Consider the following 54929-nt stretch of genomic DNA (forward strand, 5'->3'; position numbering starts at 1 on the left):
TCTCCAAATGATGTTTGGAAACTTCGTCCAAGCAAAACCGTCAAACAATCTCTTTGACGAGGTGTTGCATGAAAATCATGCACTGGCTTTTAACACACTGTTGAGTTCTCAAGAAACGGACGCGTACTTCCGGTCTGAACCTTCGAGAAGATCCGGCGCGGAGGCGCTATCTCGTACTCCGCAATCTTATCAGATCCATCTATTCTCTGTCAAACCCGGAGGTTTGCCGAGAGCCGATCAGATCCGCCAAGATTGTTCGCCCCGTTCCGGGGCAACCCTCGTAACTTACCGTGTCACCCGGCCCGTGTCGAATCAACCGATTATTCGGCGAGTTCGACGGAGGCCCGGAGACGGTCCTGCGAAAGCACGCCGAAGCGACTCCGCCGGATTGGCTCGTCATGTCAAAGGGCTTTGCCCTGGGGCCCGTCCGCCTGATCGGCGTCCGGCTCACTCCCGGGGCGAAGTGAAAGATTAGGTCGCGATCCGCGACACGTCAAATCGCCCCGCGCGGAGATGTGAGAACGGCGTCACCGGCGCGCCATACGCCTGTAACCGGTAGGACGGCCGCGGTGCCGAAGTCTGACCGTTCGGGGTCTTGCCGGAGCCGCGAGCGGGAGTGCAGAACGTGAGTGAGCGGGAGTGCAGAACGTGAGTGAGGAGCATGGGCGGCGAGCCGGTGTGGCGACGACCGCGCTCGGCGTGAGAGACCACTGCGGGTGGGCCGTGCTGGTGGCGATCGGAGGCGGAGCCGGCGCCCCTGAGCTGCTGCTGCGTGAGCGGGCGACATCGCTCGACGACCCATCGCTGCCCGGACAGCCGTACCACGCCGCCGCCGGGCTCGACCTCGACGCGGCCGCGGAGCTGATCGCCCGGGTGGAGGAGGCGGCCCGTACGGCGGCGCAGGACGCCCTTTCCGCGGCGGTCCACGAGCTGGCGGAGGCGGGACACGACGTGGCCGGCGTCGCGCTCGACCTGGGCGCGGTCGGCTCCGGCAGGATGGCGCTGCCCCGTGTCCTCACCGAAGTGCCGGCCAAGCATCACTATCTGCACGGGGCGGAGGGCGAGCTCTATCACGAGGCGCTGCAGAAGGCGGCGCGGTGCGAAGGGCTGGCGGTGAGCCGGTACGACTTCAAGGAGGTGCGCGACACCGCCGCCCGGGCGCTGGGCGCCGATGTCACAGCGCGGGTCGACGGCCTGCGTGCGCGGGCCGGGTCGCCGTGGACGCGTGATCACAAAGACGCCGCCCTGGCCGCGTTGCTCGTGCTAGCGGGAGGCGCCGAACGGTGAATGCAGGACGCGTGCGCGCACCTGCTCGGGTGACTCGAACACCTCGGCCGCCATACCCGCTTCCCTGGCCGCCACCACGTTCGCCTCCCGGTCGTCGAAGAACAGCACGTCCCCGGGGCTCACGCCCAGGCGTTCCGCGCAGATCTCGTACGCCCGCCGCTCCGGCTTCGCGACCCCGATCCGGCACGAGTACGTGAGCGACGCGAAGCGCCCCAGCCACTCTCCGTGCCGCGTCTCCCAGACGGGCACCAGGTCCTCGATGATGTTCGACAGCAGGCCGAGCCGGTGTCCCGCGTCGGCCAGCTCGTGCACGACCTCCACCATGGCGGGGTCCACGTGGCACCAGCTGTCCAGGTCGGCGGCGATCAGCGCCGGCACGTCGGCGAAGCGCGTGCCGAGCCGGGCGGCCACCTCGGCCCAGTACGCGGGCCCGTCCTGGCCGGCGTCGTACGGCGGGCGGCAGTCCCAGTACGCCTGCCAGAACCGCTCCTCCGGCACGCCCGCCAGCTCCACGATCCGCTGCCGCGCCTCGGGCGTCTGGACCCGCGCGATAACACCGTAAAGGTCGAACACGATCACATTCGCCATGTTGAAGACCCTATGTTGCGTATCCTGCCCCGGTGACCTCTGCCGCCACCCTCGCTCCCCCGGCCCGTGCCGTCGCCCGTCCGCGTGCCTACGCCCGCTGGTGGATGGGGTTGCTCGCCGGGGCCGCGGCGTTCTCGGGCAACGGCGGCGCGACGCTCAACGGCGACGAACTGGCCACCATCAGCGCCGCGACCAGGTCGTTGTCGGGGATGTTCGAGCTGGCGCGGCACATCGACGGGCATTTCCTGCCGTACTACCTGTTCATGCACCTGTGGGTGAAGGCGGGCACGGCGGAGCTGTGGCTGCGGCTTCCGTCCGCGGTGGCCATCGGGGTGGCGGCCTGGCTGCTGGCGGATCTCGGGCGCCGCCTGCACAGCACACGAGCCGGCGTGATCGCCGCCGCGATCTTCGCAATCCTGCCCTCGGTGTCCTACTACGGGGCTTTCGCCCGGTCGTACGCGTTCGCCGCCGCGGCGGTGGTGTTCACGTTCTGGGCGCTGCACCGGGCTCTCGAGCGGCCCTGCGGCCGGCGGTGGGCGGCGTACGGGGTGGCGGTGGCGCTGGTGTGCTCCACGCACCTGTTCGCGGTGCTCGTCCTGCCCGCCCAGCTCCTGCTCGTGCGGAGAGATGTGCTGGGACGGATGGCCGCCGCGCTGGCCGCGGGGTGCGTGCCGGCGGCCGTGCTGGGATTGATCGGGTACGGCGAGCGGCACGCGATCAGCTGGATCCCGCAGCGGGGGCCCGAGGTGTGGCTCAAGTTCCCCAAGATGGCGGCGGGGACCACCGGCCTCGGGATCCTGCTGTTCGCGATGGCGCTGGCCGGGGCGGCGTTGCTGTGTACGGCGCGGCGCGAGCGGGCGGGCGCGGGGATGTGGGCGTTCGTGCTGACGGGGTGGCTGGTGCTCCCGCCGGTGCTGCTGCTCGCGGTCTCGCACCTGGTGACGCCGGTGTACGTGGACCGGTACCTGTTCGTGACCGCACCGGCGCTGGCGCTGCTGGCCGGGCTGGCGGTGGCGTGCCTGCCGAGGCTCTCCGTGGTGGCGGGGATCGCGGTCGTGGCGCTCGGCTGCGCGCTGGCCTTCCCTGACCACGTCGAGATACGCGAGGAGAACGGCCGGTTCGAGAACATCCCGTGGGCGCTTCGCGTGATCAAGGCAGAGCCGGAGGACGCGATCGTGTACGGCCAGAGCCAGCTGCGCACCGGCTTCGACTACTACGCCGACTCGCTGATGCCCGTGGACGTGCTGCGCACCGGGGACGCGCCGGAGCCCGACGGGTTCGGCTATCCCGAGCGCTCCGATGTCTCTGCCGCGCTGGACGGTCGTGAGCGGGTCTGGGTCGTGTGGCGCGGCACGAAACAGTCGGGCCTGGAGGGTGACGGCCTGCCGCGGGTCGATGAGGTGGAGCAGGCCGGGTACGAGCTGAGCCTGGCCAAGCACTCCGGCGACCTGCCGGGGCTCACGGTCGCGCTGTTCACCCGCACATGAAACGGGCCTTCCCGCCAGGGGAAGGCCCGTCGTGATCAGAGAGATCAGCCGACCTCGACACCGCCGATCGACTTCTTGCCCCGGCGCAGCACCAGGAAACGCCCGGCCAGCAGGTCGTCGGCGGTCGGCGCGTACGACTCGTCGGTGATCTTGACGTTGTTGAGGTACGCGCCGCCCTCCTTCACCACGCGGCGCGCGGCCGACTTGGACTCGACCAGCCCGCTGTCGGCCATCAGGTCGATCAGCGGCGCGCCGAGCGCGGGCACCACGGCCTTGGGCACCTCGGCCAGCGCCGCCGCCAGGGTCGCGGCCGGCAGCTCCTCCAGCGCGCCCTGTCCGAACAGCGCCTTGGACGCGGCCACCACCGCGGCCAGCTCGGCCGGGCCGTGCAGCAGCTCGGTCAGGTCCTCCGCCAGCGCGCGCTGCGCCTCACGGGCGAACGGGCGCTCCGCCACGGCCTTCTCCAGCTCCTCGATCTCCTCGCGGCTCTTGAACGTGAACACCTTGAGGTAGTGGATCACGTCGCGGTCGTCGGCGTTGAGGAAGTACTGGTAGAAGGCGTATGGGGAGGTCATCTCCGGGTCGAGCCACAGCGCGCCGCCCGCGGTCTTGCCGAATTTGGTGCCGTCGGCCTTGGTGATCAGCGGCACGGTCAGCGCGTGCACGTGTCCGCCCTCGACGCGGCGCACGAGGTCGGCGCCCGCGGTGATGTTGCCCCACTGGTCGCTGCCGCCGACCTGCAGCGTGCAGTTGTAGCGGCGGTAGAGCTCCAGGTAGTCGTTGGCCTGGAGGATCTGGTAGCTGAACTCGGTGTAGCTCAGGCCCTCGCCCGCCAGGCGCGCCGAGACCGACTCCCTGGCCAGCATGCGGTTGACCGGGAAGTGCTTGCCGATGTCGCGCAGGAAGTCGATGGCGCTCAGCTGACCCGTCCAGTCGAGGTTGCTCACCATGAGGGCGGCGTTCGGCTGGGCGTCGAAGTCGAGGAACCTGCCGACCTGGCCGCGCAGCCGCTCGACCCACTCCTCGACCACTTCGGTGGCGTTCAGCGAACGCTCGGTGTTGCGGCCGCTCGGGTCACCGATCAGGCCGGTGGCGCCGCCGACCAGGCCGATCGGGCGGTGGCCGGCGAGCTGGAGGCGGCGCAGCGTGAGCAGCGGCACGAAGTGGCCGACGTGCAGCGACGCCGCCGTCGGGTCGAAGCCGGAATACACCGTGATGGGACCCTTGGCCATGGCCGAGCGCAGGGCGTCGAGGTCGGTGGACTGTGCGATCAGGCCCCGCCACGCGAGGTCGTCGATGATGTCGGTCACGGTGATGGCTTCCTGGGTTGGATGACGATGCCTTTAGCCTGCCCGATCCGTGCGGATGCCCGCCACTTGGATACGCTGTGCAGCCATGTGGAGGGTCCGTCGAGAGCTGGCCGCTTTCAAGATCTTAGGGGCTCTGGTGTGCGCCGGGCTCGGCGTTTTCTGGTGGTTCGAGGACGACCTGCGCGGCGTGATCCTGGCCGTGCCGGCGACCGTGCTGCTGGGCGCGATGGCGCTGCGCGATCTGCTGGTGCCCGTACGGCTGAGCGCCGACGAGAGCGGCATCACGGTCGTGCACGGGTTCGCCGGCAAGCGCCACGTGCCGTGGGAGGCGATCTGGGACATCAAGGTCGACGTACGCAGGCGCTGGGGGCTGCGCAGCGAGATGCTGGAGATCGACACCGGCGACAACTTGCACATCTTCAGCCCTCACGAGCTGGGCACCTCCCCGACGGAGGTGGCGGCCGCGTTGCGGCGGCGCGGCACGTGAGCGCGGTACGGCGAGACGGTCGGGTCGCCGTCGATCCAGAACCGCCAGGGGGTCTCCTTGGCCGTCGAGATGCCGGTGCGCGGACCTGACCTGATCAGCTCTGGGCCGGCGGGAAGGCCCTCCAGCACGGCGGCGGCCTGATGCGGCTGCCCGGCGGCCAGGCCCTCGCGTACGGCGTCGAGGCCGTTGTGCTCGCGGGCGAGGCTCAAGGCCATGGTCAGGCGGGCGGGGCCGCGGGCCAGGTCGCGGTCGGGCACGCGGCGGGCGGACGAGCGGCGGGCGCGGGCCTCCTCCAGCCCGGCCACCACCTCACCGGCCCGCAGCAGCACGGCGGAGCCGAAGCCCTCGGGCAGGCACACGAGATTGGCGCAGAAGTGCATGCCGTAGGTGAAGTACACGTACAGGTGGCCCGGGGGCCCGAACATGACGGCGTTGCGCGGCGTCTTGCCGCGGTAGGTGTGGGCCGCCGGGTCCTCGCCTGGGCCGCCGTACGCCTCGACCTCGGTCAGGCGCACGGCGACGGGACCGTGCACGAGGACGCGCCCGAGCAGGTCGGGCGCCACCTCGTGGGACGGCCGTTCGAAGAAGCTCCGCGGCAGCGGGGCCGAGCTCAGCTGCCCGCCGCCCATGCCGCCTGCGCGTCGACCGCCTCGCCGAGCGCGACGAGCTGGTCGCGGACCCGGTCGGGGGCGGTGCCGCCGTAGGCCTTGCGCGCGGCCAGGGCGCCCGGCACGTTGAGCACGTCGCGGACGTCGGGCGTCAGGTGCGGCGACACCTTGGCCAGCTCGTCGTCGGTGAGCTCGCCGAGGTCCTTGTCGTTGACCTGGCACCACACCACGAGGTGGCCCACGGCCTCGTGCGCCTCGCGGAAGGGCACTCCGCGCCGCACCAGCAGCTCGGCCAGGTCGGTGGCCAGGGCGAACCCGTCGGGGGCTGAGGCCTCCAGGCGGGCGGTGTTGACCCGCATGGTGGCGATCAGGCCGGCCATCGCGGGCAGGACCAGCAAGAGGGTGTCGACGGAGTCGAAGACGGGCTCCTTGTCCTCCTGCAGGTCGCGGTTGTAGGTCAGCGGCAGGCCCTTGAGCGTCGTCAGCAGCGACATCAGGTTTCCGATAAGGCGGCCGGACTTGCCGCGGGCCAGCTCGGCGACGTCGGGGTTCTTCTTCTGGGGCATGATCGACGAGCCGGTGGAGTAGGCGTCGTCCATCTCGATCCAGCGGAACTCCTGCGAGGCCCACAGGACGATCTCCTCGCCCAGCCGCGACAGGTGGACGCCGATCATGGCCGCGTCGAAGAGGAACTCGGCGGCGAAGTCGCGCTCGGCGACGGCGTCCATCGAGTTGGGGGCGGCGGCGGAGAAGCCGAGCTCGGCGGCCACGGCCTGCGGGTCGAGCGGCAGCGACGAGCCGGCCAGCGCGCCCGAGCCGAGCGGGGAGACCGCGGCGCGCTTGTCCCAGTCGATGAGGCGGTCGATGTCGCGGGCGAAGGCGTGCACGTGGGCCAGCAGCTGGTGGCCGAAGGAGACCGGCTGCGCGTGCTGCAGGTGGGTCATGCCGGGCGCGGCCGTCTCGGCGTGCTGCTCGGCCTGGGCCATCAGCGCCGTCTCCAGCTCGACCAGGCGCGAGACGATCGTGCGGGCGTGGTCGCGGAGGTAGAGGCGCAGGTCGGTGGCGATCTGGTCGTTGCGCGAGCGACCGGCGCGCAGCTTGCCGCCGAGCGAGCCGAGCCGCTCCAGCAGGCCGCGCTCCAGCGCGGTGTGCACGTCCTCGTCGGCCACGGTCGGCCGGAACTCACCCGCCTTGCACGCCTGCTCCAGGTCGCCGAGCGCGCCGATCATGCGCTCGAGCTCGTCGTCGCTCAGCAGCCCCGCCCTGTGCAGCACGCGGGCGTGCGCCCTGGACGCCGCCAGGTCGTACGGCACCAGCCGCCAGTCGAAATGCACGCTCACCGACAGCCGGGTCAGCGCGTCGGACGGGCCCCCTTCGAAGCGCCCGCCCCACAGCCGCATCGGCTTGCCATCACTCACCGTGTTCTCCTTCTCGTCCACCGCGACCATAGTGCACGTCAGTCCTTCTTGGCGTCTCGCGCGGCGGCGATCTTAGCGGGCAGGGAGAAGAGCTCCACGAACCCCTTGGCCTGCGACTGGTCGAAGGCGTCGCCCGTGTCGTACGTCGCCAGCGAGTGGTCGTACAGGGAGTCGCCGGAGCGGCGGCCGGTCACGACCGCCCTGCCGCCGTGCAACGTCATCCTGATGTCGCCGCTGACGCGCCGCTGCGCCTCGGCGATGAACGCGTCGAGCGCCCTCCTGAGCGGCGAGAACCACAGGCCATCGTAGACCAGCTCGCCCCAGCGCTGGTCCACGCCTCGCTTGTGGCGGGCCAGGTCGCGTTCGACCGTGACGTTCTCCAGCTCCATGTGGGCGGTGATGAGCGTCATGGCGCCGGGCGCCTCGTAGACCTCGCGCGACTTGATGCCCACCAGGCGGTCCTCGACCAGGTCGACGCGGCCCACGCCCTGGGCTCCCGCGCGTCTGTTGAGCTCGTCGACCACCTCGTACGGTGTCAGCGCGCGGCCGTCGACGGCCACCGGGACGCCCTCGTCGAACGTGATGACGACCTCGTCGGGCTCGCGCGGCGTGGCCGGGTCGGCGGTGTAGGCGTAGACGTCCTCGCTGGGGCCGTTCCAGATGTCCTCGAGGAAGCCGGTCTCGATGGCGCGGCCCCAGAGGTTCTGGTCGATGGAGAACGGGTTCTTCTTCGACGTCTCGATGGGCAGGCCCCTGGCCTCGGCGTACTCGATGGCCTTGTCGCGTGTCCAGGCGAAGTCGCGGGCGGGCGCGACGACCCGCAGCTCGGGGGCCAGGGCGGACAGGCCCGCCTCGAAGCGGACCTGGTCGTTGCCCTTGCCGGTGCAGCCGTGGGCGACGATCGTGCCGCCGAGCCGCCGGGCCGCGGCCACCAGGTGCTTGACGATGAGCGGGCGCGACAGCGACGAGACGAGCGGGTATCGGTCCATGTAGAGGGCGTTGGCCCGCAGGGCGGGCACGCAGAAGTCGGCGGCGAACTCCTCCCTGGCGTCCACCACGACCGACTCGGCGGCGCCGCAGTCGAGGGCGCGCTTGCGGATGTCCTCCATGTCCTCGCCGCCCTGGCCGAGGTCGAGCGCGACGGCGATGACCTCGGCGTCCATCTTCTCGGCGAGGTACGGGATGGCGACCGAGGTGTCGAGGCCGCCGGAATACGCGAGTACTACTCTGTCCGGCATTTCCTTCTTCTCCTGAAATATCAGGTGGTGCTTCGTCGGTCGGCAGCCCGCAGCAGCGCCTCGGCGAGCGCCTGGCCGCCGCTCGGGTCGCGGCTGATGACCAGGATCGTGTCGTCGCCCGCCACCGTGCCGAGGATGGAGTGCCAGTCGGCGTGGTCGATGGCGGAGGCCAGGAACTGGGCCGCCCCCGGGGGCGTCCGCACGATGACCAGGTTGGCCGACGCCTCGGCCCCGACCAGCAGTTCCTCCGCGATGCGATGCAGCCGCGCGTCGGGGGACTCGCCGGTGCCCACCCGGGTGAGCGGGATGCGGCCCCCGCCCTCCCCCGGCAGCGCGTACACCAGGGAGCCGTCGTCGGCGCGCAGTTTGAGCGCGCCGAGCTCGTCGAGGTCGCGCGAGAGCGTGGCCTGGGTGACCTCGACCCCGCTCTCGGCGAGCAGCTTGGCCAGCTCCGGCTGGGAGCGCACGGCCTGCCGCATGAGCAGCTCGGTGATCTTCGCCTGCCGCGCCGCCTTGGTCATCGGGATGGTCATCGTCGCTGCACCAGCCAGTGCAGCAGCGCCTTCTGGGCGTGCAGGCGGTTCTCCGCCTGGTCCCACACGACGCTCCGCGGGCCTTCGAGGACGTCCTCGGTGATCTCGTAGCCCCGGTAGGCGGGCAGGCAGTGCAGCACGATCGCGTCGGAGGCGGCCTGCTCCAGCAGCTCGGCGTTCACCTGGTACGGCATGAGCGCCTTGACCCGTTCCTCCTTGCCGTCCTGGCCCATCGAGACCCAGGTGTCGGTGGCGACCACGTGGGCGCCCTCGACGGCGGCGGCCGGGTCGGACAGCGCGATCACCGAGCCGCCCGTCTGCGCGGCGATGGCGGCGGCCCGGTCGAGGATGACCGCGTCGGGCTGGTAGCCGGCCGGAGCGGCGATGCGGACGTGCATACCGGCCGTGGCGCCGCCGAGCAGGTAGGAGTGGGCCATGTTGTTGGCGCCGTCGCCCACGTACGTGAAGGTGACTCCGGCGGTGCGGCCGAGCTGCTCGTGGACCGTCTGCAGGTCGGCGAGGATCTGGCACGGGTGGAAGTCGTCGGTGAGCGCGTTGACCACGGGCACCCGCGAGTGGGCGGCCATCTCCTCGATGAGGTGCTGGCCGGTGGTGCGCCAGACGATGGCGGCGACCTGCCGCCCCAGCACCCGGGCGAGGTCGGCGGGCGGCTCGCCGCGGCCCATGAGCGCCGAGACGTTGTCGACGACCAGCGGCAGGCCGCCGAGCTCGCCGATGCCGGTGTGGAAGGACACGCGCGTGCGGGCCGACGGCTTGTCGAACAGCACGGCGACCGTCCGGGGGCCCTCGAAGGGCCGGTAGCCGAACCGGTCCTTCTTCATCGCGGCGGCCAGCTCCAGCACCTCCGCCTGCTCGCCGGGGGTGAGGTCGTCGTCGCGCAGGAAGTGCCTGGGGCTCACTTGGCCGCCTCCTGGAGGATCGCGGGGAAGGCGGCGACGAAGGAGTCGATCTCCTCCGCCGTCACCACCAGCGGGGGCGCGATGCGGACCGCGTCCGGCTGCAGGGCGTTGACCAGGAAACCGGCCTCGGCGGCGGCCCGCTGCAGGTCGGCCGAGCGGGGCTCGGCCAGCACCGCGGCCAGCCACAGGCCGCGCCCGCGCACGCCCTTCAGCAGCGGGTGGGCGACGGACTCCAGGCCGGTGCGCAGCCGCGCGGCCACCGTCTTGACGTGGTCGAGGTCGACGTTGTCGAGCACGGCCAGGGCCGCGGCGCACGAGACCGGGTTGCCGCCGAACGTCGATCCGTGGTCGCCCTTGTCGAACAGTTTGCCCGCGTCGCCGAACCCGACACAGGCGCCGATCGGCATCCCGCCGCCCAGGCCCTTGGCCAGGGTGAGGATGTCGGGGGTGACGCCCTCGGCCTGGTGGGCGAACCAGTGGCCGGTACGGCCGATCGCGGACTGGATCTCGTCGGCCACCAGCAGCGCGCCGGTCGAGTCGCAGATCTCGCGGGCGGCCTCGAAGTAGCCCTCGGGCGGCGGCACCACGCCGGCCTCGCCCTGCGTGGGCTCCAGGAAGACCGCGATGCAGTCGCCGGTGACGGCCTCCTTGAGCGCGGCGGCGTCACCGTAGGGGACGAAGCGCACGTCGACCGGGAACGGGCCGAACTGGTCGCGGATCGACGGTTTGCCGGTCAGGGACAGGGCGCCGATCGTGCGGCCGTGGAAGCCGTTCTCGGCGGCCACGAAGAACGAGCGGCCCTCGCGCCGGCCGTACTTGAGGGCCAGCTTGTAGGCGGCCTCGTTGGCCTCGGTGCCGGAGTTGGCGAAGAACACCCGGGCGGGGGCGTTCAGCAGGTCGAGCAGGCGCTCGGCGAGCAGCACCTCCGGCTCGTGCAGGAACAGGTTGCTGGTGTGGGCGATGGTGGCGACCTGGCGCGAGACGGCCTCCACCAGGGCGGGGTGGGCGTGGCCGAGCGAGCTGGTCGCGATGCCGGCGATGAAGTCGAGGTAGGGCCGGCCGTCGACGTCCCACACGCGGGCTCCTTCGCCGCGCGCGAGCGCGATCGGCGGGACGCCGTAGTTGGGCATGAAGGCCTGCTCGAACCTGTCGTACAGACTCATCAGGGCATCACCATCGTTCCGATTCCTTCATTGGTGAAGATCTCCAGCAGCAGTGAGTGGGGCACGCGGCCGTCGAGGACGTGCGCCTGCGGCACTCCGCCCTGGACGGCCGTCAGGCATGCCCCCATTTTCGGGACCATGCCGCTGGAGAGGGTGGGCATGAGCGCCTCGAGTTCGTCGCCGGTGAGCGAGTCGATGACGTCGGTGTCGTCGGGCCAGTTGGCGTACAGGCCCTCGACGTCGGTGAGGACGATGAGCTTCTGGGCCTGGAGCTCGACGGCGAGCGCGGCGGCGGCGGTGTCGGCGTTGACGTTGTAGATCTCGCCGTCGTCGCCCCTGGCCACGCTGGAGACGACCGGGATGCGGCCGTCGTCGATGAGGGCGCGCACGGCGCCCGCGTCGACCTTGATGATCTCGCCGACCTGCCCGATGTCGACGGGCTCGCCGTCGACGACCGCGTGTTTGCGCACGGCCGTGAACAGGTGGGCGTCCTCGCCGGACATGCCGATGGCGAACGGGCCGTGCCGGTTGACCAGGCCCACGATGTCGCGGCCGACCTGGCCGACCAGGACCATCCGGACGACCTGCATGGCCTCGGGCGTGGTGACGCGCAGGCCGGCGGTGAACGTGGACTCGATGCCCAGCTGGTCGAGGGCGCTGCTGATCTGCGGGCCGCCGCCGTGCACGACGACCGGGCGCAGGCCCACCTGGTGCAGGAAGACGACGTCCTCGGCGAAGCCCTCCTTGAGCACCTCGTCGGTCATGGCGTTGCCGCCGTACTTGATGACGACGGTGGCGCCGTGGAAGCGGGTCAGCCAGGGCAGCGCCTCGATGAGCGTCTCGGCCTTCGACTGCGCGGTGGCGGCCCTCATGACGAGTACGCCGAGTTCTCGTGGACGTAGTCGGCCGTCAGGTCGGTGGTGTGCACCGTCGCGGTGTGCGGGCCGGCCGACAGGTCGATGGTGATGGTCACGTCGCGGGGGCGCATGTCGACCTTGGAGCGGTCGTCGCCGACCGCGCCGCCGCGGCAGATCCAGATGCCGTTGATGGCGACGTTGAGCCGGTCGGGCTCGAACACCGCGTCGGTGGTGCCGACGGCGGCCAGCACGCGGCCCCAGTTGGGGTCTTCGCCGTGGATGGCGCACTTGAGCAGGTTGGAACGGGCGACCACGCGGCCGACCTTGACCGCGTCGTCCTCGGAGGCGGCGCCGACGACCTCGATGGCGATGGCCTTGGTGGCGCCCTCGGCGTCGACGAGGAGCTGCCTGGCCAGGTCGGCGCAGACCTCGGTGACCTTCTGCTCGAACTCCGCGAGGTCGGGCCTGACCCCGGAGGCGCCGCTGGCCAGCAGCAGCACGGTGTCGTTGGTGGACATGCAGCCGTCGGTGTCGAGCCGGTCGAACGTCGTGGAGGTGGCCCGGCGCAGCACGGTGTCGAGCTCGTCACTGGTCAGGTCGGCGTCGGTGGTGATGACGCAGAGCATGGTGGCCAGCGCGGGGGCGAGCATGCCGGCGCCCTTGGCCATGCCGCCGACCATGTAGCCGGCCGCCCGCTTGAAGGAGATCTTGGAGACGGTGTCGGTGGTGCGGATCGCGTCGGCCGCCGCCAGGCCGCCGTCGCGGGAGAGCTGGCCGGCGGCGGTCTCGACACCGGACAGCAGCGCGTCCATCGGCAGCCGCTCGCCGATGAGGCCGGTGGAGCAGACGGCGATCTCGCCCGCGGAGTCTTCCAGCGCCTCGGCGACCTTCTCGGCGGTGGTGTGGGTGTCCTGGAAGCCCTCGGGGCCGGTGCAGGCGTTGGCACCGCCGGAGTTGAGCACCACCGCCCGCAGCCGCCCGCCGGACAGGACCTGCTGCGACCACAGCACGGGGGCGGCCTTGACGCGGTTGGCGGTGAAGACGCCCGCGGCGGCGCGGCTCGGCCCGTCGTTGACGACGAGGGCCAGGTCACGGGAGCCGCCAGCCTTGATGCCGGCGGCCACGCCCGCGGCCCGGAAACCTAGAGGGGCGGTAACGCTCATGGGGCGACTCCTGTCAGGGGAAGGCCGAGCTCTTCCGGCAGGCCGAGGGCGAGGTTGACGCTCTGGATCGCGCCCCCGGCCGTGCCCTTGGTGAGGTTGTCGATGGCGATGACGGCGATCACCCGGCCCGCGCGCTCGTCGAGCGCCACCTGCAGGGCGGCGGTGTTGGCGCCGTAGGTCATGGAGGTGGCCGGCCAGACGCCCTCGGGCAGCAGCCGGACGAACGGCTCGCCCTTGAACGCGGCCTCGTACGCCGAGCGCAGCGACTCCTTGGTGACGCCGGGCGCGGCGGGGGCGGTGCAGGTGGCCAGGATGCCGCGGCTCATGGGAGCCAGCGTCGGCGTGAACGACACCCGGACGGGCGCGCCCGCGACGGCGGTCAGGCCCTGCTCCATCTCGGGGGTGTGCCGGTGGACGCCGCCCGCGGAGTAGGCACTCACGGAGCCCATGACCTCGCTGCCGAGCAGGTTGGGCTTGAGCGATTTGCCGGCCCCGCTGGTGCCGCTGGCGGCGACCACGACCACGTCGGGCTCGGCCAGGCCGGCGGCGAACGCCGGGAACAGCGCCAGCAGGACGGACGTCGGGTAACAGCCGGGGACGGCGATGCGGGTGGCCTTGCTCAGCACGTCGCGCTGACCGGGCAGCTCGGGCAGCCCGTACGGCCAGGTGCCGGCGTGCTCGCCGCCGTAGAACTCCTGCCAGGCGGCCGGGTCGGCGAGCCGGTGGTCGGCGCCGCAGTCGACCACGATCGTCTCCTCGCCGAGCTGCGCGGCGACGGCGGCCGAGTGGCCGTGCGGCAGGGCCAGGAAGACGACGTCGTGGCCGGCGAGCGTGTCGGCGGAGGTCTCCTCGATGGCGCGGTGGGCGAGCTGCGGCAGGTGCGGCTGGCGGGCGCCGAGAAGTCCGCCGGCGCTGGACGCGGCGGTCAGCGCGCCGATCTCGAGCTCGGGATGGCCGAGCAGGAGGCGGAGCAGCTCACCTCCCGCGTAGCCGCTGGCTCCCGCGATGGCTGCCCTCATCGGCCCTCCTGCATGATTATGCATATCTACTTATGACCTTGCTTGCTTCTTAAGATGATGCACTGTGCAGGATGAATATGCAAGCCGTGGTCAGGTCACCCCCGGGCATGAAGCGAGGGGAGGAGGCGGGCACATGAGGGGTTTCATATCCGCTGCACACGACGCCACACCTTCTTGTGAGTGAGGCAACACATGCGAAGGGCCGCCGTGACGGGGTCACGGCGGCCCGTGGAGGGCGTGCCGGGTCAGCGCAGGAAGGCGGCTGCGACGCCGGCGTCCACCGGGATGTGCAGGCCAGTGGTCTGGGCGAGGTCGCCGCCGGTGAGGGCGAAGACGGCCGCGGCCACGTGCTCGGGCAGGACCTCGCGCTTGAGCAGGGTGCGCTGGGCGTAGAACTCGCCGAGCCTCTCCTCCTCCACCCCGTACACCTTGGCCCGGTTGGCGCCCCAGCCCGAGGCGAAGATGCCGGAGCCGCGCACGACGCCGTCAGGGTTGATGCCGTTGACGCGGATGCCGTGGGCGCCCAGCTCGGCCGCGAGGAGGCGTACCTGGTGGGCCTGGTCGGCCTTGGCGGCGCCGTAGGCGACGTTGTTCGGGCCGGCGAAGACGGAGTTCTTCGAGGAGATGTAGACGACGTCGCCGCCCATGGCCTGATCGATCATGATCCTGGCGGTCTCCCGGGAGACCAGGAACGAGCCGCGAGCCATGACGTCGTGCTGCAGGTCCCAGTCGGCCAGCGTGGTCTCCAGCAGCGAGCGCGACAGCGACAGGCCGGCGTTGTTGACGACGAGGTCGATCCCGCCGAAGGCCAGCACACCCGCGCGCACGGCTGCGACGACCTGCTCCTCCGAGGTGACGTCCGCGCCGACGGCCACCGCGACGTCCGACACGCGGTACGCCCCCGCGCCGATCTCCGCGGCCACCTTCTCGGCCGCGCCGAGGTCGCGGTCGGCCACGATCACGCAGGCGCCCTCGGCGGCCAGCCGGCGGGCGGTCGCCGCGCCGATGCCCGAGCCGCCGCCGGTCACCAGCGCGACCCGGGTGGCCAGGGGCTTCGGCTTGGGCATGCGGCGGAGCTTGGCCTCCTCCAACTCCCAGTACTCGATCCGGAACTTCTCCGACTCGGGGATGGGGGCGTACGTGGAGACGGACTCGGCGCCGCGCATGACGTTGATCGCGTTGACGTAGAACTCGCCGGCCACCCGCGCGGTCTGCTTGTCCTTGCCGAAGGAGAACATGCCGACGCCCGGCACCAGCACGATCGCCGGGTCCGCGCCGCGCATGGGCGGCGAGTCGGGGGTGGCGTGCCGCTCGTAGTAGGCGGTGTACTCGGCGCGGTAGGCGGCGTGCAGCTCGCGCAGCCGTTCGGCGGCCCGCTCCGGCGGCGCGTCCGGCGGCAGGTCGAGCACCAGCGGCGCCACCTTCGTGCGCAGGAAGTGATCGGGGCAGGACGTGCCCAGCGCCGCCAGCCTCGGGTGCTCGGCGCGCGCGAGGAAGTCGAGCACCTCGGGCGTGTCGGTGTAATGGCCGACCACGCGCACGTCGGCCGAGGCCAGGCCCCGGACGATCGGGAACAGCGCGGCGGCGCGCTCGTGCCGCTCGGCCTCGGGCAGCGTGTCGTACACCACCGGGCCGAACGGGTCGGGGCGGCCGTGCTCGGCCAGATACGCCTCCGCGGTGCGGATGATCTCCAGCGAGCGGGCCTCGCACTCCTGCGACGTCGAGCCCCACGCGGTGATGCCGTGGCCGCCGAGGACGCAGCCGATGGCCTGCGGGTTGGCGTCCTTGATGGAGGCGATGTCGAGGCCGAGCTGGAAGCCCGGCCGCCGCCACGGCACCCACACGACCCGGTCGCCGAAGATCCGGCGGGTCAGCTCCTCGCCGTCGGCCGCGGTGGCCAGGGCGATGCCGGCGTCGGGGTGCAGGTGGTCGACGTGCGCGGCCTCGACCAGGCCGTGCATGGCGGTGTCGATCGACGGCGCGGCCCCGCCCCTGCCGTGCAGGCAGTAGTCGAAGGCCGCCACCATCTCGTCCTCGCGCGCCATGCCCGGGTAGACGCCCTTGAGGGCGCGCAGCCGGTCGAGGCGCAGGACGGCGAGGCCCGTCTCCTTCAGGGTGCCGAGGTCGCCGCCCGAGCCCTTGACCCAGAGCAGCTCCACGTCCTCGCCGGTGACCGGGTCGGTGGCGGCGCCCTTGGCCGAGGTGTTGCCGCCCGCGAAGTTGGTGTTGCGCGGGTCGGCGCCCAGGCGGTGGGAGCGGTCGAGCAGTTCCTTCACTGGATTGTTCATGGTGGTGCTAGGCCCCCCAGCCGGCCTGTGTGCCGCCGACGCGCTCGGCGGCGATCTTCTCGAAATATCCGGACTTGGCGTACGCGGCCATCGGGTCGGGCGCGAGGCCCATCTCCTCGCGCAGCTCGGCGAGCAGCGGCCGCACGTCGGTGTTGTAGGCGTCCATGACGACGGCGTTCGCGCCGAGCACGTCGCCCTCGCCCTGCGCGGCGGCCAGCGCCTCGCGGTCGACGAGCAGCGCCTTGGCGGTCGCCTCCTGCACGTTCATGACCGAGCGGATCTGGCCCGGGATCTTGGGCTCGATGTTGTGGCACTGGTCGAGCATGAACGCCACGCCCGTCTCAGGGTCGAGACCGCCGCCGCGCACGACCTCGTACATGATGCGGAACAGCTGGAACGGATCGGCCGCGCCCACCATGAGGTCGTCGTCGGCGTAGAAGCGGGAGTTGAAGTCGAAGCCGCCGAGCTTCCCCTCGCGCAGCAGGAACGCCACGATGAACTCGATGTTGGTGCCCGGCGCGTGGTGGCCGGTGTCGACGACGACCTGCGCCTTGGGGCCGAGCTTGACGCAGTGGGCGTACGCGGTGCCCCAGTCGGGCACGTCGGTGGCGTAGAAGGCGGGCTCGAACAGCTTGTACTCCAGCAGGAAGCGCTGGCCGTCGCCGAGCCGGGCGTAGACCTCGGCGAGGGAGTCGGCCAGGCGGTCCTGGCGGGCCCTGATGTCGTCCTGGCCCGGGTAGTTGAGGCCGTCGGAGAACCACAGCTTGAGCGTGTCGGAGCCGGTGGCGTCCATGATGTCCACGCACTCCAGCAGGTGGTCGGTGGCCTTCCTGCGCACCCCCGCCGACGGATGGGTGACGCTGCCGAGCATGTAGTCGTCGTCCTGGAAGACGTTGGAGTTGATCGCTCCGATGCCGACGCCCAGGTCACGGGCGTGCCGGGCCAGGTCGGCGTAGTCGTCCACCTTGTCCCACGGGATGTGCAGGGCCACCGTGGGGGCGATCCCGGTGTGGGCGTGCACCTGGGCGGCGTCGGCCAGCTTCTCGTACGGGTCCCTCGGCACGCCCTTCTGCGCGAACACCTTGAACCTCGTGCCGCTGTTGCCGTACGCCCAGGACGGCGTCTCGATGCGCTGCGCGCGCAGCGCGGCCTTGATGTCAGTCATCACTCCCCGATCAGTCCAGGTGGAAGATTTCTTCGAGCGGGACCTTGTTCTCGTCGGGGCGCCCGTCGATGCCCTCGAAGAACGGCGCCATGTGGGCCTGCCAGCGGGCGTTGACGTCGGTCTCGGCCATCGCCTTCTTCGCGGCCTCGAAGTCCTCGGTCTCCAGGTAGCCCACGAGCAGGCCGTCGTCCCTGAGGAAGAGCGAGTAGTTGTGCCAGCCGGTGCGCGACAGCGCCTCTCGCATCTCGGGCCAGACGTCCCGGTGGCGTTCGCGGTACTCCGCCAGCCGGTCCGGGCGGACTTTCAGCAGGAAGCAGACGCGTTGCACGGCACTCCTCTTCAAAACGTTTTAATCCTCGTGCAGGAAACTATGATTCCCGGTGCCCGCTGTCAATGCGCTTCCCGCCTTGGACGCCGTGGCCGGAGGCCGGAATCGGGTGACACGTTTTAACGCACTCACCCGCACGCCGGAGCGATGATCGGCGAGAAACCGGATTAAAACGTTCCTCACCGACACGGGAGCACTCACGTGCGGGTTTCCAGGGCCGTCCCCGCGCCGACCGCGATACGGACGCACGGCTGGCGCAGCATTCGTTGTTACGTTTTAATGAGTCTTCATGGCCATGGTCAGCATCAAGGAGGTCGCCGCTCGCGCCGGCGTCTCCCCCGGCACGGTCTCCAACGTACTGAACCGGCCGGGCAAGGTCGCTCCCGCGACGCGGGAGCGCGTGGAGGCGGCCATCGACGAGCTGGGCTTCGTCCGTCACGGCTCGGCCTCCACGCTGCGTGCCGGCCACAGCAGGACGATCGGCCTGAGCGTGATCGACATCGGCAACCCGTTCTTCACCGAGGTCGCCGCCGGGGTCGAGGACGTCGTCAGCGAGCTGGGCTACGCCGTGATCCTGGGCAACTCGGCGGGCTCGCCCGACAAGGAGGACCGCAACCTGCGGGTGCTGGCCGAGCATCGCGTGCGCGGCGTGCTGATCACGCCCTCCGGCGAGGACCCGTCCCGGATCGACCGGCTGCGCGAGCACGGCATCAGCGTGGTGCTGGTCGACCATCCGGCCCACCGGCCCGACCAGTGCGCGGTCGCGGTCGACGACGTCGCGGGCGGCCGGGCGGCCGTCGCCCACCTGCTGGCCAAGGGCGCGCGCAGCCTCGCGTACGTGACGGGCCCGCTGACCATCCGGCAGTGCGTGGAGCGGCGCGAGGGCGCCAAGGTCGCGATGCGGGCCGCCGGGCTCGCCCCGGAAGACCTCAAGGTGGTCGAGACCGCGACGATGACCGCCAGGGCCGGCGAGAAGGCCGCCGCCGACCTCATCGCGGGCGGCCTGCCCGAGGCCGTCTTCTGCGCCAACGACCTGCTGGCGCTCGGCGTGCTGCGCGCGCTGCTGCGCTCGGGGGTGCGGGTGCCCGACGACGTGGCGCTGATGGGCTACGACGACATCGACTTCGCCGCCGCCTCGGCGGTGTCGCTCAGCTCGATGCGCCAGCCGACCTACCAGCTCGGGCGCATCGCCACCGAACTTCTGCTGGACGAGTGCGACAATCCCGACACGCACGCGCACCAGCACATCATGTTCCAGCCGGAGCTCGTCGCCAGGGAGTCCACCCAATGAGCAGTCGTTTCGCCGCCGTCGACCTGGGCGCCTCCAGCGGCCGTGTCATGCTGGCCGACCTGTCCGACGGGCTGACGCTGACCGAGGTCCACCGCTTCCCCAACGGGCCGGTACGCGCGGCCGACCGCCTCTACTGGGACGTCCTCGGCCTCTACCGCGAGATCCTGGCCGGCCTGCGCGACGCGGGGCCCGTCTCCTCCGTCGGCGTCGACTCGTGGGCGGTCGACTACGGGTTGCTCGACGAGAGCGGCGCGCTGCTGGGCAACCCGGTGCACTACCGCGACGACCGCACCCGCGGCGTGGCCGAGCAGGTGGCCGCGACGGTCGGCGCCGAGACCCTGTACGACGTCTCCGGCCTGCAGGTGCTGCCGTTCAACACCGTCTACCAGCTGCTGGCCGACCGGCTCGACGGGGCGGCCGCGATGGTGCTGATCCCCGACCTGATCGGCTACTGGCTGACCGGCGAGCTGGGCGCCGAGGTGACCAACGCCTCGACCACGGGCCTGCTCGACGTGCGCACCCGGTCGTGGGCGCTACCGCTGATCGAGCGGCTGGGCCTGCCGTCCGGGATCTTCCCGCCGCTGCGGCAGCCGGGTGAGTCGGTCGGCGGCATGCGGCGCCACGTGGCGGCCGAGATCGGCTGGTCGGCGCCCGTGCGGGCGGTGGGCTCGCACGACACGGCCTCGGCGGTGGCCGCCGTGCCCGCCACGGGCTCCTCCTTCGCCTACATCTCGTGCGGTACCTGGTCGCTGGCGGGGGTCGAGCTGCCGGAGCCGGTGCTGACCCCCGAGAGCCGGGCCGCGAACTTCACCAACGAGGCGGGCATCGACGGCACCGTCCGCTATCTGCGCAACGTGATGGGGTTGTGGCTGCTGCAGGAGTGCCTGCGCGCCTGGCCCGGCTCCGACCTGGCCGAACTGCTGGCCGCCGCGGAGCGGGAGCGGCCGTTCGCCGCTGTGGTCAACCCCGACGAGCCCGTGTTCCTGCCGCCGGGCGACATGCCGGCCAGGATCGCCGCCGAGTGCCGCCGCACCGGTCAGCGCCCGCCGGCGTCCCCCGCCGCGTACGTGCGGTGCGTGCTGGAGAGCCTGGCGCTCGGGCACCGGCGGGCCGTGCGGCAGGCGATGGAGCTGTCGGGCCGCAAGGTGGAGGTGGTCCACCTGGTCGGCGGTGGCTCACGCAACGAGCTGCTGTGCCGGCTGACCGCCGACGCCTGCGGCCTGCCGGTGGTGGCGGGCCCCGCGGAGGCGACCGCGCTCGGCAACGTGCTGGTGCAGGCGCGCGCGGCCGGGCTGGTCTCGGATCTGGCGGAGATGCGGGCGCTGGTGGCCGCCACGCAGCCGCTGCGCCGCTACGAGCCGTCCGGTGATCCCGGCGCGTGGGACGACGCGGCTTCCCGCGTGTTCTGACCCCGTCTGACCGGTTTTCCCCTCGGACCTGCCGGGCAGGACTCGTGCCATGGGGCATCGGGGGGTGTCATGGATTTCGCGTGGCCGTTGTTGCGGCAGCTGACCGGTAGGGACCGTACGGCACGGGGCGAAGCGGCGAAGTCGGCCAGGACCGCGTCATTGAGAGCCCGTACGGAGACCGCCGACCGGGTGGTCAAGTCGATCTGCCCGTACTGCGCGGTGGGCTGCGCGCAGAACGTGTACGTACGGAACGACCGGGTCGTCCAGATCGAGGGCGACCCCGACTCGCCGGTCAGCCGGGGCCGGCTGTGCCCCAAGGGCGCGGCGAGTCTCCAGCTCACCACCGGCTCCGGCCGCAAGCACAAGGCGCTCTACCGGCCGCCGGGCGGGTCCGACTGGCAGGAGATCGAGCTCGACCGGGCCATGCACATGGTGGCCGACCGGATCATCGCCACCCGCCGCGAGACCTGGGAGCAGGAGAAGGACGGCCTGCGGACCAACCGCACGATGGGGATCGCGAGCCTCGGCGGCGCCACGCTGGACAACGAGGAGAACTACCTCATCAAGAAGCTGCTGACGTCGCTCGGCGTGGTGCAGATCGAGAACCAGGCCCGCGTCTGCCACAGCTCGACCGTGGTGGGCCTCGGCACGTCGTTCGGGCGGGGCGGGGCGACCACGTTCATGCAGGACCTGCAGCACTCCGACTGCGTGATCATCCAGGGCTCGAACTTCGCCGAGGCGCACCCGGTGGGCTTCCAGTGGGTGATGGAGGCCAAGGCGCGCGGCGCGGTCATCATCCACGTCGACCCGCGCTTCACCCGCACGAGCGCGCTCGCCGACCTGCACGTGCCCATCCGGGCCGGCGCCGACGTCGCCTTCGTCGGCGGGATCATCAATTACGTCCTGGAGAACGAGCTGTACTTCCGCGAATACGTGCTCAACTACACCAACGCCGCCACGATCCTGCGCGAGGACTACCGTGACGCCGAGGACCTGGACGGCGTCTTCTCCGGCTTCGACCCCGGCACCCGCGAGTACGACACGCACTCCTGGCAGTACGTCGGGATGGAAGCGGTGCCCGCCTCCGGCCAGCGCGACCAGGAGTACGACGAGCGCGCGGGCCATGTCCCGCCGGGCCGTCCCGAGACGCACGGCAGCGCCGGCGCCCCGATGGAGGGCGTCCCGCAGCGCGACGAGACGCTGCGCCACCCGCGCTGCGTCATGCAGATCCTGCGCCGCCACTTCGCCCGCTACACGCCGGAGATGGTGGAGCGGGTGTGCGGGGTGCCGCAGCACCTGTTCGAGCAGGTCTGCCGCCACCTGACGGAGAACTCGGGGCCCGACAAGACCGCCGAGTTCGTCTACGCGGTCGGCTGGACCCAGCACAGCGACGGCTCGCAGTTCATCCGCGCGGCCAGCATCCTGCAGCTGCTGCTGGGCAACATCGGCCGCCCCGGCGGCGGCATCCAGGCGCTGCGCGGTCACGCCAGCATCCAGGGATCGAGCGACATCCCGACGCTGTTCAACCTGCTGCCGGGCTACATCCCGATGCCGTACGCGCACGAGCACGAGCGGCTGCACGAGTTCATGCAGGCCGACGCGCCGCGCAAGGGCTTCTGGGCCAACATGCCCGCCTACCTGATCAGCCTGCTGAAGGCGTGGTGGGGCGATGCGGCCCAGCCGGACAACGACTACCGCTTCGGCTGGCTGCCCCGGCTGACCGGCTCGCACAGCACGTACGACACCGTGCTGGAGCAGTTGAAGGGCGTCTGCAAGGGCTTCATCCTGCTGGGCGAGAACCCGGCGGTGGGCTCGGCCAACGCCAAGATGCAGCGCCTGGGCATGGCCAACCTGGACTGGCTGGTGGTGCGCGACTTCAACCTCATCGAGAGCGCGACCTGGTGGAAGGACGGCCCGGAGATCGAGACGGGCGAGCTGAAGACGGCCGACATCGGCACGGAGGTGTTCTTCTTCCCGGCGGCCTCGCACACCGAGAAGAGCGGCAGCTTCACCAACACCAACCGGTGGCTGCAGTGGCACCACCAGGCGGTCGAGCCGCAGGGCGACGCGCGCAGCGACCTGTGGTTCATGTACCACCTCGGCCGCATCATCCGCGAGAAGCTGGCCGGCTCGCAGGACCCGATGGACGCGCCGGTGCTCAACCTCACCTGGGACTACCCGGTGACCGGCGAGAGCGCCGAGCCGTCGGCGGAGGCCGTGCTGGCCGAGATCAACGGCTGGGACGAACAGGGGCGGCCGCTGCCGGGCTACCACGCGCTCAAGGACGACGGCTCCACCCGTTGCGGCTGCTGGATCTACTGCGGCGTGTACGCCGACGGCGTCAACCAGGCCGCCCGCCGCAAGCCGCACACCGAGCAGGACTGGATCGCCGCCGAGTGGGCGTGGGCCTGGCCCGCCAACCGGCGCATCCTGTACAACCGGGCCTCGGCCCGGCCCGACGGCAGCCCGTGGAGCGAGCGCAAGCGGCTCGTCTGGTGGGACGAGGCCGCCGGCCGGTGGACCGGTCACGACGTGCCCGACTTCGAGGAGGGCAAGAGCCCCGGCTATCGGCCGCCGCCGGACGCGCAGGGCCCGGAGGCGCTGTCGGGCATCGACCCGTTCATCATGCAGGCCGACGGCAAGGGCTGGTTGTTCGCGCCCGCCGGGGTGGTGGACGGGCCGCTGCCGACGCACTACGAGCCGCAGGACTCGCCGGTGGCCAACCCGCTCTACGGCCACCAGCGCAACCCGTCGCGCAAGGTCTACGAGCACGAGCACAACCGCTACCAGCCCAGCGGCGACGAGCCGGGCTCGACGGTCTACCCGTACGTGGTCACGACCTACCGGCTGACCGAGCACTTCACGGCGGGCGGGATGAGCCGGTTCACGCCGTACCTGTCGGAGCTGCAGCCGGAGATGTTCTGCGAGGTGTCTCCGGAGCTGGCCGCCGAGCGGGGGCTCGTGCACGGCGCATGGGCGACGATCATCACCGCGCGCAACGCGATCGAGGCACGGGTCATGGTGACCGACCGGATGCCGTCGCTGCACCTGGACGGACGCGTCCTGCACCAGATCGGGCTGCCGTTCCACTACGGACCCAACGGCATGGCCAGGGGCGACGCGGCCAACGAGCTGGCGTCGATCTCGCTGGACCCGAACTCGCACATCCAGGAGGTCAAGGCCCTGGCCGCCGACATCAGGCCGGGCCGGCGCCCGCGTGGCCCCGACCTGCCCGAGCTGGTCAGGTCCTACCAGCGGCGGGCGGGCGTGACCGCCGAGACCGGAATGGGGACGTGAGGACATGGCCTTCGACCTGGACGAGCAGCTGAACGGAAGCCGGGTGGGCTTCTTCACCGACACCAGCATCTGCATCGGGTGCAAGGCGTGCGAGGTGGCCTGCAAGGAGTGGAACCAGGTTCCCGAGGACGGCCTGGACTTCACCGGCATGTCGTACGACAACACGGTGGGGTTGAGCGCCGACACCTGGCGGCACGTCGCCTTCGTCGAGCAGCGCACCCCGATGGGGCGCCAGGAGCCCGGCGTCGGCGACATGGACTTCCGCTGGCTGATGTCCTCCGACGTGTGCAAGCACTGCACGCAGGCGGCCTGCCTCGACGTGTGCCCGACGGGATCGTTGTTCCGCACCGAGTACGGCACCGTCGTGGTGCAGGAGGACATCTGCAACGGCTGCGGCTACTGCGTGCCGGCGTGCCCGTTCGGGGTGATCGGCAAGCGGGAGACCACGGGCGTCGCGGCCAAGTGCACGATGTGCTACGACCGCCTGCCCGCCGGGGAGGAGCCGGCCTGCGCCAAGACGTGCCCGACGGACTCCATCCAGTTCGGCGACCTCGACGAGCTGCGCGAGCGCGCCGACCGCAGACTGCGGCAGGTGCAGGAGGCCGGGATGACCTCCGCCCGCCTGTACGGCCGCGACCCGGACGACGGCGTGGGCGGCATGGGGGCGTTCTTCCTGCTGCTGGACGAGCCCGAGGTGTACGGGCTGCCGCCCGACCCGGTGGTGACGACCAGGGACCTGCCGTCGATGTGGCGGCACGTGGGCGTGGCGGCCGCCGGCCTGCTCGCGGGCATCGCGGCGACGGCGTGGCGGAGGCGGTGAACGTGCCGCAAGGGGACACGGGACTGAGGGGAAGCGGATGAGCCAGACCGACGTGCGGATGGACGGCTCGGCCGAGACGCGCGCCGACCGGGAGGCGACGCCCGGCTCGGCGGGACGCAGGCGCGAGCGGCTCGTGACGCAGCGCGCGCAGACCGACTCCTACTACGGGCGGCCGGTGCTGAACGAGCCGACGTGGAAGGATCACGACATCGCCGCCTACCTCTTCCTGGGGGGTCTGGCGGGCGCGTCGTCCACGCTGGCCGCCGCCGCGGAGCTCACCGGCAGGCCCAACCTGGCTCGGGCGAGCAAGGTGGGGGCGCTGGGCGCGTTGGGCGGCTCGCTCTACTGCCTGATCCACGACCTGGGGCGGCCGGAGCGTTTCCTCAACATGTTGCGGGTGTTCAAGGTGACCTCGCCGATGAGCGTCGGCACCTGGATCCTCACCGCCTACGGGCCCCAGGCGGGCGCCGCCGCGGCCACCGACGTGTCGGGGCTGTTCCCCGGCCTCGGCCGGGCCGCCACCGTGGGGGCCGGGCTCGCCGGGACGGCGCTGGCCACGTACACGGCGGCGCTGATCACCGACACGGCGGTGCCCGTCTGGCACGAGGCCTACCGGGAGATGCCGTTCCTGTTCGCCGGGTCGGCGGCGGCATCGGCGGGCGGGCTCGGCATGCTGGCCGCGCCGCTCGCCGAGGCAGCGCCGGCCAGGCGGGCGGCGCTGCTGGGCACGGCCGTGGAGTGCGTGGCGGCCACCCGGATGGAGCGGCGGCTCGGCCCGGTGGGCGAGCCGCTGCGGCGCAGCAGGCTGCTGCGCCTGGGTGAGGCACTGTCCCTGGCCGGCGCGCTGGCCGGGGTGACCATCGGCCGGCGCAGCCGGGTCGCGGCGATGGCGGCGGGGGCCGCCCTGCTGGCCGGCTCCGCCTGCACCCGCTTCGGGATCTTCCACGCGGGGATGGAGTCGGCCGACGATCCCAAGTACACCGTCCAGCCGCAGCGCAGGCGGCTGGCCAAGGCGAGAGCGGAGCGTGAGCTCGCATGAAGCGAAACGTCGGGAAAGTCGTCGAATATCTGCCGTTCCTCGGCATCGTGGCCGTCATCTGCACGGCCTCCTGGCTGGCCGGCCGGTCCTCGCTCGTCAGCCGGCCGTCACTTGTCAGGTCTCCGGTACGCCGCTGAGCCCTCGGGTCGTACCATCAGCAGATGACCGAAAAGACCGAAACCACGCCCGCTTGGCTCTCCCCCGAAGAACTCGAGTCGGTACGCGGCCGGATGCCGATTCTCTACATCGACGCCGTGCCGGTGCGGGTCGACGACGCCGGGGTGGTCACCCGGGTCGGCCTGTTGTTGCGGATGGACTCCGACGGGGGCGTCAGCCGGGCGCTGGTTTCGGGGCGGGTGCTGCACCACGAGCGCATCCGCGACGCTCTCATGCGGCATCTGGAGAAGGACCTCGGCCCGGTGGCGCTCCCCCACATCCCGCCGTCGCCGCAGCCGTTCACGGTCGCCGAGTACTTTCCCACGCCGGGCGTGACGCCGTATCACGATCCGCGTCAGCACGCGGTGTCGCTGGCCTACATCGTGCCCGTCGCCGGTGACTGCCGTCCCCGGCAGGACGCCCTCGACCTGGTGTGGTTCACCCCGGAGGAGGCGGCCTCGCCGGCGGTGCAGCAGGAGATGACCAGCGGGCAGGGCGTGCTGCTCAAGCAGGCGCTGGCCCACGTGGGCCGTCTCACATGAGCGGTGGGGGCCGCTCGGCCCCCGCGCGCACCCAGCGGTAGAGCGGGTCGCCCGGGCAGCTCGTCGGGTAGCCGTCGCGATGGCCCTTGACCTCGCGGCCGGCGTCGCCGTGCTCGCGCAGGTATTCGATGGCGTCGACCAGGGCGTGCAGCAGGTCGTCGTTGGGCCGGGTGAACCCGGAGCCGCCGACGAGGGCGAGCACCGCGTAGTGGCCGGAGTTGAGGCCGGCGCCGTTGGCCGCCGGCAGGGTGTGGGGGCCGCGGCCCATGAACGTGGCCCGGTGGGGGCAGCACACCATGGTGTAGCCCAGGTCGATGTAGCGCTCACCGCGGCCGCCGGACATGTGCATGCGCTGGATGTCGCGCACCAGGTCGGCGCAGCGGTCGTGGTTGCCGGGCTCGGCGAGGTCGGCGGGCACCTTGCCACCGGTGTAGTGGATCTTGACGCCGCGGGTGCTCGACAGGCGGGTGTAGGCGCTGGTCGGCTTCTTCGCGCGCCACTCCGCGCGGGTGACCAGATTCATGCGTTCGTCTCCTGGTAGGAAGCTCCGGACTACCAGGGTGCCGACGTTCCGTAGTGATGTCATCACTCTTCGTGACCAGAGTGGGGTGCCGTCTTGGTGACGGTTCCCTCCCAGAGCCTCTGACGTGGGACGACGTCACGGCCGGGGCGCGGGGCGCCCCGGCCGGTCACTCAGCCGGTGGAGGTCAGCTCGAGCGTGCCTGGGCCGGTCTGACCCAGATGCCGCCGGCGGAAGACGTGCGAGCGGCCCTTCGCGTCGAACTCCGCGCGGGCCGTGATCTTCCCGGACTGCACCGGGAAGCCGACCGAGATCGCCGTCCCCGGGTCGACCACGGGCACGGTGTGCGCGCGTCTCTTGCGCCGCCCGTCGAGGCCCAGCCGGACGTTGCGCCACGGCACGGACGAGCCGTTGTGCAGCGTCACGACGACCTGGTCGGCGGTGACCTCCGTCCGCAGCCCGTACGGGATGCGCGGGTCGGGGCCGATCGCGCTGTCGAGCTCTTCGCTCAGCTCCAGGGCCAGGTCGGGCTTGGCGGCGGCGAGGTCGTGGCGTTCGCTCCGGTCGGTCCGCAGATCGTACAGCTCGACGCGGCCCTCCGGCCCGGCGCCGGAGATGTGCGGGGCGAACCTGACCACCTTCCACCGGCCGCGGCGGATGGCCTGGGCCTTGTGCGGCCGGTTCCACACCAGGTGCTTGTGCTCGCGGACCTCGCGGCCGGTCAGCAGGCCGCGGAACGAGCGGCCGTCCAGGTGGGCGGGCAGCGGCACCCCGGCGAAGTCCGCCATCGTCGGCAGCACGTCCCAGAACGCCACGGGCTGCGACTCCACGCGGTGCCGCAGCGCGGGCGACCAGGCGATCAGCGGGACGCGGATGCCGCCCTCGTACAGGTCGCGCTTGTCGCCGCGGAAGGGGCCGTTGGAGTTGAACAGCCAGGGCGTCACGCCCTTCTCCCGGTGCGGGCCGTTGTCGCTGGTGAACAGCACCAGCGTGCGCTTGGCCTGCCCGGTCTCGCGCAGAGTCTCGATGAGCGCGGCGACGTCGCGGTCGAGTCGGGCCACCTGCTCGGCGTGCTTGCGGTTCTGCGTCGTCCAGGGCTTGTCCTGGTACGGGCCCGCGTCGCCGGGGACGACGCTCGGCGAGTGCGGCAGGTTGCTGGCGTAGTAGAGCAGGAACGGGTCGTCCCCGCTCTTCTTGATGAAGTCGATCGCCCGCTCGCGGAAGAGGTCGGGCGCGTACGACGTGCCGCCGAGGTACACCTTGTCGCCGTTGTGCCACAGGTACTCGGGGTAGTACTGGTGGGCGTGCTTGTGGGTGATGTAGCCGAAGAACTCACCGAAGCCGCGCACGTTGGGGTGGGACTCCTGGCCGGGCTCCTCGGGGCCGAAGCCCCACTTGCCGAACAGGGCCGTGCGGTAGCCGGACAGCTGCAGGAGCTCCGCGAAGGTCAGGTCGGCGCCGGTGAGCGCGTGCTGCTCCCCGCCCTCGGGGTTCTCGCGTACGGTGCCGTGGCCGGCGTGCAGGCCGGTCAGCAGCGAGCAGCGGGAGGGGGCGCACAGCGGCGCCCCCGAGTACGCGGTCTCGAACCGCACGCCCTCGGCCGCCAGCCGGTCCAGGTGGGGCGTGCGGATCTTGCGCTGCCCCTGACTGCCGATCTCTCCCCAGCCGAGGTCGTCGGCGAGGATCAGCAGGATGTTCGGCCGCACGGGAAGGCCGCCGCGTGCGGAGGCCTCGGCGCCCGCGGGCACCGCCGCGGGCAGGGCGAGGCCGGCGAGAGTGCCGGCGAGTAAAGCTCGGCGAGAAGGCCCGTTGATCACGAAGGGCAACATATCGGAGCCCCAGGCAAATGGCGGACGAATTGCGAGCGAAGTCTGTCACAGCCTGGCCACTTGGGCTGTGAGTTTCGCCTCACGACAGGTAGTTCCATGTCCGGCAGATGTCGTGGAGATCGGCGGGGATCTCGTCGGGCGTGGGCAGGGGACGGCCCTGCACGACCGTGCCCGCGCGGATCTTGTCGCGCCAGTCGCCGATGCCCTTGACGAAGGCGCCGTGGTCCTGCTTGCCGTAGTCGAGCATGGACGTCTCGAACTCGAGGCCCAGGAACAGGCAGAGCCGGCGCAGCTGACCCTCGGGGTCGGCGGTCAGCTCCTCGTAACGCACGGTCAGGCCCTCCAGGTGGGTGCGGGCCTCCTCCAGGTGCGTCATGTACGTCAGCGTGCGCGGCACGGCGTTCTTCATCGGCCGTTTGGCCGGGTCGGCCTCGTGCCAGGACTGCACGATCGACATGGGGTGACGCAGCAGGAAGACGAATCGGGCGTCCGGCCAGCAGGTCGCGATGCGCCGCCAGGCGAACACGTTGCTGGGCGTCTTCTCGGCCAGGACCGGCTTGCCGCTGCGGGCCAGCTCGCGGTGCAGCATGCGGTCCCAGACGATGTGCTCGATGTCGCTGTGGGTGTGGCCGAGCAGCTCCATGGCCTGCCGCACGGGGTCGGTGCCGAGGCCCACGGTCATCCGGCGGAAGTGCGTCTCGATGGGCGAGTGCACCTTGGAGTGGCTGTCCATCATGACGCGCAGCAGCGTGGAGCCGGACCGCACGGACGACAGGATGAAGACCGGCTCCCGCAGCAGCCGGTCATGCACGGGGTCGACGGGCGGGCGCACCTTGTCGCCGGGAAGCCGCTGCCACTCCAGCGGTGTCTTCGGCGGCGGCACCGCTTCGGGCGCCTGCGTCTGTACCCGTCGTGTCAGCGTGTATCCCGTCAGCCCTTCAAGGGTGGCGTTGGCCCGGTACCTCCAGTTCATGGGGGTCCAAGGTAGGGGTGGCCAGTGAACCCCAGGTGAATGGCCGCTGTGAAGAAGGGGCGAGCGGTGTGCACACCTAGGACCGCTTGCGGACCACCCGGTCGTGCACGACCTCGTACGTGTTGCGCAGCGCCTCCATGGAAACGTCGTAGGAGGCCTGGGCGACGCCGGTGAACACGCAGTCCACGACCATGAGCTGGGCGATGCGGCTGCCGAGGGCGCCGGAGCGGAACTTGGTCTCCCGCGCGGCGGTGGTGAGCGTCACGTCGGCCGCGGCGGCCAGCGGCGAGTCGCCGAAGTTGGTGATGGCCACGGTGGCCGCGCCCGACTTCCCGGCGATCGACAGGAACTCGACGGTGTCCACGGTGGCCCCTGTGTGGGAGACGGCGACGGCCACGCAGCCGGGGGCGAGCGTTGCCGCCGAGGTCCAGGCCGAGTGCGCGTCGTGCCAGTTGATCGCCGTACGGCCGATGCGGGAGAGCTTCTGCTGCAGGTCGAGGCTGACGAGCGCGCTCGCGCCCACGCCGAAGCTGTCGATCCTGCGGGCGGCCAGCAGCAGCCGCACGGCCTCGGCGAGCGCGTCCATGTCGAGGGAGCGGGCCGTGTCGGCGATGGACATGGTCTCGTTCATCGCGACCTTGGAGACGATGCCCTCCAGGCTGTCGTGCCGGTCGATGTCGCCCGACACCTCCGGCAGGCTGGAGGTGGCCAGCTCCTCCCGGGCGACGGCCCTGGTCAGATCGATCCTGAAGTCCTTGTAGTGGGCGTAGCCCATGCGCTGGTAGAAGCGCACCACGGAGGTGGTCGAGGTCTCACAGCGGGCGGCCAGCGCGGCGATGGACAGGTTGGCCGCGGCGGCGGGGTCGGTGACGAACTCGTGGGCGATGCGCCGCTCCGACGGCCGCAGAGCCGGCATGGCGGCTCGGATGCGGATCAGGAGGGTCTCGGCGTCCTCGCCCATGGTCACCCCGTGGAGGAAAATAAGTACCTAGATGGTAAGGTCTGCGTAATTTTATGACCTACTGACCCTGAGGAGACTACATGCCCCGTGGCGCCCTCTCCGCGGTCGGCATCGCCGCTGCGTTGTCCCTTGCCCTCACCAGCTGCTCGTCATCCTCGGGGTCCGCGCCGAGCACCGCCGGGTCCGCCCAGGGCGGCGGCACGCTGGTCGTCGGCGTGACCTCCGACCCCGACACGCTCTTCCCCTGGAAGGCCACCCAGTTCACCGCCGTCAACGTGCTGCAGAACCTGTACGGCACGCTCACCGAGTTCGACAAGGACCTGAACGTCGTGCCCGGCCTGGCCGAGTCGTGGCAGGCCGCGGAGGACGGCAAGAAGCTCACGTTCAAGCTGCGCCAGGGCGTGACGTTCGCCGACGGCAGCGCGTTCGACTCCGCGGACGTGAAGGCGTCCCTGGAGAAGATCATGGACGAGAAGACGGCGGCGGTGGCGGCCGCGTCGCTGTCGTCGGTCGAGTCGGTCGAGGCGCCCGACCCGAACACGGTGGTGCTGGAGCTGTCCGGCCCGGACGCCGCGCTGCCGGCCAACCTGGCCACGGTCAACATGGCCATGCTCTCCTCCGACGACACCGAGGAGGAGCTCAACGCCAAGCCCAACGGCACCGGCCCGTTCACGCTGGGCAAGCGGGTGGCCAACCAGTCGATCACCTTGACCAGGAACGACAAGTACTGGAACGACAAGGCGAAGGCGGCCACGGTCGAGTTCCGGGTGATCCCCGACGAGTCGTCGATCGTCTCGGCCATGCAGTCGGGCAACGTCCAGCTCGCCGTCTTCAACGACCCGCTGGTGGCCCAGACCGCCCAGGGCGGCACGGTGAACGTGGCCAAGACGCCGCAGCTCAACTACCACGTGCTGCAGCTGAACGCCCGGCGCGGCGACCTCAAGGACGTCAACGTGCGCCTGGCCATGCAGTGCGCGATCGACCGCAAGCAGGTGCTCGACACCGCGGCGCTGGGCGAGGGCGAGGTGGTCGGGCCGATCACCGCCCCGGCGTACAAGTCGGACCCGAACAAGCGGCCCTGCCCCACCCGTGACCTGGCCAAGGCGGCCGACTACCTGGCCAAGGCCGGCAAGTCCGGCGGCGTGACGGTGAAGACGATCGTCTCCCAGGGCGAGTACGCCACCTCGGTCAACGAGGCCCAGAACCTCAAGGCGCAGCTCGCCGAGGCCAAGATCAACCTGGACCTGGAGGTGCTGGAGTCGGGCGCGTTCGTGGACCGCTGGGTGGCGGCCGACTTCGACGCGGCCGTGGCGCTGAACGGCGGCCGTCCCGAGCCGGACGGCTCCTACGCCCGCTACTTCACCAGCGACGGCAACCTCAATAAGGTCGCCGGCTACAGCTCCCCCGAGCTGGACGAGCTGTTCGCCGAGGGCAGGGCCACCACCGACCAGGCGGCCCGCAAGGCGATCTACGACAAGGTCGCGGCGCACCTGGAGGACAACGCCGCCTGGATCTGGCTGTTCTCCGGCTACACCTACACCGCGACGGCGGCGAACGTGCAGGGCTTCGTCCCGATGGCCAGCGGTTCGCTGCAGTACCTGCGGACGACGTCCGTCGGCTGACATGCGGTCACTCGTGCGCAACCGCGTCGTCCGGCGCGTGGCGGGGACGGTCGGCACCCTGTTCGGGGTGGCCGTGTTCGTCTTCGTCATGCTCCGGGCGATCCCGGGCAACCAGATCACGGCGAACCTCGGTACCGAGGCCGCCGCGCTCACGCCGGCGCAGCAGCAGGCACTGGAGCGTTACTACGGGCTGGACCAGCCGCTCGTCACGCAGTTCTTCTCGTGGCTGGGCAACATGTTCACCGGCAACTTCGGCTACTCGGCGCGGGCGCAGCAGAGCGTGCTGGACCTGACGCTGCAGTCACTGCCGGTGACGTTCGAGCTGGCGGTGTTCTCGATCGTGCTGGCGCTGCTGATCGGGGTGCCGCTGGGCATGCTGGCGGCCTCCAGGACCAACTCCGCGCGTGACGCGGCCGGTCAGGTGGTGAGCCTGGCGGGGCTGTCGATCCCGGCGTTCTTGCTGGCCACGACGCTGCTGTCGGTGTTCGCGGCGTCGTTCGGGTTCAACCCCAACGGGCAGGGCTTCGTCTCCCTCTTCGAGGACCCGCTGCTCAACCTGCAGCAGATGTTCATGCCCTCGCTGGTGCTGGGCTTCGGCATCGCCGCGCCGATCCTGCGCACGACCCGCACCGCGGTGCTGGAGGTGCGCTCGAACGACTTCGTCCGCACCGCCCGCGCCAAGGGCGTGCCGGAGCGGCGGCTGCAGGTCAGGCACGTGCTCGGCAACGCGCTCGTGCCCATCGTCACGATGACCGGCCTGCAGTTCGGCTACCTGCTGGGCGGGGCCGTGGTGGTCGAGCAGATCTTCTCCGTGCCCGGCATCGGGCGTCAGGTGCTGCTCGGCATCCAGCAGAAGGAGTACGCCGTGGTGCAGAGCACGGTGCTGGTGATCGCGTTGGCGTTCGTCATCGTGAACCTGCTGACCGACGTGCTCTACCGGATCATCGACCCGCGGGTGAGGGCCTCATGAGCGCCCTGCTCCGCCGCAGCCCGGCCGGGCTGTCCGGCGTCGTGATCCTCGTGGTGCTGGCCGTGGTGGCGGCGCTGTCGTACGCCGGGCTGCTGCCGTACGACCCGATCGCGCAGAACCCGCCGTCGCGGTTCCTCGCGCCGTCGGGCGAGCACCTGTTCGGCACCGACCAGTTCGGCCGGGACGTCTTCTCCCGGGTGGCGGCCGGGGTCGGCAACTCGGCGCTCATCGCGGTGGTCGCGGTGGCGTTCGCGACCGTGGTCGGCACGCTGGGCGGCCTGGTGTCCGGCTTCTACCGGGGCTTGGCCGACGGCGCGATCGGCGGAGTGACGAACGTGCTGTTCGCGTTCCCGCCGCTGCTGCTGGCGCTGTCGCTGGCGTCGGTGCTGACGCGGAACTGGTTCACCGTCGCGGTGGCCATCGCCATCGTGTACGTGCCGATCTTCATCCGCGTCACGCGCGGCCCCGTGCTGTCGCTGCGGGAGATCGAGTACGTCAAGGCGGCCGTCTCGACGGGCCAGAGCCGCTGGCAGATCATGTTCCGCCACGTGCTGCCGAACATCTCCTCGATCATCGTCATCCAGGTCGCGCTGTCCCTGTCGTGGGCGGTGCTGACCGAGGCGTCGCTGAGCTTCCTGGGCCTCGGCACCCCGCCGCCGGCGCCGTCGCTCGGCTCCATGATCTTCGAGGCGCGCAGCCTCGTGTTCATCGCCCCCTGGACGCTCATCGCGCCAGGCGCGGTCGTCGTCCTGCTGGTGGTGGGGCTCAACCTGCTCGGCGACGGCCTGCGTGACACACTCGACCCGCGAAACCGAGGGAAGCGGTGAAACTCTCAGAACTGACGACCGAAGCGGCCGATCCGCGCTTCGCCGGCATCGACACCATGAGCGTGGCGGAGCTGGCGCAGACCATGAACGCGGCCGACGCCTCGGTGCCCGGCGCGGTGGCCAGGGCGCTGCCGTGGATCACGGCGGCGATCGAGGCCGCGGCCGAGCGCATGGCGCGCGGCGGCCGGCTGGTCTACGTGGGCGCCGGCACGCCGGGCAGGCTCGGCGTGCTGGACGCCTCCGAGTGCCCGCCGACCTTCTCCACGCCGCCCGAGCAGGTCTTCGCGATCATCGCGGGCGGCCGGAGCGCGATCGTGGCGCCCTGCGAGGGCGCCGAGGACGACGAGGAGGCCGGGGCCGCCGCCGTGGACGCGGCCGGCATCGGGCCGCTGGACACCGTGGTGGGCATCGCCTCCAGCGGGCGGACGCCGTACGTGCTGGCCGCGGTGCGGCGGGCGCGCGAGCGGGGGGCGCTGACCGTGGGGCTGTCGTGCAACCCGGGCACGCCGCTCAGCGCGGCCGCCGAGCACGCGATCGAGGTGCTGGTCGGCCCCGAGGTGATCAGCGGCTCGACCCGGCTGAAGGCGGGCACGGCACAGAAGCTCGTGCTCAACATGTTCTCGACGATCGTGATGGTGCGCCTCGGCAAGACGTACGGGAACCTCATGGTCGACGTGAAGGCCAGCAACGGCAAGCTGCGCGAGCGGGCCATGCGCATGGTCGCGACAATCACGGGGGCCGGCCGTGAGGAGGCGCTCGCCGCGCTGGAGGCCAACGGGTTCGGCGTCAAGCAGGCGGTCGTGGCGCTGCGCTTCGGCCTGGCGCCGCAGGAGGCGGCGGCGCGCCTGGCCCTGGCCGGCGGGCGGCTGCGGAAGGCACTCGGCGAGACAGCGGACAGGGAGCGGGCATGAAGGTTCTGGGAATGATCTCCGGCACGTCGCACGACGGGATCGACGTGGCCGTGGTGGACTTCGAGCTGGTCGGGAGCACGCTCGAGGGCCGCGTCGGCCACACGGCGAGCACGCCGTACCCGGACGCGCTGCGGTCGCGGCTGATCGCCGCGCTGCCGCCCGCGCCGACGACGCTGGCCGAGGTGTGCGAGCTCGACACGCTCATCGGCCAGACCTTCGCCGAGGCGGCCGCCGCCGCGATCACCGCGGGCGGCCCGGTCGACCTGGTGGTCTCGCACGGGCAGACCGTCTACCACTGGGTGGAGGGCGCGCACGCGCTCGGCACCCTGCAGATCGGCCAGCCCGCCTGGATCGCCGAGCGCACGGGCACGCCGGTGCTGTCCGACGTGCGGATCAGGGACATCACGGCCGGCGGCCACGGCGCGCCGCTGGTGTCGGTGCTGGACGGGCTGCTGCTCGGCGGGCGCGAAGGCGGGGCGGGCGCGCTCAACCTGGGCGGCATCTCCAACATGACCGTCGTGCGCGACGGCGAGTTGTACGCCTACGACCTCGGCCCGGCCAACGCCCTCATCGACGCCGTGGTGACCAGCCGGGGGCTGCACCCGCGCGGCTTCGACGAGGACGGCAAGATCGCCGCCTCCGGCCGGGTGGACGCGCGGCTGCTGGAGGTGCTGCTGGAGGAGCCGTACTACCGGCTGGCGCCGCCGAAGAGCACCGGCAAGGAGCTGTTCCACCTCGCCTACGTCGAGCAGGCCCTCGCGACGGCGGGGGTGCGGCCGTCCGACGCCGACCTGGTGGCGACGCTGACCGAGCTGACCGTGCGCACGGTCGGGGACGGTGTCCGGGCCGCCGGGGTGGCCGCGCTGGTCGTGTCGGGCGGTGGCTGCCGCAACCCCGTCATCATGGACGGGCTGCGCGGGGCGCTGCCCGGCGTCGAGGTGGGGCCGTCCGACGACTTGGGCGCGCCCGCCGACGACAAGGAGGCGATCGCGTTCGCCCTCATCGGCTGGCTGAGCGCGCACGGCCTGCCGGGCACCGCGCCCGGCGGGACGGGCGCCCGCGGCCCCCGAATCCTCGGCACGCTGACGCCGGGCTCCGGGCCGCTGGCGCTGCCCGCCCCGGTCGCCGAGCCGCCCCGATCGCTGGTCCTCAGCCGATGAACGCGCCGCCCGGCCTGGTCATGGCGGCGCGCACGCCGTGGTTCGACCTCACCGAGTGCACCGGCCACCGCACGCTCACCTGGGAGGACGGCGAGCCCGCCGGGCTCGCGCCGATGACCGTGGACACCTACCACGACCTCGCCTCGGTGACGAAGGTCGTCGCGACCACCACGATGCTCATCCGGCTGGTGTCGGAGCGGCTGGTGGACCTGGACGCGCCGCTGAGCGCGTACCTGCCGCGCTCGTACGAGGCGATCACCGTACGGGACCTGCTGCTGCACCGGGGCGGGCTGTGGGAGTGGTGGCCGCTGTACATCCAGCCGTCGCTGCCGCCGCCCCGCTACCGGCCCGGCCGCGCCCGGCACTACTCCGACCTGGGCTTCATCCTGCTCGGTCAGATCGTCTCCGCGGTGACCGGGCTGCGCCTGGACCGGGCGCTGGCCGAGCTGGTCGCCCGGCCGCTCGGCCTGACCTCCACCACGTACGGGGGGCCCGCGGGCGCGGAGGTGGCGATGAGCATGCCGGACGACCGGGTCGAGATGACCATGCTCGACGCCGGCAGGCCGTACCCGGTGCCGTACCGCAGCTCGGACTTCGCGGGCTGGCGGCGCGGGCCGGTGCTCGGCGAGGTCGCCGACGGCAACGCCCACCACGCCTTCGGCGGGGTCGCCGGGCACGCGGGCGTGTTCTCGACGGTGCCCGACCTGCTGCGCTACGGCCTGGTGATGTCCCGGTACGAGGAGTACGACCACCTGTGGCGGCCGGAGGTGGTCAGGGAGTTCCTCACTCCCGGCCCCGACCCGGAGCAGGCGCTCGGCTTCCGCCGCTACGCCCTTGAGCTGCCCGGCGAGACCGTCACCGTGCTCGGCCACCCCGGCTACGTGGGCTGCGCGGTCGGCTTCGTGCCGGGCCGCGACATCGCCCTCGCCCTGGCCTCCAACCGCCTCCTCGTCGAGGGGCAGCCGACGCCCACCGACGACCTCTGGCACGACCTGCTGCAGGCCACCGCACAACGATCGAGGACCGCATGACCCCGCTCCTGGAGATCCGCGACCTGTCGGTCGCCTTCCGCACCCGCAAGCAGGACGCGACCGTCGTCAGGAACGTCTCGATGGAGATCCTGCCGGGCCAGACCGTCGCCGTGGTGGGCGAGTCGGGCTCCGGCAAGTCGACCACGGCGGCGGCGGTCAACCGGCTGCTGCCCGACAACGGCCGCATCACCGGCGGCCAGGTGCTGTTCGACGGCCGCGACCTGGCCACGGCGAGCGAGCGCGAGATGACCGCGATCCGCGGCGCGGGCATCGGCCTGGTGCCGCAGGACCCGATGTCGAACCTCAACCCGCTCATGCGCATCGGCGACCAGATCGCCGAGGCGCTGGAGGTGCACGGCGTCGCCCACGGCAAGGCCGCCCGCGCCCGCGTGGTCGAGCTGCTCGACATGGTGGGCATCCCCGACCCGGCGCGGCGGGTGGCCCAGTACCCGCACGAGTTCTCCGGCGGCATGCGGCAGCGGGCGCTGATCGCCATGGGCCTGGCCTGCCGGCCGAAGCTGCTCATCGCCGACGAGCCGACCTCCGCGCTCGACGTGACCGTGCAGCGGCGCATCCTCGACCAGCTCGACCAGCTCACCGCGGAGATGGGCACGGCCGTCTTCCTCATCACGCACGACCTGGCGCTGGCGGCCGAGCGGGCCGACGTGGTCGCCGTCATGTACCAGGGCGAGATCGTGGAGACGGGGCCCGCGGCGGGCATCCTCGCCGACCCCGGCCACGACTACACCCGGCGGCTGCTGCAGGCCGTGCCGAGCCTGGCGTCCGTACGCGTGCCCGAGGCGCCCCGCGACGCGCCGGATTTGGTCGTGGTGGACGGTCTGCGCAAGGTGTTCCCCGTCAGGGGCACGGCGGAGGAGTTCACCGCGGTGGACGGGGTGTCGTTCGCCATACCGCGCGGGCACACCGTCTCGATCGTGGGCGAGTCGGGCTCGGGCAAGTCGACCACCGCCAACCTGCTGCTCGGCCTGGACGAGCCCACCTCGGGCGCCATCCGGTTCGACGGCACCGACGTGGCGGCGCTGGGCCGGCGCGAGCTGTTCGCGTTCCGCAGGCGGGTGCAGCCGGTCTTCCAGAATCCGTACGCCTCGCTCGACCCCCGCTACACGGTCGAGAAGTCGATCGTCGAGCCGCTGCGCGTGCACCGCGTCGGCACGCCCGCCGAGCGGAAGAAGAAGGCGGCCGAGCTGCTGGAGAGGGTGTCGCTGCCGGCCTCGCTGGGCGAGCGGCTGCCGCACGAGCTGTCCGGCGGCCAGCGCCAGCGGGTGGCCATCGCGCGGGCCCTGGCGCTCTCCCCCGACCTGGTGGTGCTCGACGAGGCCGTCTCCGCCCTCGACGTGCTGGTGCAGGCGCAGATCCTCGACCTGCTGGCGGAGCTGCAGCGGGAGCTGGGGCTCAGCTACCTGTTCATCAGCCACGACCTCGCCGTGGTGCGGATGATCTCGCACGCGGTGCACGTCATGCGCGACGGGCGCATCGTGGAGAGCGGCACGGCGGAGGAGATCTTCGACCAGCCGCGGGACGCGTACACCCGGGAACTGCTGGCCGCCATCCCGGGCCGCGCGGTACCACAGTAATCGTGAAGATCCTCCTGGTTCAGCCCCCTCATTGGTCCCCGGACGGTCACGCGAACTTCGACGCCGTCGAGGAGCTCGCCGGGTCGGCCTCGGGCGACGTGATGCTGCTGCCCGAGCTGGCGGGCTCGACGCTGCCCCGGGCCGACTACCTGGCCCGGGTGCGCGAGCTCGCCAAGGGCTCGGGCATGGCCGTGGTGGGCGGCTCGCACTACGACGACTCCCACGACGCCGGCAGGGTCAACCGCGGCGCGGTGTTCGCCGCGGACGGCGCCCTGCTCGCCGAGTACGACAAGGTGCACCCGTACGGGCTGGAGCTGCGTACCGGCGTGCGGCCGGGCCGGCCCAGCCCCGGCTTCGAGCTGCACGGCCGCCGCCTGCACGTGCTGCTCTGCGCCGACCTGTGGTACTCGGCCGGCCTGGCCGGGCGCGACGGCCTCGACGCGGTGCTCGTGCCCGCCTTCTCCCTGACCCGCTGGGACGGCCCCGCCCCGGCCCGCGAGCTGTGGCAGCACATGAGCGTGGCCCGGGCGTACGAGTTCATGACGTACGTGGCGGTGAGCGACTGGCACCACGAGACCACGTACCACGGGCATCCGTGCGCGGGCGTCACCGGGCTGGCCAACCCCTGCCCGACGACGCACACCGGTTTCTTCACCGGCCCGCCCGACGCGCCGGTCTCGGCCCACGACCTCGACTTCGCGCGGCTGGACGCGTTCCGCAGCGACCGGGCGGAGCGCGGCTTCAGGTAGGGCTGTCCCTACCGTCGGATGGGCCGTGCGCAGGATCGATCGGGGCGGTCGGGCTCCGTAGCGTCTTTGCCATGAGAACCCTCCAGCGCCGCCTCACCACCGACACCCGCTACGTCCTGCTGGGCCTGCCGGCCGCCGTGATCGGTTTCGCCGGCGTCGTCGCCGGCGTCTCGGCCGGGGTGGGCACCGCCGTCGTCTTCGCCGGCCTGCCCATCCTGGCCGGGACCGCCGCCATGGCCAGGAACCTCGCCGACGTCGAACGCGTCGCGCTCCCGGGCGTGCTCGGCCACCCCGTGGACCGCCCTCCGTACCGGCCCGTCCCCGCCGGCGCGAGCTGGTTCCGCCGCGTGATGAACCCGCTGACCAGCGGGCAGGCGTGGCTGGACCTGCTGCACGGCATCGTCGCCTTCCCGATCGCGCTGGCGGCCGCGGTGGTCACCCTCGTGTGGTGGGCGGGCGCGATCGCGGGCCTGCTCTTCCCCCTGTACGGCTGGGTCATCGCCGCCATCCCGGGCAGCGACGGCGGGCTGCCGGCGCTGCTCGGGCTGGGCGACGGCGACCTGGTGTTCGTCGGCTTCAACACCCTGGTGGGGGTGCTGTTCGCCCTGACGCTGGTGCCGGTCGTCCGCGGCGCGGCCCTGATGAAGGCGGCCGTGTCGCAGGCCCTGCTCACCCGCGCCGCGTTCCCTGCCGCTCCGAACCTGGCCCCTGTGACCGGGGCCCCCGTGAACGAGCCGCGCTGGGCGTGAGCCCCGCTCCCGCCGGGCTTGAGCCCCGTGACGCGCCGCGCCGGCCGCGAGGAAACCCCTCGCGGCCGGCGCGTTCTCGTGTGCCGTCAGCGCAGCGCGTAGGCGCGGATCACCTCCTGCGACAGGGTGTTGCCGTTGACGTCGGAGGCGTTCAGCCGCAGCGAGACGAACCCCGACGGCGACCGGCCGCCGAGCGTCGTCTCCCACGACCGCTCGCCCTTGTCACGCAGCCGGGTGGGCTTCCAGGTGGCGCCGTCGTCGTAGGACACCTCCAGCGACACGTCCTTGATCGCGCTCTGCTCCGCGCCCTCCTGGTGGCGCAGGGACAGGCCCAGCTTGCGGGAGCCGGCCCGGTTCTTCAGGTCCACCGGCGCGTCGAAGGCCGCCAGCAGCAGCGGGATCACCGTCGTGCCCTCGGCGTGCTCCGAGCTGAACGTCCACACGCCCTTGGTGCGGGTGGACATCTTCGCCCACACGGCCTCGTTGGCGAGCTCGTACTCGATCCGGTACGTGTCCTTCTCCGGCCGCAGGTCGCCCCCGCCCGCGGGCAGGTAGTTCGTCTGCCACAGCAGGGTGTCGCCCTGGTAGAGCCGGAAGTCGGTCTTCATGCCGTTGTCGTAGTCACTGCTGAACGCGGAGCCGTAGTTGCCCTCGGCGTCCACGAAGCCCTGCATCGACAGCAGCAGCAGGTCGCCCTCGCGGCGCAGCGGGTCACGCGGGTTGACGCCCGGCAGCAGCGGCTGCTTGAACGCCGTGCGGCTGATCCGCTCCCCCTTCTCGTACGGCCGCAGCTCCGGCGACGACAGCTCCACCAGCGGCGTCGGGGTGTGCGGCCACAGGGTGTTGTAGTGCCGCTCCGGTGCTCCGGCCGACGACGTCCACCGCAGTTCCGGGTCGGGGGTGACGTAGTCGATCCGGGTACGCGGCGTCTTGGCCATGGGGTGGTTCGTCGAGATCGACAGCTCGTCCCAGGGCTCGAAGACGAAACGGGCCTCGTTGACCATCACGTCGTCGGCCAGCTGGCTGTGGAAGTCGGTCTCGATCCGGGCCTGCGGCCTGCTGCGGACGACGTACTTCAAGGAGTCGCGCACCCGGCCCTGCTCGCGCAGGTACAGGTCGTAGACGTACGGGCTGGCCACGATGCCCTCGGCCACGATCGGCACGGGCAGTCGGCGCAGCCGCTCGACCAGCTTCAGGCCCTCCTCGTGCGTCAGCCGCACGGTCGGGACCGTGAGCTTGACCCGGTTGCCGCCGGTGGTGACGTCGGCGCCGGGCTTGTCGCTGTAGACGGCCACCATCGCCGCTCCGGCCGCCGCGGCCGCGTTCGACTGCGTGGAGACGGGCACGCCGTCGGTGCGGCGGATGACGGCCAGCCTGCCGCGCAGGTTGCGCGCCTTGATCTCCTCCGGGGTGCCCCGGCCGGCGTCCACCGCGAGGAGAGGCCGGGTGCCGTCCAGGCGCGGGAACTCGGTGGCGTAGTCGCTGAACTGGACCGGGTCCACGTACTGCGGGTCCAGGCGCAGGCCCGGCGTGGTGAGGGTGATCTCGGGGGCCGTCAGCCGCCAGCGGGTGGAGACCACGAACGTGCCCTTGGTGACCTTCTCCGTCGGCTGGACGAACAGCCGCTCCTCGATCTGCCCGCCGGGCGAGATGTGGGTGCCGCCGCGCAGCGCCATGCCCTGCTCGCCGGCGCGGTACCACTGGATGGCGGCGGCCGCCCCGGTGTTCCGCTTCGTCGGGTGGTCGGGCGTCTCCACCTCGACCTCGACGGCCTTGCGGGCGTCGAGCACGACCTCGGTGTTGCCGGTGATCTCCATCTGGGGATCGCCGACGAGGCTCTCGTGCAGCGGCTTTCCTGAGGCTGTGCTGTCCTGCGTGGCCGGCATCGTGAAGATGTGGCCGAGCACCGCGTAGGTGCCCGGCTTGACCATCAGACAGGTGCCGGAGCCGAACCTGTCGTAGCTGCAGGGCTGGGCGGGGTCGCCGGGCAGCTGGCGGCCGACGAGGGTGCCCTCGTCCAGGTTGAGCACGGTGAAGCCGCCGCGGGCATCGCGGCCGTCGCGGGCGATGCCGCGGACGCGCAGCTCGACGCGCTTGTCCTCGACGGCGGCGGTCAGCAGCGTGCGCACGCCCGACGCCGTCAGCTCCTGCCGCAGCGTCCCCTCCTCGCCGGCCTTGACGGTGACCTTCGCCTCGGCGGTGCCGCCGGCGGGCACGGTGAGCGTGGCCGGCTCGACGGTGAACCCGTCGCCGCTCGACAGCCGCAGCTCGGCGGGCGCCTGGCCGAGGTTGCGGTAGCCGATGGCGAGGGTCTTCTCCTCCCCGACGGTGACCCGGCCGAAGTGCAGCGAGCCCGCCGAGGCCACGACCGTGCTCGCGAGCGCGGCCGGCACGTCGATGCGGCCCGTGCCCTGCGCGTCCACGGGGATGTCCGCGCCGGGCCTGGCGGTGGCCATGAGCAGCGACTTCAGCTCGCCGCCGGTGATCCCGGGACGGGCCTGGCTCAGCAGCGCCGCCGCGCCGGCGACGTGCGGGGTGGCCATCGACGTGCCGGACATCGCCACCTGGCCGCCGCCCGTCTTGGCGGCGGTGATGGACACGCCGGGGGCGGTGACGTCGGGCTTGACGCTCTGGTCGGCGACGATCGGGCCCCTGCTGGAGAAGTCGGCGAGCTGGTCCTGCTTGTCGACCGCGCCGACGGTGAGCGCCTCGGGGGCGTCGCCGGGGGAGCCCACGCACGCGTCGCAGCCGTCGTTGCCGGCGGCCACCACGAACAGCGTCCCGTACTGGCCGGTCAGCCGGCCGAGGGCCTCGGTGAGCGGGCCGCCCGCCTCGGAGCTGCTCAGGCTCATGTTGACGACGTCGGCGTGCTTCTCAGCGGCCGCCCACTCCATGCCGTCGATGACCCACGACAGCTGGCCCTGGCCGTCGCCGCCCAGGACGCGGCCGTTGAGCACGGTGGCGCCGGGGGCCACGCCCTTGCCGCCGTCCGCGCCGGTGCCCGCGATCGTGCTCGCCACGTGGGTGCCGTGACCGTGGGGGTCGCCGGTGGCGTTCTCGCCGGTGAAGTCACGCTGGTCGGCGATCTTGCCCGCGAGGTCCGGGTGCGCGGCGTCCACGCCGGTGTCGAGCACTGCCACGGTGGTGCCGGCGCCGTCGTACCCGGCGGCCCATGCCTCGGGCGCGCCGATCTGCGGGACGCTCTCGGTCAGATCCGGCTTCACCTCGCGGTCGAGCCAGATCTTCGACACGCCCGCCAGCGGCCCGGACGCCCGCGTCTGCGGCGACGGGGAGGCCAGCTTGGTCAGCTCGGCGCCGAACCCTGCCGCGTCGGAGGCGGCCAGCGTCACGCCGGCGCCGCCGATGCTCTCCAGGGTGCGGACCTGCTCGACTCCGGGGACGGCGGCCTTGGTGGCATTGCCCGCGTAGGTGAAGATGAGCGGGATGGCGGCGCCGACGCCCTGCTCGGCCAGCGCCGAGACGTTGAACAGCTCCGTGTCCAGCCGCTCGGGCACCAGGGCGGCGACGTCGTCGGGGATGACGGTCGTGCCCCGTTCGGTCTCCAGCACCTGGAACGACGGCACGCTGCCGTCCGCCCTGGGCGCGGGGGTGACCGAGACCGTGCTGTGCTCGCCGTCCAAGGCTCGCACCCGTACCCGGTCACCGGTGATCAACGTGATCTCGTCGCTGACCGCTTCGCCCGTGAACGTCACGGGGGGTGCGGTGCTCGCGTACGCGCCGGGCACCGTGAGCAGCGAGGCCGCCATGGCCCCCGAGACGGCCATCACCGTCCTCCGCCGCCATCGGCCCAGCCGGCCAGAGCCACGCAGCATGGACGACCTCCAGAAAATCGGTAAGCAGAACTACCGAATTCCTAGTCATCCTCATCTGGGGTGTCTATGAGATTCGTGTGGCCAAATCCCGACTTGTCGTAAGTCCGCCACGCCAGCGTCTCCGGCGAACGGCACGAATCCTCGTACTGACCGGACCCTGCGGGCCACCTCACGCAGCGGCATGGGCCGGCGGCCGAAAAGTCGGAAACGCCCTTTCGTGGAAATACCCGGCACGGGCAATTTCCCGAAATCACGGAAATGGCATGGGTTGGCGGCCGGTCGTGCGGCGTCTAGAGTGAGCGCTCAATGGACTCTGGAGTGCTCGACGTCCCCGGCGCGCGGCTCTACTTCGAGGTACGCGGCTCGGGCCCGGCGCTGCTCACGGTCATCGGCGGCGGCTCCGACGCGGCGATGGCGGCGCCGCTGGCCGAGGCACTGTCCGCCCGCTACACCGTGATCACCTACGACCGCCGCGGCGCCACCCGCAGCCCTCTGACGGGCCCGCCCGCGCAGCAGCGGATCGACGAGCACGCCGGCGACGCGCTCCGGCTGCTGGACGCGACGGGCCCCGACCCGGCGTACGTGTTCGCCACCCACTCGGGCGCGATGATCGCCCTCGACCTGCTGGCCCGCCACCCCGGACGGGTGCGGCGGCTGGTGGCGCACGAGCCGCCCGTCTTCGGCCTGCTGCCCGACGGCGCCCGCTGGCGGCGCCTGGCGGAGGAGCTTCTCGACCTCCACGCGCGCGAGGGCATCGGCCCGGCGCTGCGCAAGCTCGGCGAGGAGACCGGCGTGCCACCGCCGCCGGAGCCGGACCCGGGGCTGCCGTCGTGGGTGCGCGCCATGCTCACCCGCATGGCCGCCAACCTGGAGACGAGCGTGCTGTACGAGCTGCGCCCGTTCAGCGCGTTCGTCCCCGACGCGGCGGCGCTGCGGGCCGCGCCGGTCGTCCTCGCGTACGGCGCCCACACCCGAGGCCGCCCCCTGCACCGCACCACCCTCGCCGTCGCCGAGCTCCTCGGCACGACCGCGGTCGAGCTGCCCGGCGACCACGTCGGCTACCTGCGCAGCCCAGCGGAGTTCGCCCAGGCCCTGCACGACCTCCTGACGCCATGACGGCCACGGGCCCCGGCCGCTACTCGCGCACGCTCCCGTCCGTGAGGCCCGCGCGCCAGAACCGCTGGAGCGCGCCCGAGAGCACGATCAGCGGGATCACCGCCACCGTCGAGCCCACCACGGTGAGCGTCTGCAGGATGGGCTGCCGGTCGGCGAAGCCCTGCCGGCTCGTCAGCCCGAGCGTGATCGGATACAGGCTGTTGTCGGCGAGCATCACCAGGGGCAGGAAGTAGTTGTTCCAGATGGCCACGAACTGGAACAGGAAGATCGTCACCAGCGCCGGCGACATGATCCGCAGGAAGATCCGCCACTCCCCCGCCCCGTCGGAGCGGGCCGCGTCCAGCACGTCGTCCGGCACGGTGGAGGCGTACACCCGCGAGAGATACACCCCGAACGGGCTCACCAGGCTGGGCAGCAGAACAGCCCAGTAGGTGTTGGCCAGCCCCAGCTCCGACATCAGCAGGAACAACGGCAGGCCGAGCGCCGTCATCGGCAGCAGCACCCCGGCCAGGACGACGTTGAACAGCGCCTCCCGCCCCCGGAACGCGCACTTCGTCAGCGCGTACCCGGCGCAGGCCGAGATGAACGTGGCCCCGATCGCGCCGACCCCGGCGTAGACGACGGAGTTGAGTATCCACCGCCAGAAGATCCCGCCGCCGAACGACATGAGGTCGCCGAGGTTGGTGGCGAGCTGGGGGTCGGCGAACCACAGCGGTGCCGAGTTGATCAGACCGCCGGTGCTCTTGGTGGAGGCCACGATCAGCCAGTAGAGCGGCATCAGGAAGTACGCGGCCAGCACGGCCATCAGGACCGTGACCAGCCAGCGCCTCGGCACGGTTCTCATCGGCGTCCCTTCTGCACGAGCCGCAGGAACCCGAACGACAGCACGGAGATCACCAGCGCCAGGATGATCGACTCCGCGGCGGCCAGGCTCAGGCGCGGCACGTTCGTGCGGCCGCGGGCGACCGGCTGGTGCACTCGACGGGCGAGCGCCCGGGATTCGCCGCGACCCACCGCGCCGTGCTGGACGCCGTACGTGAGGGCGATCCGGACGCGGCGGAGGCGGCGATGCGCGACCTGCTGGCCCAGGCGGAACGCGACCAGGCGAGCCTCTGACGTTCAACGGGTGCGGTTCCAGGCAGGCCGCGCCCGTTGACCCGGTTGATCGACAGATTTACGGTCGCGTTAACCCACAGAAGGGGAGGCCGTGATGATGCGCAGGCTGGCCGGTTCCCTCCTGCTGTTGGCGGCGGTGGCCGGCTGCGGCTCCGGCGCCTCACAGGAGAACCCCGGCGGCAAGGAGCTCGAAGTCCTCTACAGGGTGGATGTGACGTGGCCGCATCTGGAGAAGATGCTCGCCGACGCGAAGAAGCAGTACGAGGCCGCCCACCCCGGCGTGACGATCAAGCTGACCCCGGTGCAGGGCACCCCGGAGGCGTACTACACCAAGCTGGCGCTGCTCAACCGCTCCCCCGGCTCGGCGCCCGACCTCTACTACCACGACACGTTCCAGGTGAACGCGGACGTCGCGGCGGGCAAGCTGGCCCCGCTCGACGAGCACCTCGCCGCCTGGCCCGACTGGCAGACGCAGTTCCCCGACTCCGTCAAGCAGGCCGCCAGGGGCGGCGACGGCAAGATCTACGGCGTCCCGATCAGCACGGACACCCGCGGCCTGTGGTACCACAAGGAGGTCTTCACCAAGGCGGGCCTGCCGGTCCCGTGGGAGCCGAAGACCTGGAACGACGTCCTGACGGCCGCCCGAACGATCAAGCAGCGGGTGCCGGGCGTCATCCCGTTCAGCATGTACTCCACGAAGATCCACGGCGAGGCCACCACCATGCAGGGCTTCGAGATGCTCCTGTACGGCACCCCCGGCGGCACGCTCTACGACGACGCGCAGGACAAGTGGGTGGCGGGCGGGAAGAACTTCACCGACGCGCTGTCCTTCGTCAACACGATCTACCGCGAGGAGCTCGCCCCCCGGCAGGCCGACGCGCACAACGCCAAGCTCGCCGACAAGATGAACTTCGAGTGGTTCCCGGCAGGCGAGCTCGGCATCTCGCTCGACGGCGCGTGGACGGCCGCCGCCTGGAAGCCGACCAGCACGAAGCCGTGGCCGCAGTGGAAGGACACGATCGGCTGGGCGGCCATGCCCACGCAGAACGGCCAGGAGCCCGGCGCGGTCAGCATGTCGGGCGGCTGGGTCATGGCGATGAGCACCTACACCCCGCACAAGAAGGAGGCGTTCGACTTCATCGCCGTGGCCACGAACAAGGAGAACTCCCTGACGTACTCGGTGGGCACGGGCGACCTGGCCCCCCGCAAGGACGTCGCCGCCGACCCGGCGTACAGCGCCGACAACCCGAGCGTCAAGTTCTTCACCGACCTGGCCGCCGTGACGCACTACCGGCCGGCGTACGAGGCGTACCCGAAGGTCTCGGCGCAGATCCAGGAGGCCATGGAGGCCGTCACGACGGGCGCGAGGACTCCCGAGGAGGCCACGGCGGCGTACGCGCGGGCACTGCCCACGGCCGTCGGGGGCGCCGACCGGGTCGTCGCCCGATGACGGTCGCCACCGCGAGGCCCCCGGCCGCGACGGGAGCGCCTCCGGGCGGCCCGTCGCGGCGCGGGGTGCTGCGCTGGCTGCTGCCGCTCGCGCCTTCCCTCGTCCTGCTGGCGATCTTCCTCGCGGGTCCCATCCTGTGGAGCGTCTACATCGCCTTCACGAACGAGACGCTGACCGGCTCGGCCTCGGTGAACTCGCAGTTCGTGGGCTTCGCGAACTTCATCCGGCTCTTCGGCGACCCGAACTTCCTCAACTCCTTCCTGCTCACCTTCGTCTTCGTGATCGGCTCGGCCGTCATCGGCCAGAACACCCTGGGCCTGGTCATCGCCCTGCTCCAGCGCGGCCGCGGCCGGGCGACGCGCAGCGTGGTCAACGGCGTGGTCATCGCCGCCTGGGTGATGCCGGAGATCGTGGCCGCGGCCTGCTGGTTCTCGTTCCTGGCCGAGGACGGGACGCTCAACACGGTGCTCGGCATCTCCCAGGAGTGGCTGTACACCGCGCCGATGGTCGCGGTCATCCTGGCCAACATCTGGCGCGGGACGGCGTTCTCGATGCTGGTGTACTCGGCGGCGCTGTCGGAGGTGCCCGCCGACCTGGTGGAGGCCGCCGCCGTCGACGGGGCCGGTCCGGTACGCCGCCTGGTGCACATCACGCTTCCCTTGATCCGCCGCTCGATCATGGCGAACCTGATGCTGATCACCCTGCAGACGCTGGCCTCGTTCGGCCTCATCTACGCGCTGACCGGCGGCGGGCCCGGCACGGCCAGCCAGACGACCCCGCTGTACATGTACGAGCAGGCGTTCCGCTACTTCGAGATCGGTTACGGCTCGGCCATCGCGCTGGTGCTGCTGGTGATCGGGGCGCTGTTCTCGCTGGTCTACCTGCGCCTGATCAAGGTGGAGGACGCATGACCCGGCTCGCCGCGCGGACCGCCGCCGGGCTCGCCCTCCTGCTCGTCGCCGTGGCCTTCGCCGGGCCGTTCCTGTGGGTGCTGATCGCCTCGGTGCAGCCGGAGGCCACGCTGGCCGCCGCGCCGACGCTCGCCTTCTCCCTGGACAACTACCGCGCTGTGCTCACGTGGGAGACGATCATCCTGCCGCTGATCAACTCGATCGTCATCTCCGGCTCCACGGCGCTGCTGACCGTGGTGGTGGCGGGTCTGGCGGCGTACCCGCTGTCGCGCTACCGGTCGCGCTTCCGCCGGCCGTTCATGCTGACCCTGCTGTTCACCACCGGCCTGCCGGTGACGGCCGTGCTCGTCCCGGTCTACGCGATGTTCTTCCGCTTCAACCTGTACGGCTCCGTGCCGGCCATGGTGTTGTTCCTGACGGCCAGCTCGCTGCCGTTCTCGATCTGGATGATGAAGAACTTCATGGACGGGGTGCCGGTCAGTTTGGAGGAGGCGGCCTGGGTGGACGGGGCCGGGTGGGTGCGCTCGCTGCGGACGGTGGTGGGGCCGCTGATGGCGCCAGGGATCGCGGTGGTGGCGATCTTCGTGTTCGTCGGCCAGTGGGGCAACTTCTTCGCGCCCTTCGTCCTGCTCGACACCCCCGAGAAACAACCGGCCGCCGTCACCGTCTACACCTTCTTCTCCCAGTACGGCCAGGTCGCCTACGGCCAGCTGGCCGCCTTCTCCATCCTCTACACGGCCCCCGCCGTCGCCCTGTACGTAGCCGTCAACAAGTACCTCGCCGGTTCCTTCACCTTCGCCGGCTCGGTCAAGGGCTGACGCTCAGGCACCGTTCGCAGAGTCGCGGTTCATGGGGTCGCGCGGTCGTGGGTCACGTGGTTCATGGGGAAGAGCCGCTCGCCGGCCGCCATCCACGCCGCGAACACCACACACCCCGACTCGAAGGCGAGCAACCGGGAGTCCCACGCCTGACCGGGCCGGTCGGCCCGCGCGGCCGGCCGCAGCAAGACCAGCCCACCGGCCAGGTTCGCCAGCCCCCACACCAGGTTGACCCCGGGCCCGGACCTCCTACCCGCCAGCGGCGTGAAGTGCCGCCGCCCCGCGGTCCTCGTCCCAGGCGCTCGTCTGCTTCGCGGCGAGCGCCTGCGCCCGGCCTTCTCGATCACGTACCAGAACTCTTCGCGAGTCACGGCGCGACACTGACCGAGAAGCCGGCCACGCTTGACCTTCATACCGGTGTGAACGTTGAGGATTGCCCCATGACCGACACTCCGTATGACCCGCGCACGCTCCTCGCCGAGAGCCGGCTCGGCGTGCTGGCGACGATCAAGTCCGACGGCCGCCCGCAGCTGTCCCCCGTCATGCCCTTCTACGACCAGAAGGCCGAGCTCATCTACGTGTCGATGACCGAGGGCCGCGCCAAGACCGCGAACCTGCGCCGTGACCCGCGCGTCTCGCTGGAGGTCACCAGCCCCGACGGGTGGGCGTGGGCCACCGCCGACGGCGTCGCGACGCTCACCGGCCCGGGAGGCGACCCCCGCGGGCCCGAGGTGGAGGCGCTGGTCGACTACTACCGCCGCGCCGCCGGAGAGCATCCGGACTGGGACGAGTACCGGTCGGTGATGGTGTCCGACCGCAGGGTGCTCATGGTGATGACGGTCGACCACGTGTACGGCGCCAGACTCCACTGACACGAGGAACGCTGACAAAAGGGACAGGGAGCAATGACTTACCGGGGATAGTTGAAAGGCATACGATTGGGCCATGGCTGCGACCCCCGACACGGTGCACTGGCGTGGCGTGCACCACCTCGCCCTGGTGACCACGGACATGGACGCCACCGTGCGCTTCTGGCACGGCGTGCTCGACGCCCGTCTCGTCGCCACCCTGGCCCTGCCCGCCTTCAGGCACTACTTCTTCGACATCGGCGAGGGCAGCACCATCGCCTTCTTCGAGTACACCGACCAGCCCATCGACAGCTTCGCCAAGCCGGCCGGCGTGCCGTACGCGAAGGCGGCCCAGTTCGACCATCTGTCGCTGCACCTGCCCGACGAGGACGCCCTGCTCAGGCTGCGCGACCGGCTCAAGGAGCACGGCTGCGAGGTGACCGACGTCATCGACCACGGCTTCCTGCGCTCGATCTACTTCAGCGACCCGAACGGCATCGCGCTGGAGGCGTCCTGGTGGACCGTCGACCCGACCGGCAGGCCGGCGGACCACTCCGACGAGCGCCTGTTCGCCGACCCCGACCCCGTGCCCGCCGTACGCGAGCTGCGCGACGAGGGCCGCCTGCGTCACACGGTCGCCACCCGCCTGGTCGACGGCGTCATCGAAGACCTGGCCCGCGAGGGCATCACCCTCGAACACTGACCTCGTGCGGATCTCCGGCCGCGCAGGCCGGAGGCCCGCCCTCGAGCGGCCTGCCGCCCATCCCACCCCCTGGAACCGACCGACGTCCGGAAAGCAGCCTCCGGAGCATTCCGGCCTGCCCTCGCCCCCGTCCCCGCGGGCAGACCCACGAGGACGGGGGCCGGCGAGGCGCTAGATGCGCAAGAACAGGTCGAGGAACCGCTCGGCCACGGCCAGATCACCCCGCACCGTGCCCGCGTTGATCCACCCGAACGTGGTGAGCACGATGCTGCCGGCAGCGGCCCTATGGAGAAGTGCGGGACGATCAGCCCGCCCCATTCGTCCTCACCGAGCCCGCACAGGATGTCCTGCATGCGCACGAAGTCCGGCATGGGCCCGGGTGAACGAGCACGCCGTGGCGCTGCGCGGCGTTCCGCAGAAGGAGCTGCTCGACCGGCTCAGGGCGGGCAGCCCGTACGCCGCCCCGTTGTCCCCGCCGCCGCGCGCCGCGTCGAAGCCGGCGAAGTACCCCTTGTCGGCGATGTGCGCGACCACGTCCCGCACCGCCCAGCCCGCGCAGGCCGTCGGCGCCTCCCAGTCCTCCTCGGGTAGGCCAGCGCGAACGACCGCCAACGAGGTGGCATCCCACTCGTTCATGCCGTTCACCTCCTATGCGAACGACAGACCTAGTCGGTTCAGGTCAATATTCCGGAAGAGAGAATCCCCTGGGGCGGACCGGTGCCGGGCGGGCAGGCGGGCTGGCCCCAGGGGATTCGTCCGTGGCCGTCAGGCGCAGGTGTAGCCCGACGGCGTCCGCGTGTCACCGTTCGGGCGGCTGACCTGGAAGCCGAAGGTGGTGCTGCCGTTCGGCGCCAGGTTGCCGTTGTGGCCGGCGTTCCGCGCCGTGACGGTCTGCCCGCTGACGGTCAGGGTGGCGTTCCAGGAGCCGGCCGGCGTGTGCCCCGGGGGCAGGGTGAAGGTGACCGTCCAGCCGCTGATGGCGGAGGTGCCGGTGTTGGTGACGGTCACGGGCTGGACGACGTACCCGTTGTTCCACTGGTTCTGCACGGTGCCCGCGGCGGTGCAGCCGCCGCTGCCACCCGGCCCGGCCTGGGTGGTGAACGTGCCCAGCGGCGAGTTGGCCGACAGGTTCCCCGCGCCGTCGCGCGCCCGGACGTACACCTGGTACTGGACGTTCGGCGTCAGGCCGGTCAGCGTGACCGAGTTGGCCGCGCCCTGCCCGAGCAGCGTGTCGGTCGCGCCCTGCTCGCGGTAGACGTCGTAGCCGGCCAGCCCGCTGCCGCCGCTGTCGGTGGAGGCCGTCCAGGTCAGCGCGGCCGAGTTGGACGTGACGTTGCCCGCGCTCGGCGCGCCCGGCGCGGTCGGCGGCGTCGTGTCGGTGCTCGTGCCGCCCGCCAGCGCGTCGTGCACGGCGGTGTACGACGGCTTGGGCTGGTAGTTCTCGTCGTAGATCAGCGCCGCGCCCTCGCTGGGGAACTGGTCGGGCACCCAGGAGTAGCGGTCGGTGAAGCCCCAGATCGTCACGCCGGCGCAGGCGGTGACGGCCAGGCACGCGTTGACGACGTCGCGGTAGTACGTGGCCTGGGTGGCGTCCTTGGCGGCGCTCCTCGGCATCTGGATGCGGACGTCCAACTCGGTGATGCGGACCTGGACGCCGAGGGCGGCGAAGCGCTGCAGGTTCTGCCGGAGGTCGTTCGGGAAGCCGTACTGGGTCGCGAGGTGGCCCTGGAAGCCGACGCAGTCGACCGGCACGCCCTGGTCGCGCAGCTCCGAGACCAGGTCGTACATCGCGGTGCTCTTGGCGTTGATCCCCTCGACGTTGTAGTCGTTGATGCACAGCCGCGCGTCGGGGTCGGCTGCGCGGGCGGCGCGGAAGGCGTCGGCGATGTAGCTCTCGCCGAGCGTGTTGTACCAGAACGACCTTCGGAAGTCGCCGTTCTCCTCGAAGACCTCGTTGACGACGTCCCACGAGACCACGGCGGGGTTGTCGGCGTAGCGGCCGACGACGCGGCTGATGTGGTTGCGCATGGCGTCGCGCATCGCGGTGGCGCCGAGGTTCTGCACCCAGCCCGGCGTCTGGTTGTGCCACACCAGCGTGTGGCCGTGGACCTGCTGGCCGTTCTGGGTCGCGAAGTTCACGACGGCGTCGGCGCCGGAGAAGGTGAACTGGTTCTGGCTGGGCTCGGTGGCGTCCCACTTCATCGCGTTCTCGGCCGTCACCTGGTTGAACTCCCCGCCCGCGATGGTGCGGTAGGAGGCCTCGTCGGACAGCGGGCCGGTGGCGAGGGCGGTACCGATGAACTTGCCGCGGGCGTCGGCGTGCGCGCGCAGGGACGCGGACGCCTGCGCCGGGCCGGCGGGCAGGAGGAAGGCGGCGACCATCCCCGCTAACGCGAGGGCTCTGAGGACCTTGGACGAATGCACGGACATCGACCTCCGGAGGAAGCACTCGGTTCCGAAAGTTTCGGCCACGAACGGACCGCATCGCAGACGGTATTGACATGTGGGTGGACGGTCAATGCCGCCATCCGGCCGCCGCCAAAGCAGCAGCTTGCGGCTAGAAACTATCGGAATACAAATGAAAATTTCAGGCGCGCTTCGAGGGAAGTGCCGATGTGACGGCATCAAGACCCTGACACGTTACGGCCGCGTTACGGCATCAATTCACCATCCCCCGGGTCCCCAGATCCCAAACAGCCACCTGTAGGCGTTTCGGCTGCTCTAGCGCGACGTACTGACCGGTCGGTACTGTGATTTCCGGAATATTCGTCCACTGCGGGAGTTCTGCGCATGTCTCTTACGCACGCCCAGGTCCAAGCCCAACTCACCGGACCCGGCCAGCTGTTCGAGATCGAGGAGATCGGCGACGCCGGCGTACGAACATGGAAGCACGCACCGGCGCACTTCCGCGCACTGCTGGAGATGAGCCGGTTCCACGGCGACAAGGTCTTCCTCGTGTACGAGGACGAGCACATCACGTTCGAAGACCACTTCCGTCGCGCCGCCACCCTCGCGGGCCGCCTGGTCGAGGAGTACGGCGTGACGAAGGGCGACCGCGTCGCCATCGCCATGCGCAACTACCCCGAATGGGTGATCGCGTTCTCCGCCGCGCTGGCCGCGGGCGCCATCGCCGTACCGCTCAACGCCTGGTGGACGGAGGCGGAGCTGGCCTACGGCGTGAGCGACTCCGGCGCCAAGGTGCTCATCGCGGACGGCGAGCGCGCGGTCCGCCTGGCCTCGACCGGCGTGCCGCTGATCGTCACCCGCGGCGACCTCCCGGAGGGCGCGCGCTCCTTCGCCGACGTCGTCGGCGAGCCCGCCGCCGACGTGCGGCTCCCGGACGTGACCCTGGCCCCGGACGACCCGGCCACGATCCTCTACACCTCGGGCACGACCGGCCGCCCCAAGGGCGCGCTCGGCAGCCACCGCAACATCGGCCAGGCCCCCATGACGGCCGCGTACGGCGCCGCGCGCGCGACCGCCCTGGCCGGCAAGGACTTCGCGACGGTGTCCGCGGTCCGCAGGGTCACCCTGCTGACCGTCCCGCTGTTCCACGCCACCGGCTGCTTCTCCGCCATGATCACCACGATGTTCAGCGGCGGTGGCCTGGTGCTCATGTACAAGTGGGACCCCGGGCAGGCCCTGCGCCTGATCGAGCGGGAGCGGGTCACCGCGATGATCGGCGTGCCGACCAACGCCTGGCAGCTCATGTCGCACCCCGACTTCGGCAAGCACGACCTGTCGTCCCTGAGCGCCCTCGGCTACGGCGGCGCCCCCGCCCCGCCCAAGCTGCTGGAGCGCATCACCGAGAACCTCCCCAACCG

Annotated in this window: 51 protein-coding genes; 27 read left to right on the forward strand and 24 right to left on the reverse strand. The window is 71.4% G+C overall.

The genetic code is table 11. The features are described from left to right. Positions 1 to 648 precede the first annotated feature (648 nt). The gene (locus E1286_RS14410; protein ID WP_132612613.1) at positions 649 to 1287 is read left to right on the forward strand and encodes a hypothetical protein; all 639 of its coding nucleotides are present in this window, start codon (positions 649 to 651) and stop codon (positions 1285 to 1287) included. Here the strand turns inward: E1286_RS14410 and E1286_RS14415 are convergent. Then, positions 1264 to 1875, reverse strand: a complete 612-nt coding sequence (locus E1286_RS14415) for an HAD family hydrolase (protein WP_132612615.1) — start codon at positions 1873 to 1875, stop codon at positions 1264 to 1266. The genes E1286_RS14410 and E1286_RS14415 overlap by 24 nt on opposite strands. A 32-nt stretch (positions 1876 to 1907) precedes the next feature. Between E1286_RS14415 and E1286_RS51265 the strand changes: the two genes are divergently transcribed. Continuing rightward, positions 1908 to 3362 (forward strand): glycosyltransferase family 39 protein, encoded by a 1455-nt coding sequence (locus E1286_RS51265; RefSeq protein WP_281282678.1) that lies wholly within the window; start codon positions 1908 to 1910, stop codon positions 3360 to 3362. Positions 3363 to 3406: 44 nt separating this feature from the next. Here the strand turns inward: E1286_RS51265 and tyrS are convergent, their stop codons facing one another. Continuing rightward, entirely contained in the window at positions 3407 to 4672 is a 1266-nt protein-coding gene (gene tyrS / locus E1286_RS14425) for a tyrosine--tRNA ligase (RefSeq protein ID WP_132612617.1), read from the reverse strand. Between the two features lie 85 nt (positions 4673 to 4757). On the opposite strand from tyrS, the gene E1286_RS14430 reads away from it, so the two are divergent. Further along, entirely contained in the window at positions 4758 to 5159 is a 402-nt protein-coding gene (locus E1286_RS14430; protein ID WP_132612619.1) for a PH domain-containing protein, read from the forward strand. Here the strand turns inward: E1286_RS14430 and E1286_RS14435 are convergent. The 12 genes from E1286_RS14435 to E1286_RS14490 form a co-directional block, all read right to left on the reverse strand. Continuing rightward, positions 5099 to 5788 carry a DNA-3-methyladenine glycosylase gene (locus E1286_RS14435; protein ID WP_132612621.1) on the reverse strand — a complete coding sequence of 230 codons (690 nt, stop codon included), beginning with the start codon at positions 5786 to 5788 and terminating at the stop codon, positions 5099 to 5101. The two genes, E1286_RS14430 and E1286_RS14435, sit on opposite strands and share 61 nt — an antisense overlap. Continuing rightward, positions 5770 to 7215 carry an argininosuccinate lyase gene (gene argH, locus E1286_RS14440; RefSeq protein ID WP_132612623.1) on the reverse strand — a complete coding sequence of 482 codons (1446 nt, stop codon included), beginning with the start codon at positions 7213 to 7215 and terminating at the stop codon, positions 5770 to 5772. The genes E1286_RS14435 and argH overlap by 19 nt, the downstream gene beginning before the upstream one ends. An 8-nt stretch (positions 7216 to 7223) precedes the next feature. Next, positions 7224 to 8423: an argininosuccinate synthase gene (locus E1286_RS14445; protein WP_132612625.1), complete on the reverse strand. Its 1200-nt coding sequence runs from the start codon at positions 8421 to 8423 to the stop codon at positions 7224 to 7226. A gap of 20 nt (positions 8424 to 8443) precedes the next feature. Continuing rightward, a complete protein-coding gene (locus E1286_RS14450; protein WP_132612627.1) occupies positions 8444 to 8956 on the reverse strand; it encodes an arginine repressor in 513 nt (170 codons plus the stop codon). Further along, positions 8953 to 9876 carry an ornithine carbamoyltransferase gene (gene argF / locus E1286_RS14455; protein ID WP_132612629.1) on the reverse strand — a complete coding sequence of 308 codons (924 nt, stop codon included), beginning with the start codon at positions 9874 to 9876 and terminating at the stop codon, positions 8953 to 8955. The genes E1286_RS14450 and argF overlap by 4 nt, the downstream gene beginning before the upstream one ends. Further along, positions 9873 to 11039, reverse strand: a complete 1167-nt coding sequence (locus E1286_RS14460) for an acetylornithine transaminase (RefSeq protein WP_132612631.1) — start codon at positions 11037 to 11039, stop codon at positions 9873 to 9875. Before E1286_RS14460 ends, argF begins: the two co-directional genes overlap by 4 nt. Continuing rightward, positions 11039 to 11911, reverse strand: coding sequence for an acetylglutamate kinase (argB, locus tag E1286_RS14465; RefSeq protein WP_132612633.1), 873 nt, complete (start codon positions 11909 to 11911; stop codon positions 11039 to 11041). Before argB ends, E1286_RS14460 begins: the two co-directional genes overlap by 1 nt. Beyond that, positions 11908 to 13059 (reverse strand): bifunctional glutamate N-acetyltransferase/amino-acid acetyltransferase ArgJ, encoded by a 1152-nt coding sequence (argJ, locus tag E1286_RS14470; RefSeq protein WP_132612635.1) that lies wholly within the window; start codon positions 13057 to 13059, stop codon positions 11908 to 11910. The genes argB and argJ overlap by 4 nt, the downstream gene beginning before the upstream one ends. Beyond that, positions 13056 to 14078: an N-acetyl-gamma-glutamyl-phosphate reductase gene (argC, locus tag E1286_RS14475; protein ID WP_132612637.1), complete on the reverse strand. Its 1023-nt coding sequence runs from the start codon at positions 14076 to 14078 to the stop codon at positions 13056 to 13058. Before argC ends, argJ begins: the two co-directional genes overlap by 4 nt. Positions 14079 to 14323: 245 nt before the next feature. Next, on the reverse strand, positions 14324 to 16366 hold the full coding sequence (locus E1286_RS14480) for a bifunctional aldolase/short-chain dehydrogenase (RefSeq protein ID WP_132612639.1): 2043 nt from the start codon (positions 16364 to 16366) through the stop codon (positions 14324 to 14326). A gap of 7 nt (positions 16367 to 16373) precedes the next feature. Beyond that, positions 16374 to 17531, reverse strand: a complete 1158-nt coding sequence (rhaI, locus tag E1286_RS14485) for an L-rhamnose isomerase (protein WP_132612641.1) — start codon at positions 17529 to 17531, stop codon at positions 16374 to 16376. 10 nt (positions 17532 to 17541) lie between these two features. Continuing rightward, complete coding sequence (locus E1286_RS14490; RefSeq protein ID WP_132612643.1) at positions 17542 to 17859, reverse strand: L-rhamnose mutarotase; 318 nt, start codon at positions 17857 to 17859, stop codon at positions 17542 to 17544. 289 nt (positions 17860 to 18148) lie between these two features. On the opposite strand from E1286_RS14490, the gene E1286_RS14495 reads away from it, so the two are divergent. From E1286_RS14495 to E1286_RS14520, 7 genes are all read left to right on the forward strand, one after another. Beyond that, positions 18149 to 19150, forward strand: a complete 1002-nt coding sequence (locus E1286_RS14495) for a LacI family DNA-binding transcriptional regulator (protein ID WP_132612645.1) — start codon at positions 18149 to 18151, stop codon at positions 19148 to 19150. Further along, positions 19147 to 20559, forward strand: coding sequence for a rhamnulokinase (locus tag E1286_RS14500; protein WP_132612647.1), 1413 nt, complete (start codon positions 19147 to 19149; stop codon positions 20557 to 20559). Before E1286_RS14495 ends, E1286_RS14500 begins: the two co-directional genes overlap by 4 nt. Before the next feature lie 69 nt (positions 20560 to 20628). Then, positions 20629 to 23856, forward strand: coding sequence for a formate dehydrogenase (gene fdh / locus E1286_RS14505; RefSeq protein ID WP_132612649.1), 3228 nt, complete (start codon positions 20629 to 20631; stop codon positions 23854 to 23856). 4 nt (positions 23857 to 23860) lie between these two features. Continuing rightward, entirely contained in the window at positions 23861 to 24676 is an 816-nt protein-coding gene (locus tag E1286_RS14510) for a 4Fe-4S dicluster domain-containing protein (RefSeq protein WP_132612651.1), read from the forward strand. A gap of 37 nt (positions 24677 to 24713) precedes the next feature. Beyond that, on the forward strand, positions 24714 to 25715 hold the full coding sequence (gene nrfD / locus E1286_RS14515; RefSeq protein WP_132612653.1) for an NrfD/PsrC family molybdoenzyme membrane anchor subunit: 1002 nt from the start codon (positions 24714 to 24716) through the stop codon (positions 25713 to 25715). After that, a complete protein-coding gene (locus tag E1286_RS47815) occupies positions 25712 to 25852 on the forward strand; it encodes a hypothetical protein (protein ID WP_165969732.1) in 141 nt (46 codons plus the stop codon). The genes nrfD and E1286_RS47815 overlap by 4 nt, the downstream gene beginning before the upstream one ends. Positions 25853 to 25876: 24 nt before the next feature. Then, positions 25877 to 26413, forward strand: a complete 537-nt coding sequence (locus E1286_RS14520) for an NUDIX hydrolase family protein (RefSeq protein ID WP_132612655.1) — start codon at positions 25877 to 25879, stop codon at positions 26411 to 26413. Here E1286_RS14520 and E1286_RS14525 read toward each other — a convergent pair. The 4 genes from E1286_RS14525 to E1286_RS14540 all read right to left on the reverse strand — a co-directional run bounded on the left by E1286_RS14525 (position 26406) and on the right by E1286_RS14540 (position 30696). Further along, positions 26406 to 26936: a peptidoglycan recognition protein family protein gene (locus E1286_RS14525; protein WP_132612657.1), complete on the reverse strand. Its 531-nt coding sequence runs from the start codon at positions 26934 to 26936 to the stop codon at positions 26406 to 26408. The genes E1286_RS14520 and E1286_RS14525 overlap by 8 nt on opposite strands. A 170-nt stretch (positions 26937 to 27106) precedes the next feature. After that, a complete protein-coding gene (locus tag E1286_RS14530) occupies positions 27107 to 28750 on the reverse strand; it encodes an arylsulfatase (protein ID WP_165969733.1) in 1644 nt (547 codons plus the stop codon). Between the two features lie 91 nt (positions 28751 to 28841). Next, complete coding sequence (locus tag E1286_RS14535) at positions 28842 to 29735, reverse strand: sulfotransferase family protein (RefSeq protein ID WP_132612661.1); 894 nt, start codon at positions 29733 to 29735, stop codon at positions 28842 to 28844. A 76-nt stretch (positions 29736 to 29811) separates the two neighbouring features. Next, the gene (locus E1286_RS14540) at positions 29812 to 30696 is read right to left on the reverse strand and encodes a MurR/RpiR family transcriptional regulator (protein WP_132612702.1); all 885 of its coding nucleotides are present in this window, start codon (positions 30694 to 30696) and stop codon (positions 29812 to 29814) included. Positions 30697 to 30776: 80 nt separating this feature from the next. Here E1286_RS14540 and E1286_RS14545 point away from each other — a divergent pair, with 80 nt between their 5' ends. The 9 genes from E1286_RS14545 (at position 30777) to E1286_RS14585 (ending at position 40310) form a co-directional block, all read left to right on the forward strand. Then, positions 30777 to 32318 (forward strand): ABC transporter substrate-binding protein, encoded by a 1542-nt coding sequence (locus tag E1286_RS14545; protein ID WP_132612663.1) that lies wholly within the window; start codon positions 30777 to 30779, stop codon positions 32316 to 32318. A 1-nt stretch (position 32319) separates the two neighbouring features. Then, positions 32320 to 33288, forward strand: a complete 969-nt coding sequence (locus tag E1286_RS14550) for an ABC transporter permease (RefSeq protein ID WP_132612665.1) — start codon at positions 32320 to 32322, stop codon at positions 33286 to 33288. Next, entirely contained in the window at positions 33285 to 34115 is an 831-nt protein-coding gene (locus E1286_RS14555) for an ABC transporter permease (RefSeq protein ID WP_132612667.1), read from the forward strand. Before E1286_RS14550 ends, E1286_RS14555 begins: the two co-directional genes overlap by 4 nt. Beyond that, on the forward strand, positions 34112 to 35026 hold the full coding sequence (gene murQ, locus E1286_RS14560; protein WP_132612669.1) for an N-acetylmuramic acid 6-phosphate etherase: 915 nt from the start codon (positions 34112 to 34114) through the stop codon (positions 35024 to 35026). Before E1286_RS14555 ends, murQ begins: the two co-directional genes overlap by 4 nt. Beyond that, positions 35023 to 36186: an anhydro-N-acetylmuramic acid kinase gene (locus tag E1286_RS14565; RefSeq protein ID WP_132612671.1), complete on the forward strand. Its 1164-nt coding sequence runs from the start codon at positions 35023 to 35025 to the stop codon at positions 36184 to 36186. The genes murQ and E1286_RS14565 overlap by 4 nt, the downstream gene beginning before the upstream one ends. Then, positions 36183 to 37217, forward strand: a complete 1035-nt coding sequence (locus E1286_RS14570; RefSeq protein WP_132612673.1) for a serine hydrolase domain-containing protein — start codon at positions 36183 to 36185, stop codon at positions 37215 to 37217. Before E1286_RS14565 ends, E1286_RS14570 begins: the two co-directional genes overlap by 4 nt. After that, a complete protein-coding gene (locus tag E1286_RS14575; RefSeq protein ID WP_132612676.1) occupies positions 37214 to 38812 on the forward strand; it encodes an ABC transporter ATP-binding protein in 1599 nt (532 codons plus the stop codon). Before E1286_RS14570 ends, E1286_RS14575 begins: the two co-directional genes overlap by 4 nt. A gap of 2 nt (positions 38813 to 38814) precedes the next feature. Continuing rightward, entirely contained in the window at positions 38815 to 39561 is a 747-nt protein-coding gene (locus E1286_RS14580; RefSeq protein WP_165969734.1) for a carbon-nitrogen hydrolase family protein, read from the forward strand. A 71-nt stretch (positions 39562 to 39632) separates the two neighbouring features. After that, positions 39633 to 40310, forward strand: coding sequence for a sensor domain-containing protein (locus tag E1286_RS14585; RefSeq protein ID WP_246074857.1), 678 nt, complete (start codon positions 39633 to 39635; stop codon positions 40308 to 40310). Between the two features lie 86 nt (positions 40311 to 40396). Here E1286_RS14585 and E1286_RS14590 read toward each other — a convergent pair whose 3' ends face one another. After that, on the reverse strand, positions 40397 to 44143 hold the full coding sequence (locus tag E1286_RS14590; RefSeq protein WP_132612678.1) for a S8 family peptidase: 3747 nt from the start codon (positions 44141 to 44143) through the stop codon (positions 40397 to 40399). Positions 44144 to 44449: 306 nt separating this feature from the next. Between E1286_RS14590 and E1286_RS14595 the strand changes: the two genes are divergently transcribed. Further along, positions 44450 to 45259 (forward strand): alpha/beta fold hydrolase, encoded by an 810-nt coding sequence (locus tag E1286_RS14595; protein ID WP_132612680.1) that lies wholly within the window; start codon positions 44450 to 44452, stop codon positions 45257 to 45259. Between the two features lie 19 nt (positions 45260 to 45278). Here E1286_RS14595 and E1286_RS14600 read toward each other — a convergent pair whose 3' ends face one another. Further along, the gene (locus E1286_RS14600; protein WP_132612682.1) at positions 45279 to 46103 is read right to left on the reverse strand and encodes a carbohydrate ABC transporter permease; all 825 of its coding nucleotides are present in this window, start codon (positions 46101 to 46103) and stop codon (positions 45279 to 45281) included. After that, the gene (locus tag E1286_RS50195; protein ID WP_165969731.1) at positions 46100 to 46237 is read right to left on the reverse strand and encodes a hypothetical protein; all 138 of its coding nucleotides are present in this window, start codon (positions 46235 to 46237) and stop codon (positions 46100 to 46102) included. The genes E1286_RS14600 and E1286_RS50195 overlap by 4 nt, the downstream gene beginning before the upstream one ends. On the opposite strand from E1286_RS50195, the gene E1286_RS50200 reads away from it, so the two are divergent. The 4 genes from E1286_RS50200 to E1286_RS14620 all read left to right on the forward strand — a co-directional run bounded on the left by E1286_RS50200 (position 46232) and on the right by E1286_RS14620 (position 49554). Continuing rightward, entirely contained in the window at positions 46232 to 46375 is a 144-nt protein-coding gene (locus E1286_RS50200) for an FCD domain-containing protein (protein WP_246074858.1), read from the forward strand. The genes E1286_RS50195 and E1286_RS50200 overlap by 6 nt on opposite strands. 94 nt (positions 46376 to 46469) lie before the next feature. Beyond that, positions 46470 to 47825 carry an extracellular solute-binding protein gene (locus E1286_RS14610; RefSeq protein ID WP_132612684.1) on the forward strand — a complete coding sequence of 452 codons (1356 nt, stop codon included), beginning with the start codon at positions 46470 to 46472 and terminating at the stop codon, positions 47823 to 47825. Further along, positions 47822 to 48736, forward strand: a complete 915-nt coding sequence (locus tag E1286_RS14615) for a carbohydrate ABC transporter permease (RefSeq protein ID WP_132612686.1) — start codon at positions 47822 to 47824, stop codon at positions 48734 to 48736. The genes E1286_RS14610 and E1286_RS14615 overlap by 4 nt, the downstream gene beginning before the upstream one ends. Continuing rightward, positions 48733 to 49554: a carbohydrate ABC transporter permease gene (locus E1286_RS14620; protein WP_132612688.1), complete on the forward strand. Its 822-nt coding sequence runs from the start codon at positions 48733 to 48735 to the stop codon at positions 49552 to 49554. The genes E1286_RS14615 and E1286_RS14620 overlap by 4 nt, the downstream gene beginning before the upstream one ends. 29 nt (positions 49555 to 49583) lie before the next feature. On the opposite strand, the gene E1286_RS14625 is transcribed toward E1286_RS14620, so the two are convergent. Beyond that, the gene (locus tag E1286_RS14625; protein WP_132612690.1) at positions 49584 to 49925 is read right to left on the reverse strand and encodes a hypothetical protein; all 342 of its coding nucleotides are present in this window, start codon (positions 49923 to 49925) and stop codon (positions 49584 to 49586) included. Positions 49926 to 49994: 69 nt separating this feature from the next. On the opposite strand from E1286_RS14625, the gene E1286_RS14630 reads away from it, so the two are divergent. Both E1286_RS14630 and E1286_RS14635 read left to right on the forward strand, forming a co-directional pair. After that, entirely contained in the window at positions 49995 to 50426 is a 432-nt protein-coding gene (locus E1286_RS14630; protein ID WP_132612692.1) for a PPOX class F420-dependent oxidoreductase, read from the forward strand. A gap of 73 nt (positions 50427 to 50499) precedes the next feature. Next, positions 50500 to 51105, forward strand: a complete 606-nt coding sequence (locus tag E1286_RS14635) for a VOC family protein (RefSeq protein ID WP_132612694.1) — start codon at positions 50500 to 50502, stop codon at positions 51103 to 51105. 324 nt (positions 51106 to 51429) lie between these two features. Here the strand turns inward: E1286_RS14635 and E1286_RS14640 are convergent, their stop codons facing one another. Together E1286_RS14640 and E1286_RS14645 are read right to left on the reverse strand one after the other, a co-directional pair. Beyond that, on the reverse strand, positions 51430 to 51741 hold the full coding sequence (locus tag E1286_RS14640; RefSeq protein ID WP_132612696.1) for a maleylpyruvate isomerase N-terminal domain-containing protein: 312 nt from the start codon (positions 51739 to 51741) through the stop codon (positions 51430 to 51432). Between the two features lie 129 nt (positions 51742 to 51870). Further along, positions 51871 to 53535: an endo-1,4-beta-xylanase gene (locus E1286_RS14645; RefSeq protein WP_132612698.1), complete on the reverse strand. Its 1665-nt coding sequence runs from the start codon at positions 53533 to 53535 to the stop codon at positions 51871 to 51873. A gap of 360 nt (positions 53536 to 53895) precedes the next feature. Here E1286_RS14645 and E1286_RS14650 point away from each other — a divergent pair. Continuing rightward, the coding region (locus tag E1286_RS14650; RefSeq protein WP_165969735.1) for a class I adenylate-forming enzyme family protein at positions 53896 to 54929 on the forward strand (1034 nt) is incomplete at its 3' end.

Origin of the sequence: Nonomuraea terrae (genome assembly GCF_004348995.1) — a bacterium.
In the GTDB taxonomy this organism is placed as follows: domain Bacteria; phylum Actinomycetota; class Actinomycetes; order Streptosporangiales; family Streptosporangiaceae; genus Nonomuraea; species Nonomuraea terrae.

Bases quoted from the DNA above. Each gene is read 5' to 3' on its own strand.
- E1286_RS14415 (WP_132612615.1), bottom strand. From the start codon at position 1,875: ATGGCGAATGTGATCGTGTTCGACCTTTACGGTGTTATCGCGCGGGTC.
- E1286_RS14430 (WP_132612619.1), top strand. From the start codon at position 4,758: ATGTGGAGGGTCCGTCGAGAGCTGGCCGCTTTCAAGATCTTAGGGGCT.
- E1286_RS14435 (WP_132612621.1), bottom strand. From the start codon at position 5,788: ATGGGCGGCGGGCAGCTGAGCTCGGCCCCGCTGCCGCGGAGCTTCTTC.
- argH (WP_132612623.1), bottom strand. From the start codon at position 7,215: ATGGTCGCGGTGGACGAGAAGGAGAACACGGTGAGTGATGGCAAGCCG.
- E1286_RS14445 (WP_132612625.1), bottom strand. From the start codon at position 8,423: ATGCCGGACAGAGTAGTACTCGCGTATTCCGGCGGCCTCGACACCTCG.
- E1286_RS14450 (WP_132612627.1), bottom strand. From the start codon at position 8,956: ATGACCATCCCGATGACCAAGGCGGCGCGGCAGGCGAAGATCACCGAG.
- E1286_RS14460 (WP_132612631.1), bottom strand. From the start codon at position 11,039: ATGAGTCTGTACGACAGGTTCGAGCAGGCCTTCATGCCCAACTACGGC.
- argB (WP_132612633.1), bottom strand. From the start codon at position 11,911: ATGAGGGCCGCCACCGCGCAGTCGAAGGCCGAGACGCTCATCGAGGCG.
- argJ (WP_132612635.1), bottom strand. From the start codon at position 13,059: ATGAGCGTTACCGCCCCTCTAGGTTTCCGGGCCGCGGGCGTGGCCGCC.
- argC (WP_132612637.1), bottom strand. From the start codon at position 14,078: ATGAGGGCAGCCATCGCGGGAGCCAGCGGCTACGCGGGAGGTGAGCTG.
- E1286_RS14480 (WP_132612639.1), bottom strand. From the start codon at position 16,366: ATGAACAATCCAGTGAAGGAACTGCTCGACCGCTCCCACCGCCTGGGC.
- rhaI (WP_132612641.1), bottom strand. From the start codon at position 17,531: ATGACTGACATCAAGGCCGCGCTGCGCGCGCAGCGCATCGAGACGCCG.
- E1286_RS14495 (WP_132612645.1), top strand. From the start codon at position 18,149: ATGGCCATGGTCAGCATCAAGGAGGTCGCCGCTCGCGCCGGCGTCTCC.
- E1286_RS14500 (WP_132612647.1), top strand. From the start codon at position 19,147: ATGAGCAGTCGTTTCGCCGCCGTCGACCTGGGCGCCTCCAGCGGCCGT.
- fdh (WP_132612649.1), top strand. From the start codon at position 20,629: ATGGATTTCGCGTGGCCGTTGTTGCGGCAGCTGACCGGTAGGGACCGT.
- E1286_RS14510 (WP_132612651.1), top strand. From the start codon at position 23,861: ATGGCCTTCGACCTGGACGAGCAGCTGAACGGAAGCCGGGTGGGCTTC.
- nrfD (WP_132612653.1), top strand. From the start codon at position 24,714: ATGAGCCAGACCGACGTGCGGATGGACGGCTCGGCCGAGACGCGCGCC.
- E1286_RS47815 (WP_165969732.1), top strand. From the start codon at position 25,712: ATGAAGCGAAACGTCGGGAAAGTCGTCGAATATCTGCCGTTCCTCGGC.
- E1286_RS14520 (WP_132612655.1), top strand. From the start codon at position 25,877: ATGACCGAAAAGACCGAAACCACGCCCGCTTGGCTCTCCCCCGAAGAA.
- E1286_RS14525 (WP_132612657.1), bottom strand. From the start codon at position 26,936: ATGAATCTGGTCACCCGCGCGGAGTGGCGCGCGAAGAAGCCGACCAGC.
- E1286_RS14535 (WP_132612661.1), bottom strand. From the start codon at position 29,735: ATGAACTGGAGGTACCGGGCCAACGCCACCCTTGAAGGGCTGACGGGA.
- E1286_RS14540 (WP_132612702.1), bottom strand. From the start codon at position 30,696: ATGGGCGAGGACGCCGAGACCCTCCTGATCCGCATCCGAGCCGCCATG.
- E1286_RS14545 (WP_132612663.1), top strand. From the start codon at position 30,777: ATGCCCCGTGGCGCCCTCTCCGCGGTCGGCATCGCCGCTGCGTTGTCC.
- E1286_RS14550 (WP_132612665.1), top strand. From the start codon at position 32,320: ATGCGGTCACTCGTGCGCAACCGCGTCGTCCGGCGCGTGGCGGGGACG.
- E1286_RS14555 (WP_132612667.1), top strand. From the start codon at position 33,285: ATGAGCGCCCTGCTCCGCCGCAGCCCGGCCGGGCTGTCCGGCGTCGTG.
- E1286_RS14565 (WP_132612671.1), top strand. From the start codon at position 35,023: ATGAAGGTTCTGGGAATGATCTCCGGCACGTCGCACGACGGGATCGAC.
- E1286_RS14570 (WP_132612673.1), top strand. From the start codon at position 36,183: ATGAACGCGCCGCCCGGCCTGGTCATGGCGGCGCGCACGCCGTGGTTC.
- E1286_RS14575 (WP_132612676.1), top strand. From the start codon at position 37,214: ATGACCCCGCTCCTGGAGATCCGCGACCTGTCGGTCGCCTTCCGCACC.
- E1286_RS14585 (WP_246074857.1), top strand. From the start codon at position 39,633: ATGAGAACCCTCCAGCGCCGCCTCACCACCGACACCCGCTACGTCCTG.
- E1286_RS14590 (WP_132612678.1), bottom strand. From the start codon at position 44,143: ATGCTGCGTGGCTCTGGCCGGCTGGGCCGATGGCGGCGGAGGACGGTG.
- E1286_RS14595 (WP_132612680.1), top strand. From the start codon at position 44,450: ATGGACTCTGGAGTGCTCGACGTCCCCGGCGCGCGGCTCTACTTCGAG.
- E1286_RS14600 (WP_132612682.1), bottom strand. From the start codon at position 46,103: ATGAGAACCGTGCCGAGGCGCTGGCTGGTCACGGTCCTGATGGCCGTG.
- E1286_RS14610 (WP_132612684.1), top strand. From the start codon at position 46,470: ATGATGCGCAGGCTGGCCGGTTCCCTCCTGCTGTTGGCGGCGGTGGCC.
- E1286_RS14615 (WP_132612686.1), top strand. From the start codon at position 47,822: ATGACGGTCGCCACCGCGAGGCCCCCGGCCGCGACGGGAGCGCCTCCG.
- E1286_RS14620 (WP_132612688.1), top strand. From the start codon at position 48,733: ATGACCCGGCTCGCCGCGCGGACCGCCGCCGGGCTCGCCCTCCTGCTC.
- E1286_RS14630 (WP_132612692.1), top strand. From the start codon at position 49,995: ATGACCGACACTCCGTATGACCCGCGCACGCTCCTCGCCGAGAGCCGG.
- E1286_RS14635 (WP_132612694.1), top strand. From the start codon at position 50,500: ATGGCTGCGACCCCCGACACGGTGCACTGGCGTGGCGTGCACCACCTC.
- E1286_RS14640 (WP_132612696.1), bottom strand. From the start codon at position 51,741: ATGAACGAGTGGGATGCCACCTCGTTGGCGGTCGTTCGCGCTGGCCTA.
- E1286_RS14645 (WP_132612698.1), bottom strand. From the start codon at position 53,535: ATGTCCGTGCATTCGTCCAAGGTCCTCAGAGCCCTCGCGTTAGCGGGG.